This window comes from Bordetella genomosp. 7 (genome assembly GCF_002261415.1).
Lineage (GTDB): Bacteria > Pseudomonadota > Gammaproteobacteria > Burkholderiales > Burkholderiaceae_B > Bordetella_A.
The window spans coordinates 1-57671 of record NZ_NEVI01000017.1 but is presented as its reverse complement, the minus strand read 5'-3'; the positions used below and the strand labels follow the sequence as shown (position 1 = coordinate 57671).

47 protein-coding genes (1 of these 47 running past the window's edge) are annotated in these 57671 nt (G+C 66.2%); 27 read left to right on the top strand and 20 right to left on the bottom strand.

Annotated elements, in window-relative coordinates; all coding sequences use genetic code 11:
* The 5 genes from CAL18_RS11905 to CAL18_RS11885 form a co-directional block, all read left to right on the top strand.
* On the top strand, positions 1–531 hold the 3' portion of the coding sequence (locus CAL18_RS11905; RefSeq protein WP_170940336.1) for a thermonuclease family protein. 141 nt of this gene lie to the left of the window's left edge; the window shows 531 of its 672 coding nt (coding positions 142–672); its start codon lies off the left edge, out of view; it ends in the stop codon at positions 529–531.
* Between the two features lie 116 nt (positions 532–647).
* A complete protein-coding gene (locus CAL18_RS11900; RefSeq protein ID WP_094817914.1) occupies positions 648–2906 on the top strand; it encodes an ABC transporter substrate-binding protein in 2259 nt (752 codons plus the stop codon).
* A complete protein-coding gene (locus tag CAL18_RS11895; RefSeq protein ID WP_026640194.1) occupies positions 2903–3880 on the top strand; it encodes an ABC transporter permease in 978 nt (325 codons plus the stop codon). Before CAL18_RS11900 ends, CAL18_RS11895 begins: the two co-directional genes overlap by 4 nt.
* A 5-nt stretch (positions 3881–3885) precedes the next feature.
* Complete coding sequence (locus tag CAL18_RS11890; RefSeq protein WP_094817913.1) at positions 3886–5352, top strand: ABC transporter permease; 1467 nt, start codon at positions 3886–3888, stop codon at positions 5350–5352.
* The gene (locus CAL18_RS11885; RefSeq protein WP_026640196.1) at positions 5349–7034 is read left to right on the top strand and encodes an ABC transporter ATP-binding protein; all 1686 of its coding nucleotides are present in this window, start codon (positions 5349–5351) and stop codon (positions 7032–7034) included. The genes CAL18_RS11890 and CAL18_RS11885 overlap by 4 nt, the downstream gene beginning before the upstream one ends.
* 27 nt (positions 7035–7061) lie before the next feature.
* Here CAL18_RS11885 and CAL18_RS11880 read toward each other — a convergent pair whose 3' ends face one another.
* The 3 genes from CAL18_RS11880 to CAL18_RS11870 form a co-directional block, all read right to left on the bottom strand.
* The gene (locus CAL18_RS11880; protein WP_026640197.1) at positions 7062–7607 is read right to left on the bottom strand and encodes a MarR family winged helix-turn-helix transcriptional regulator; all 546 of its coding nucleotides are present in this window, start codon (positions 7605–7607) and stop codon (positions 7062–7064) included.
* Between the two features lie 29 nt (positions 7608–7636).
* Entirely contained in the window at positions 7637–9199 is a 1563-nt protein-coding gene (locus tag CAL18_RS11875; RefSeq protein WP_094817912.1) for a collagen-like triple helix repeat-containing protein, read from the bottom strand.
* Between the two features lie 323 nt (positions 9200–9522).
* On the bottom strand, positions 9523–11247 hold the full coding sequence (locus CAL18_RS11870) for a ShlB/FhaC/HecB family hemolysin secretion/activation protein (RefSeq protein WP_094817911.1): 1725 nt from the start codon (positions 11245–11247) through the stop codon (positions 9523–9525).
* 419 nt (positions 11248–11666) lie between these two features.
* Between CAL18_RS11870 and CAL18_RS11865 the strand changes: the two genes are divergently transcribed.
* From CAL18_RS11865 to CAL18_RS11790, 16 genes are all read left to right on the top strand, one after another.
* Complete coding sequence (locus tag CAL18_RS11865) at positions 11667–12497, top strand: MHYT domain-containing protein (RefSeq protein WP_038852421.1); 831 nt, start codon at positions 11667–11669, stop codon at positions 12495–12497.
* 91 nt (positions 12498–12588) lie between these two features.
* The gene (locus CAL18_RS11860) at positions 12589–12786 is read left to right on the top strand and encodes a Flp family type IVb pilin (protein ID WP_170940335.1); all 198 of its coding nucleotides are present in this window, start codon (positions 12589–12591) and stop codon (positions 12784–12786) included.
* Between the two features lie 145 nt (positions 12787–12931).
* Complete coding sequence (locus CAL18_RS19850; RefSeq protein WP_094817909.1) at positions 12932–13414, top strand: A24 family peptidase; 483 nt, start codon at positions 12932–12934, stop codon at positions 13412–13414.
* Complete coding sequence (locus CAL18_RS11850; RefSeq protein ID WP_249276300.1) at positions 13399–13863, top strand: TadE family protein; 465 nt, start codon at positions 13399–13401, stop codon at positions 13861–13863. The genes CAL18_RS19850 and CAL18_RS11850 overlap by 16 nt, the downstream gene beginning before the upstream one ends.
* A 1-nt stretch (position 13864) precedes the next feature.
* Positions 13865–14359: a TadE/TadG family type IV pilus assembly protein gene (locus CAL18_RS11845; RefSeq protein WP_026640202.1), complete on the top strand. Its 495-nt coding sequence runs from the start codon at positions 13865–13867 to the stop codon at positions 14357–14359.
* Positions 14356–15315, top strand: coding sequence for a Flp pilus assembly protein CpaB (cpaB, locus tag CAL18_RS11840; RefSeq protein ID WP_094817907.1), 960 nt, complete (start codon positions 14356–14358; stop codon positions 15313–15315). Before CAL18_RS11845 ends, cpaB begins: the two co-directional genes overlap by 4 nt.
* 62 nt (positions 15316–15377) lie before the next feature.
* On the top strand, positions 15378–16745 hold the full coding sequence (locus CAL18_RS11835; RefSeq protein WP_249276299.1) for a type II and III secretion system protein family protein: 1368 nt from the start codon (positions 15378–15380) through the stop codon (positions 16743–16745).
* On the top strand, positions 16742–18067 hold the full coding sequence (locus CAL18_RS11830; RefSeq protein WP_026640205.1) for a pilus assembly protein CpaE: 1326 nt from the start codon (positions 16742–16744) through the stop codon (positions 18065–18067). Before CAL18_RS11835 ends, CAL18_RS11830 begins: the two co-directional genes overlap by 4 nt.
* Before the next feature lie 27 nt (positions 18068–18094).
* The gene (locus tag CAL18_RS11825; RefSeq protein WP_026640206.1) at positions 18095–19450 is read left to right on the top strand and encodes a CpaF family protein; all 1356 of its coding nucleotides are present in this window, start codon (positions 18095–18097) and stop codon (positions 19448–19450) included.
* Positions 19450–20382: a type II secretion system F family protein gene (locus CAL18_RS11820; protein WP_026640207.1), complete on the top strand. Its 933-nt coding sequence runs from the start codon at positions 19450–19452 to the stop codon at positions 20380–20382. The genes CAL18_RS11825 and CAL18_RS11820 overlap by 1 nt, the downstream gene beginning before the upstream one ends.
* 8 nt (positions 20383–20390) lie before the next feature.
* The gene (locus CAL18_RS11815; RefSeq protein ID WP_026640208.1) at positions 20391–21389 is read left to right on the top strand and encodes a type II secretion system F family protein; all 999 of its coding nucleotides are present in this window, start codon (positions 20391–20393) and stop codon (positions 21387–21389) included.
* Entirely contained in the window at positions 21389–22288 is a 900-nt protein-coding gene (locus CAL18_RS11810; protein ID WP_094817906.1) for a hypothetical protein, read from the top strand. Before CAL18_RS11815 ends, CAL18_RS11810 begins: the two co-directional genes overlap by 1 nt.
* 48 nt (positions 22289–22336) lie before the next feature.
* Entirely contained in the window at positions 22337–22765 is a 429-nt protein-coding gene (locus CAL18_RS11805; RefSeq protein ID WP_094817905.1) for a DUF3613 domain-containing protein, read from the top strand.
* A 22-nt stretch (positions 22766–22787) separates the two neighbouring features.
* A complete protein-coding gene (locus CAL18_RS11800) occupies positions 22788–24887 on the top strand; it encodes a pilus assembly protein TadG-related protein (protein WP_094817904.1) in 2100 nt (699 codons plus the stop codon).
* 38 nt (positions 24888–24925) lie between these two features.
* A complete protein-coding gene (locus tag CAL18_RS11795; protein ID WP_026640212.1) occupies positions 24926–26320 on the top strand; it encodes a sigma 54-interacting transcriptional regulator in 1395 nt (464 codons plus the stop codon).
* An 88-nt stretch (positions 26321–26408) separates the two neighbouring features.
* A complete protein-coding gene (locus CAL18_RS11790) occupies positions 26409–27116 on the top strand; it encodes a DUF2968 domain-containing protein (protein WP_026640213.1) in 708 nt (235 codons plus the stop codon).
* A gap of 71 nt (positions 27117–27187) precedes the next feature.
* Here the strand turns inward: CAL18_RS11790 and CAL18_RS11785 are convergent, their stop codons facing one another.
* From CAL18_RS11785 to CAL18_RS11755, 7 genes are all read right to left on the bottom strand, one after another.
* On the bottom strand, positions 27188–27655 hold the full coding sequence (locus CAL18_RS11785) for a DUF1178 family protein (RefSeq protein ID WP_026640214.1): 468 nt from the start codon (positions 27653–27655) through the stop codon (positions 27188–27190).
* A 140-nt stretch (positions 27656–27795) separates the two neighbouring features.
* Positions 27796–28353, bottom strand: coding sequence for an elongation factor P (efp, locus tag CAL18_RS11780; RefSeq protein ID WP_026640215.1), 558 nt, complete (start codon positions 28351–28353; stop codon positions 27796–27798).
* A gap of 145 nt (positions 28354–28498) precedes the next feature.
* Positions 28499–29608 carry an elongation factor P maturation arginine rhamnosyltransferase EarP gene (gene earP, locus CAL18_RS11775; protein ID WP_094818108.1) on the bottom strand — a complete coding sequence of 370 codons (1110 nt, stop codon included), beginning with the start codon at positions 29606–29608 and terminating at the stop codon, positions 28499–28501.
* Between the two features lie 12 nt (positions 29609–29620).
* Complete coding sequence (locus CAL18_RS11770) at positions 29621–30820, bottom strand: DUF2863 family protein (RefSeq protein ID WP_094796885.1); 1200 nt, start codon at positions 30818–30820, stop codon at positions 29621–29623.
* Positions 30821–30920: 100 nt separating this feature from the next.
* On the bottom strand, positions 30921–33620 hold the full coding sequence (gene acnA / locus CAL18_RS11765; RefSeq protein WP_094796884.1) for an aconitate hydratase AcnA: 2700 nt from the start codon (positions 33618–33620) through the stop codon (positions 30921–30923).
* Positions 33621–33868: 248 nt separating this feature from the next.
* A complete protein-coding gene (locus CAL18_RS11760) occupies positions 33869–37438 on the bottom strand; it encodes an ABC transporter ATP-binding protein/permease (protein ID WP_094817903.1) in 3570 nt (1189 codons plus the stop codon).
* A gap of 77 nt (positions 37439–37515) precedes the next feature.
* A complete protein-coding gene (locus tag CAL18_RS11755) occupies positions 37516–38127 on the bottom strand; it encodes a hypothetical protein (protein WP_026640220.1) in 612 nt (203 codons plus the stop codon).
* 141 nt (positions 38128–38268) lie between these two features.
* On the opposite strand from CAL18_RS11755, the gene CAL18_RS11750 reads away from it, so the two are divergent.
* Entirely contained in the window at positions 38269–39144 is an 876-nt protein-coding gene (locus tag CAL18_RS11750) for an SMP-30/gluconolactonase/LRE family protein (RefSeq protein WP_094818107.1), read from the top strand.
* Positions 39145–39151: 7 nt separating this feature from the next.
* Here CAL18_RS11750 and CAL18_RS11745 read toward each other — a convergent pair whose 3' ends face one another.
* The 4 genes from CAL18_RS11745 to CAL18_RS11730 all read right to left on the bottom strand — a co-directional run bounded on the left by CAL18_RS11745 (position 39152) and on the right by CAL18_RS11730 (position 45385).
* Positions 39152–41344, bottom strand: coding sequence for a TonB-dependent receptor (locus tag CAL18_RS11745; RefSeq protein ID WP_170940334.1), 2193 nt, complete (start codon positions 41342–41344; stop codon positions 39152–39154).
* Between the two features lie 203 nt (positions 41345–41547).
* Entirely contained in the window at positions 41548–44139 is a 2592-nt protein-coding gene (gene acnB, locus CAL18_RS11740) for a bifunctional aconitate hydratase 2/2-methylisocitrate dehydratase (protein WP_026640223.1), read from the bottom strand.
* A gap of 129 nt (positions 44140–44268) precedes the next feature.
* Complete coding sequence (locus CAL18_RS11735) at positions 44269–45063, bottom strand: hydroxypyruvate isomerase family protein (RefSeq protein ID WP_026640224.1); 795 nt, start codon at positions 45061–45063, stop codon at positions 44269–44271.
* A 31-nt stretch (positions 45064–45094) separates the two neighbouring features.
* Complete coding sequence (locus CAL18_RS11730) at positions 45095–45385, bottom strand: antibiotic biosynthesis monooxygenase family protein (protein ID WP_026640225.1); 291 nt, start codon at positions 45383–45385, stop codon at positions 45095–45097.
* A gap of 72 nt (positions 45386–45457) precedes the next feature.
* Here CAL18_RS11730 and CAL18_RS11725 point away from each other — a divergent pair, with 72 nt between their 5' ends.
* The 3 genes from CAL18_RS11725 (at position 45458) to CAL18_RS11715 (ending at position 47544) form a co-directional block, all read left to right on the top strand.
* Positions 45458–45766, top strand: a complete 309-nt coding sequence (locus CAL18_RS11725) for a YciI-like protein (protein ID WP_026640226.1) — start codon at positions 45458–45460, stop codon at positions 45764–45766.
* A gap of 86 nt (positions 45767–45852) precedes the next feature.
* Positions 45853–46734, top strand: coding sequence for an EamA family transporter (locus CAL18_RS11720; RefSeq protein ID WP_026640227.1), 882 nt, complete (start codon positions 45853–45855; stop codon positions 46732–46734).
* 48 nt (positions 46735–46782) lie between these two features.
* The gene (locus CAL18_RS11715) at positions 46783–47544 is read left to right on the top strand and encodes a TSUP family transporter (RefSeq protein ID WP_026640228.1); all 762 of its coding nucleotides are present in this window, start codon (positions 46783–46785) and stop codon (positions 47542–47544) included.
* A gap of 26 nt (positions 47545–47570) precedes the next feature.
* Here CAL18_RS11715 and CAL18_RS11710 read toward each other — a convergent pair whose 3' ends face one another.
* From CAL18_RS11710 to dctP, 4 genes are all read right to left on the bottom strand, one after another.
* Positions 47571–48857 (bottom strand): hydroxymethylglutaryl-CoA reductase, degradative, encoded by a 1287-nt coding sequence (locus CAL18_RS11710; RefSeq protein ID WP_094817901.1) that lies wholly within the window; start codon positions 48855–48857, stop codon positions 47571–47573.
* A gap of 26 nt (positions 48858–48883) precedes the next feature.
* Complete coding sequence (locus CAL18_RS11705) at positions 48884–50200, bottom strand: TRAP transporter large permease (protein WP_026640230.1); 1317 nt, start codon at positions 50198–50200, stop codon at positions 48884–48886.
* Complete coding sequence (locus tag CAL18_RS11700; protein WP_026640231.1) at positions 50197–50715, bottom strand: TRAP transporter small permease subunit; 519 nt, start codon at positions 50713–50715, stop codon at positions 50197–50199. Before CAL18_RS11700 ends, CAL18_RS11705 begins: the two co-directional genes overlap by 4 nt.
* Positions 50716–50795: 80 nt before the next feature.
* Positions 50796–51839 (bottom strand): TRAP transporter substrate-binding protein DctP, encoded by a 1044-nt coding sequence (gene dctP / locus CAL18_RS11695; protein WP_094817900.1) that lies wholly within the window; start codon positions 51837–51839, stop codon positions 50796–50798.
* Positions 51840–52042: 203 nt separating this feature from the next.
* On the opposite strand from dctP, the gene CAL18_RS11690 reads away from it, so the two are divergent.
* Entirely contained in the window at positions 52043–53413 is a 1371-nt protein-coding gene (locus CAL18_RS11690) for a PLP-dependent aminotransferase family protein (protein ID WP_094817899.1), read from the top strand.
* Here the strand turns inward: CAL18_RS11690 and CAL18_RS11685 are convergent.
* Together CAL18_RS11685 and CAL18_RS11680 are read right to left on the bottom strand one after the other, a co-directional pair.
* On the bottom strand, positions 53391–55805 hold the full coding sequence (locus CAL18_RS11685; protein WP_094817898.1) for a DUF3772 domain-containing protein: 2415 nt from the start codon (positions 55803–55805) through the stop codon (positions 53391–53393). The genes CAL18_RS11690 and CAL18_RS11685 overlap by 23 nt on opposite strands.
* A 112-nt stretch (positions 55806–55917) precedes the next feature.
* Positions 55918–56892, bottom strand: a complete 975-nt coding sequence (locus CAL18_RS11680; protein ID WP_094817897.1) for a LysR substrate-binding domain-containing protein — start codon at positions 56890–56892, stop codon at positions 55918–55920.
* A gap of 91 nt (positions 56893–56983) precedes the next feature.
* Here CAL18_RS11680 and CAL18_RS11675 point away from each other — a divergent pair, with 91 nt between their 5' ends.
* Positions 56984–57265, top strand: coding sequence for a DUF1127 domain-containing protein (locus CAL18_RS11675; protein ID WP_170940333.1), 282 nt, complete (start codon positions 56984–56986; stop codon positions 57263–57265).
* The last annotated feature ends 406 nt before the right edge of the window (positions 57266–57671 follow it).

Here is a 57671-nt window from a genome sequence, read left to right as displayed (position 1 = left end):
GACCCGGCCCGGCCCGCGGCGCGAGACGGGTCGGCCCACTCGGGCGCTGCCGTGCCGGTGCCGCCGGGGCGTTATGCGCTGGCCGGCAAGGTTGTCTCGGTGCCCGATGGCGATACCGTGGCCCTGCAGGTTGGCGGCCGGCGGCACCGCGTGCGCCTGGACAGCATCGACTCGCCCGAGGCCGGGCACGGCGCCGAGCAGCCTGGCCAACCCTATGCCGATGCCGCAAGGCGTCACCTGGAACAGCTGGTGGGCGGCATGACGCTGACTGCGCAGTGCTATGAGCAAGACCAGTTTGAACGCGATGTGTGTGCGCTGATACTGCCGGACGGTAGCTCCGCCAACCGGGCGCAGGTGGCGGCCGGCTTTGCCTGGGCCTACACCGCGCGTCGCGGCGAATATCTGCGCGATGACGCTATGCCGGGCCTGCAGCGGCAGGCCCGCGATGCCCGCCGGGGCCTGTGGCAGCAGGGCGGGGCGGTCGAGCCCTGGAAGTGGCGTTACGAGTGCTGGCGGAACCGGCGCTGCTAGCAGCTTGTCCAACGCGCATGCCCGGCACCACCCGGACGGGCATGGGCGGGCGGCGCGCGGCCATTTGCTATGCTTGGCGCCGACCCGATGCAGAATAACGATACGGAAGCGGCTTTATGGGTGTACGGCTCTGGCAGTTCTGGATGGCGATGCTGGTGTGCGCGCTGGCGCTGGCCGGCTGCACGCGGGATCCCATCAACAGCCCGTACCAGTCCGGCGACCTGGCGGAAAACGCGCTATACACTGCCTTCGTCAAGCGCTCGCCCAAATACCTGGACCCTGCGCGCTCGTATTCCACCGACGAAACGCCATACACCTACAACATCTATGAACCGCTGTACGGCTACCAGTACCTGAAGCGCCCGTACGAGCTGATTCCGCGCGCGGCGGCTGCGGTCGTGCCTGCGCGCTACCTTGATGCACAGGGCAATGAGCTGCCCGCTGATGCGCCGGGCGAGCAGGTGGCCGAAAGCGTCTACGACATACCCATCCGGCCCGGCATACTGTTCCAGCCGCATCCCGCGTTCGCCCGCCAGGCCGACGGCCGCTACAGCTACTTTCCGCTGCAGCCGGGCGAGCTCGACGGCAAATACTATATTCCCGACTTTCCCGAGACCGGCACCCGCGAGCTTACCGCGCACGACTATGTGTATGGCTTTCGCCGCCTGGCCAGCCCGCGGGTGGCGTCGCCCATCTACTCGCTGATGGCCGATTATGTCGTGGGCATGGCCGAGTACGGCGAGCGCCTGCGCGAACGCGATGCCGAGTTGCGGCGCGACCTGCCGCCGGGCGAGCGCGACCTGCCCTGGCTCGACCTGCGGCCTGACGATGGCTTTGACGGCGTGCAGGCGGTGGACGCGCATACCCTGCGCATACGCATCAAGGGAAAATACCCGCAGTTCAAGTATTGGCTGGCCATGACTTTCACGGCCCCCATCCCCTGGGAAGCCGATCGCTTCTACAGCCAGCCCGGCATGGCCGCGCACGACCTGTCGCTGAACACGTGGCCCGTCGGAACCGGCCCGTTCATGCTGGCCGAATCCTATCCGAACCGGCGCCATGTATTGGCCCGCAATCCCAATTTCCGGGGCGAGCCCTATCCTTGCGAGGGCGAGCCGGCCGATCGCGCCGCGGGCCTGCTCGAAGATTGCGGCAAGCCCACGCCATTTCTCGACCGCGTGGTGTTCAGCGTCGAAAAAGAAGCGGTGCCGCTGACCGGCAAGTTCATGCAGGGCTATTACGACATGCCTCAGGTCGAGCGCGGCGAGTACGGCGTGGCCATGCTCGTGGCGGCCGGCGACTCGCCCGAGAAAGCCCGGCGCTATCGCGACCACGGCATCCAGTTGCCCACCGCCATCGAAACGTCCAGCTGGTATATGGGCTTCAACTGGCTGGATCCCGTCGTGGGCAAGGGCGATACGCCGGAGCAACAGGAAAAGAACCGCAAGCTGCGCCAGGCCATCAGTATTGCGTTCAATTGGGAAGAGTACGTGGCTGTCTTCGAGAACAGCCAGGCCATGGTGGCCTATGGGCCGGTGCCGCCCGGCGTGCTCGGCTACCAAGAGCTGCCCGAGGGCATCAACCCCGTGGTGTACGACCTGGTCGATGGCAAGCCGCAGCGCAAATCGCTGGACGTTGCGCGGCAGCTGCTTGCCGAAGCCGGATATCCCAATGGCCGCAATGCCGAAACGGGCGCCCCCCTGGTGCTGTATTTCGATGCCATGACGGGCGGGGGCGGCAATCCGCAATTCGACTGGATGCGCCGGCAACTGGCCGAGATCGGCATCCAGATGGATGTGCGGTCCACCGACTACAGCCGTTTCCAGGACAAGATGCGGCGCGGCACGGCGCAGATGTTCCTGTGGGGCTGGGTAGCCGATTACCCCGATGCCGAGAATTTCCTGTTCCTGCTGTATGGCCCCAACGGCAAGGCCCGCCACGGTGGCGAGAATGCGGCCAACTACGTCAACAGCGAATACGACAGGCTTTTCGAGCAGATGAAATTCCTGGATGACGGCCCCGAAAAAGAGGCCGTCATCGCCCGCATGGTAGACATCGTGCAGCGAGATGCCCCGTGGATGTTCGGCTTTTTCCCGATGTCGGGGGGCGCCTACCAGCAATGGGTAGGCAACGCCAAGCCCACGCAGATGGTGCGCAACACGCTGCAGTACGTGAAGGTCGACCCCGCCCTGCGGGTAAGCAAGGTCCAGGAATGGAATACGCCGGTGTGGTGGCCGCTGGGCCTGCTGGCGCTGGTGCTGGGCCTGGCGATCTGGCCATCGTACGTGGCGCTCAAGCGGCGCGAGCGCCAGACCGCCTTTGGCGCCGCACCTGGCGCCGTGCCGCCCGCGCCGTCCCGGGAGCCCCTGCCATGACAGCCTACATCGTCCGCCGCCTGCTGTATGGGGTGTTGATCCTGCTGGGCGTCAATCTTTTTACGTTCATTCTTTTTTTCGCGGTCAATACGCCCGACGACATGGCGCGCCTGGCCATCGGCGGGCAGCGGGTCAGCCAGGAGGCCATCGAGCGCTGGAAGGCCGAGCATGGCTACGACAAGCCGCTGTTCGTCAATCGCGATGCGCAAGGAGTCGGGCAACTGACCGAAACGGTTTTCTACCAGCGGTCGGTGCCCCTGCTGGCCTTCGAGTTCGGGTCGTCTGATGCCGGCAACGACATCGGCCGCGAGATCCGCATGCGCATGGGGCCCAGCCTGGCGCTGGCGCTGCCCACGTTCTTCCTGGGGCTGTTCGCCAGCGTGGTGTTCTCGTTGATGCTGGTGTATTTCCGGGCCACGCGGCTGGACTTCTGGGGCGTGGTGCTGTGCGTGATCCTGTTGTCGATATCCAGCCTGTTCTACATCATCGCCGGCCAGTGGCTGTTTGCAAAAGTGCTGCGGCTGGTGCCGTATTCCGGCTTTGCCGGCGGGTTGGATGCCATCAAGTTCCTGGCGCTGCCGGTGCTGGTGGCCATCGTTTCCCGCCTGGGGCCGGAGGCGCGTTTTTACCGGACACTGTTCCTGGAAGAGATCGGCAAGGATTACGTCCGCACTGCGCGCGCCAAGGGCTTGGCCGAACGGGTCGTGCTGTTTCGCCACGTGCTGCGCAATGCCATGCTGCCCATACTTACCGGCACCGTGTCGGCGCTGCCGCTGCTGTTCATGGGCAGCCTGATCGCCGAGTCGTTCTTCGGCATTCCGGGCCTGGGCAGCTACACCATCGACGCCATCAATTCGCAGGATTTTTCCATTGTGCGCGCCATGGTGTTCCTGGGTTCGGCGCTGTATATCGTGGGCCTGATACTGGCCGATATCTCATACACGCTGGCTGATCCCCGCGTGCGTTTCGAGTAACCGCCATGCCCAAGTTCGTGTTCCTGTGGACGGATATCGCCCTGTTCCTGATGCTGGCGGGTGTGCTGGCCTATTTCTGGCGCGTGCGGCGCAGCCGTACGCTGCGCGCGACATGGGCCCGCGTGGGCCGCGATGCGCCCGCGATGTGCTCGGCCGTGGTGCTGTGCGCGTTTGCGGTGGTGGGCTTGCTGGATTCCATCCATTTCCGTCCGCAACTGCCGCCGGTGCCCGCAGCCGCCCCCGACGCGCCGCCGATCTACGCGCCGGCTGTGCAATCCGCGCTGGACAGCCTGCTGGCGGGCTCGGTGCTGGCGCAGCCCGAGAAAACCTATTCGGCTCCCCTGGCGACCCGTCAGTTCACCAAGGAAACCGAACTGATCGAAGGGCATCCCCTGCGCCATTTTCCACTCTTGCGCAGCGGCGGCGCGCACCTTGATGACCCTGACGCGCAATGGGCGGGCGACGTGGCGCGCCGGCTGGCCGCGGGCCTGGCGGGCGGACTTGCTTTCGCGCTGGCCGGCGGCATGCTGCTGGCGGCCGGATTGGCCCGCAGGCATGGCGGCTGGCGGCAAGCCGTGGCCGACATCGCGGCTGACCGCAGCGACGTTCCCTGGCGGGCCATATGGCTGACCTACGCCGCACTGTGCGTTGTCGTGGGCGCCGTAGCGGGCCTTGCGACGGGGTATCACGTCTTCGGCACCGACCGCACCGGCAACGACGTGCTCTGGCAGGCCCTGAAAAGCGTGCGCACCGCGCTGGTCATCGGCAGCCTGACCACCCTGGCCATGCTGCCGCCCGCCATCGGCTTCGGCATCGCGGCGGGCTACTTCAAGGGCAAGGTCGACGACGCCATCCAGTACCTGTACACGACGCTGACTTCAATTCCCGGTGTATTGCTGGTGGCGGCCTGCGCGCTGATGATGCAGGTGTACATCGACACACACCCGGATCTCTTCGACACCTCGGCCGCGCGTGCCGACTTGCGGCTCTTCCTGCTGTGCATGATCCTGGGGCTGACGGGCTGGTCGGGGCTGTGCCGGCTGCTGCGCGCAGAAACCCTCAAATTGCGCGAGCTCGAATATGTGCAGGCCGCGCGCGCCTTTGGCGTGTCGCACTGGCACATCATGCGCAGGCACCTGCTGCCCAATGTGATGCATATCGTGTTGATTACTGCGGTGCTTGAATTTTCCGGCCTGGTGCTCTACGAGGCCGTGCTGTCGTATCTGGGCATAGGCGTGGACCCCAGCATGAACTCGTTCGGTTCAATGATCGACCGGGCGCGGGTCGAAATGTCGCGCGATCCCATGGTGTGGTGGAACCTGCTCACGGCGTTCATTTTCCTGCTGGCGCTGGTGCTGGCCGCGAACCTGTTTGCCGACGCCGTGCGCGATGCGTTCGATCCGCGCGCACGCCGCTTCCGGCCTGGCCGCCAGGCCAGCGCTGCCGGCGCAACCACGCAGGTGCAGCCATGAGCCCGGCCCAACCTTTGCTGGCCGTCGACGGCCTGGACGTCGCCATCGCGGGCGATGCCGGCCTGACGCATGCGGTCAAGCGACTGCAGCTGGCCATCCGGCGCGGCGAGACCTTCGCGCTGGTGGGCGAGTCGGGCTGCGGCAAGAGCATGACAGCGCTGGCGATGCTGCGCCTGCTGCCTGACGCCGGCCGCATCGTGGGCGGGCAAGTCGCGCTCGACGGGCAAGACCTGAACCAGTTGACCGAAAGCGCCATGCGCGGGGTGCGCGGCGGACGCATCGGCATCATCTTCCAGGAGCCCTCCACCAGCCTGAACCCGGTCATGCGTGTGGGCGACCAGATACTGGAAACGCTCGCGGCGCATACATCGCTTCGGGGCGCGGCCGCGCGCGCGCGGGCGATCGACTGGCTGCGGCGCGTGGGCATTCCCGATCCCGAACGTCGCATCGACGACTACCCGTTCCAGTTTTCCGGCGGGCAGAAGCAGCGCATCATGATTGCCATTGCGCTGGCGGCCGAGCCGGCGCTGCTGATTGCCGATGAACCGACCACGGCGCTGGACGTTACCGTGCAGGCGCAGGTGCTGGAACTGCTTGCCGATATCCAGCGTGATATCGGCATGGCCATTCTTCTGATTACGCACGACCTGGCGGTGGTGCGCAATGTGGCCCAGCACGTGGCGCTGATGCGCGGCGGCGAAATCGTCGAAAGCGCGCCGGCAGACGTTTTTTTCGAGGCGCCGCGACACCCCTATGCCCGTCAGTTGTTCGACGCGATTCCCAGCTATGAAAAGCGCGGCCGGCCGCTGGCAGGCGGCCAGTCGGCCGCGCCGGCGGCGTCCGGCGCTTGCGCGTCGCGTCCGGCTGCCGGCGATGTTGTGCTCGACGTGCAGAACCTGCTGGTGCACTATCCGGTGCGCAAGGGCCTGCTGCGCCGCATCGATTCGTGGGTGCAGGCTGTCAATGGCGTGACCTTCACCCTCAGGGCGGGTGAAACCCTGGCCCTGCTCGGCGAGTCGGGTTGCGGCAAGACCACCACCGGCAAGGCCTTGCTGCGGCTGGTTGAAGGCGCCAAGGTAAGCGGCAGCGCGCTGCTGGACGGGCAAGACCTGCTGCATGCCGGCCGCCGCGAATTGCGCAGGCTTCGCCAGGACATCCAGATCGTATTCCAGGATCCTTACGCGTCATTGAACCCGCGCATGCGGGTGGGCGATATCCTTGACGAGGGCATCGCCACGCTGAAGCCGCACATGCCCGAGGCGCAGCGGCGCGAGCGCGTGCAGGATCTCTTGCGGCGCGTCGGCCTGCCGGCCGATACCTCAGCCCGTTACCCGCACGAATTTTCCGGCGGGCAGCGCCAGCGCATCGCCATCGCGCGCGCATTGGCGGTGGAGCCCCGGGTCTTGATATGCGACGAGCCCACGTCCGCGCTCGATGTGTCAGTGCAGGCGCAGATCCTGGACCTGCTGCGCGAGCTGCAGGCCGAATTGGGTATTGCCTATCTGTTCATTACCCACAACTTCGGCGTCGTGGAATATCTGGCGGATCGCATCGCCATCATGCATGGCGGTCAGATCGTGGAAGAGGGCAGTGCCGATGCGGTGTTGCATGCGCCGCGGCACGAAATGACCCGCCGCCTGCTGGCGGCGGTTCCACGCCTGGCATTCGGGCAAGCGCGCTAGCGAGCCAGCGCGCTTGCCCCGGCCCGTTCAGCCGTCAAGCCCGCGCATGTGGCGGGTTTCCAGCCATACGCGCGTGTCGTGCCGCAAGGCCTTCAGGCATTGCGACAAGAAGCTCTGGATGGTTTCCAGTTGCGCGGTATCGAAGTTGCGCGCCAATAGCGTCACTTCGCGGGCGATTGCCTGGCGTTCGGCCAGCAGCGCCTGGCACTGCTCCTGCACCGGCCGGATCACGATGATCCGGCGGTCCAGCGGGTGGCGGCCGCGCTCGACATATCCGGCCTCTTCCAACCGGTTGATGAGTGCGGTGGCGCCGCCGGGGCTGATGCCCAGCAATTGCGCCAGCTGGCCGGTCGGCAGGGACTCGAATTCCAGCACGAGGTCCAACGCCTTCAGGTCCGCCAGCGCAATGCCCATCTTTTCCGACAACGATGCCTGGCACGCTGCCGTGTAGGCGGCGAACTGCCGCCCCAGCATCACTGCAATTTCGTCGATCATGCCAGGCCGATTCTCGTCACTTTCAGAAACCGAGGCGAAAGGGCGGCCAAGGTACGGGGTCGAAGCCAGCTGCAGCATGGTTCACTCTCCTTTGTCCGCCGATCCGGTTAATTGGCGCCGCCGCCCAGGCCGCCGAGCACGCCGCCCAGCAGTCCGCCCAGCAGGCCGCCGTTGGCATTGCCGCCAGCGCCGCCCGTGCCGCCGCCCGTTCCACCCGTCAGGCCGCCGGTCAGGCCACCCACCAGGCCGGTGACGGGAGCCAGCAGGCCGCCATTGGCGCCGCCGTTACCGCCACCCAGGCCGCCGGTCAAGCCGCCGACCAGGCCGGTGACGGGAGCCAGCAGGCCGCCGTTGGAGCCGCCGTTGCCGCCGCCCAGGCCGCCGGTCAAGCCGCCGACCAGTCCGGTGACGGGGGCCAGCAGGCCGCCATTGGCGCCGCCCGTGCCGCCACCCAGGCCGCCGGTCAGGCCGCCGACCAGGCCGGTGACAGGAGCCAGCAGGCCGCCGTTGGCGCCGCCGTTACCGCCACCCAGGCCACCCAGCAGGCCGGTAACCGGAGCGAGCAGCCCGCCTTCGCCGCCGCCCGTCACGCCGCCCAGGCTGCCGGTCAACGAAGCCACCGCGCCGGTCACGCCGCCCAGCGTGCCGCCCAGCGGGTTGGGGTTCTGCGGAGTGGCGTGCAGCACTCCGCCCAGGCTGGCAACCGCATTGCCCAGGTTGCTCAGTACGCCGTCGAGCGGGGTGCCGTCGGGCAGCGCGCCGTTGGCGCCGGCCAGGGTGCCGCCGATCTGCGTCAGCAACCCGGCCACCGGAGCGCCCAGGCCAGTCGCGCCGCCGACTTGCTGCGTCAGGCTGACGACCTGGCCGGCCACGGGGCTTACTACGCCGTCGAGGCTTTTACCCACGCCGCCCAGGGCCGGGTGCAGGCCCAGCGGCAGGATGTTGTCGACGGCCGTGCCGGTGTTGCCCAGCGTCGGCTCCAGAATAGGCAACGTGTTGCCGTCTCCCAGGCCGGCGGTCAATCCGCCCACCAGGCCCGTGACCGGGTTGAGCAGGCCGCCTTCGCCAGCCAGGCCGCCGGTCAGCGCGCCCACTGCATTGGTGGCGTTGCCCAGCACGGTGGTCAGGGGTTGAGGATTGTCGGGGTCGGCATTGAGCAGGCCGCCCACGCTGGCGACGGTGTCGCCCAGGCCGCTGACCAGGCCGCCCACGCCGGTGTCCAGGCCGCCGGGCAGGCCGGTGCCGGATACGGTATCTCCCAGATTGCTGACGACGCCGCCGACTTGGGTCAGCACGCCGTCGACCGGCGCGCCCAAGCCAGTGGCCGCGCCAACTTGCTGGGTCAGGCCGGTAACCGTGTCAACCACCGGCGCCAGGGTCGGGTCCAGCGACTTGCCGACGCCGCCCAGCGCATCGCCCAGTTGCAGCGGCAGGGCATTGTCGACCGCGTCGCCGGTATTGCCCAGTGTCGTTTCCAGCAAGCCGGCCGGCAGGCCCGCCGGCGGGTTGCCACCGCCGCCGCCCCCGCCGCCGCCGGGCAGCCCGGCCGACTTCTTGCCGCCGCCGCTGCCACCGCCGCAGGCGGCTAGAGCGGCGGCCAGAGCCACTACCATGGCCGACTTGGCCAACACGCGTGAGACGCGACGTACGTCGGAAGAATTCGCAGACATGATTGCACTCCTGTTGTGGACGAGACGGCGCCGTTATGCACCGGTTACACCCACTTCAAAGCACAATCCGTGCCAACTTTTGATTCAACTGGAAAATCGCAGAAATACGAGATGTGATAGCGCAGGAAAATCTCTTTTTAATCAAAGACTAACCGGCTAATCAAAGAAGTTTTCTTAAAAGCGACATTGCCAAATTAGCGACGTTGCGGTCGCTGCGAATGTTACGGTTTCAAGGGTACATGACGTTACGTTTCCTGTGATGTTACGTAACGCGCGGGCCCGCAACGCCGGGCGGGCCCTACGCCAGGACGGCGTCGAAAGGATCAGAAGGCGTCGTAGAACAACGAGTAGTTGGCGTTGAAGCGCAAGCCGCGGTCGTCGTCGTCCGCCGTGCGCGCGCCCACCGGCTTGGCGACGTTGAAGTCGAACAGGTAATGCTTGTCGTCGGTGAAGCGCAGGCCAAGGCCAACAGACGACAGGTGGCCGGGGTTGTTTTTCTGGATCGTGCTGTTGTTGTACCAGGTGCGGGCGTAGTCCACCATGGCATAGGGTTGCACGCTGTTCAGGTAGGTCCAGCCCACATTGAAGCGGCGGTTGATTTCGGCGGACACGCCCACGCCTTTGTCGCCGCTCTTTTCGCCTTGCGGATAGCCCATGGCGTATCGCCAGCTGCCATAAGACACTTGTTCCGAACTGGGCAGTATGTCGTCGCTGTACTGGCCCGCGCCGCTCAGCACCAGCCCGAACTGCGCGGGCAGGCTGAATGTTTGCCGCACATCCAGGTTGTACCGCGTGAAATTCAGGCTTACGTCGGGTACGCCGGTGTAGCCATAGTTGGTCTTCACGGTCTTGCTGGCGCCCGCCGCATTGAAGCCCTGCGACACGCCCAGCCCGATTTCGGTGGACCGCGTGGGCAGCACGTCGCGGTAACGCAATTCCGCGGTCGCCGCGCGCACGTCCACGTCCTGCTGCAGCCAGTTGTCGTTTGCGCGCGCCTCGTAGCGATCTTTCGCATCCACGGCGTACACGCCTGCCGTCGCGGTCAGCGACCGCCGGTTGTTCAGCAGCAGGGGGTAGCTCAACGCAACGGCCAGACGGTTGTTGGTGACTTCGCGGTCGTACCCCAGCCGCTCCACCGCATCATCCTGCGGGTGGGAATTGTAGTGATGGGCATCCACATGCAGCGCCAGCCCGTCGGCGCCCAGCGGCACGGTGACGGCGGCGGCCACATAGCGTACATCGTCACTGTTGAGCGGTACGCTGGCAGTAAGCCGCACCTGCTCGCCCAGCGGCGTCAGGCTGTTGGTGCCCACGTTGACCAGCGGCTGCATGCCGGTGCCCAGGTCGGCCACGCCGCCATCGGCCGTGACGGGGCGGCGGGTGGCGTTCAGCACCAGTTCAGTGGCGCCGTCGGCCCGCCGCGGCAAGTCCAGCGCCGGCTCGAAACGCACGCCCGGTACGGTGCGCATCAAGTTCAGCACACGCTCCAGCGTTGCCTGCGTCAGGGGCCGTTCTTCCATCAACGGCGCCGCAAGGTCTTCCAGGCGATCGCGCGCATTGCCGATGTCGCCGTCGATGCGCACCTGCCCGATATAGCCTTCCACCACCGTAACGACCACCAGTCCGTTGGCGAAGCTCTGGTTCTGCAGCAGCGCGAACGACAGCGGATAGCCTCGTTCGCGATACAGCGCCGTGATCTTGTCGACTTCTGCCACCAGGGCGCCGATCGTGGTCTGCTTGCCCGCCAGCGGTGTCAGTATGGCTGCCACCTCGTCAAAGGGCAGCGCACGTACGCCGGACACATCGAAATTGCTCGGCACGATGCGTTGCGCCAGCAGCGCCTGCACGGCCTGTTGTTCGGGGGTGGGCGCTTGCAACGCGGGCTGCGCCTGCGGAGCCCCCGTATTGGCGGGCGTTTGTATGCGCGGCATCGCGTCTACCGGGTTGCCGCGCAAGGGGCCGTCCGCATAGGCGGGGCCGCAGAGCAGGATTGCGAGGGTGGAGGTGGCAAGGATGCCGGTACGCACAGAAGCAGGATTGGGCCGCATAGCAACAAAGGCGGCGGTCCGCTACGTGGTGCGCCCGCTCGCAACAGAAACAATACTAAGAATTTCGAATGTTGCCATAACGCAAAAGCTACCGACACCTTGACGTTAAAAAACCATACATATTTCTCTTATCTGTATGGTTTCAAGGCTTGAAAATTAGCAATATGTAACGTATATGCTGCATTTTGTTGTCGGTTTCAATCATTATCTAGACATATTGCCCGGATAGGATAGGATAGTCGGAAATAAATAAACAATTTACGTAATAACCGTAGAGAAACGACTAGAAATAAGCCTGTTCCAGTTGTGCCGATGTGTAGCGCCCGCGCTCTTGTTCCTGATCAGGGCTCGCGGCAGACGGACGCTCGCCACGGCCGCAGTGAGCAGCCCAGACAGCCGCGCAACGTACACGTTCACTCATGATTCCCGGCGAAACCGTTCCCCTGTCATTCGCACCCGGCGTAGTGATGCTGTCGTTCCTGTTGGCCGGGTTCGGGGCCTACGTCGCCTTGACCGCGGCAGCCCATGTTCGCGCCGCCGTTGCCGACGGCCAGCCCTGGCTGCCGTATGTGGGGATCGCAGCGGTGGCAATGGGCGGCATCGGCATCTGGAGTATGCATTTCGTCGGGATGCAGGCGCAGGCCATGCCGTTTTCCGCCGGCTACGACGTGGCGCTTACCGCGCTGAGTTTCTTGCTGGCGGTGCTGTGCTCGGGCGCCGCGCTCTGGTACGTGGCCCGTGCGCGCTTTGCCGTATGGCGATGCGTGGCTGGCGGGGTGTTGGCCGGCCTGGGCGTCGCGGCAATGCATTACGTAGGAATCGCAGCCATGCGCATACCCGCGGTGTTCCAGTGGAGCTTGCCGTTGGTCGTGCTGTCGGTGCTGGTGGCTGTGGTGGCGGCCGTCGCCGCATTGTGGCTGGCGTTCAACGTGCACACGGCACGGCAGCGCGCGATGGCCGCAGCGGTCATGGCTTTTGCCGTGTGCGGCATGCACTACAGCGCCGCCGCGGCGGGCGTGATGGTGTGCACGGCGCCGCGCGAGTTCGCAGGCTGGCTCGTCGGCGGGTCGTCGCTGCCTTATGTGGTGTTTGCGTTGTCGATCGTTACGCTGGCGCTGCTGCGCTGGCAGTTACACCGCGCGTCCTTGCGGTTTCGCCAGAAGATGGCGCAGCGTGTGGACGTGCTGATTGGATCTGGCGCTCCTGGCGGCGCAGGCAATGGCCTGGCGCAGCCGCAGGGGCGCGGATAAGCCCCGGTTTTTCGCCGGGGCCAGGGGGCCGGCCGCCAGATCATGGTGGCGGCCAAAACCGTAAGTCATGCATACGCATGGGAGAGAGAAAATGAAGCAGCAATTCTTGCAGTTCTGGAACGATGAAGAGGGCGTGACCACGCTCGAATACGCGATTCTCGCGGCCTTGCTGGTGGCGGGGTTGGCTACCGTGATTACGGTTATGACCGACGGCCTCGGGGATTTCTTCGAGACGATTACCGACCGGCTCGAAGATATCGGCGGCACGACGCCTCCCGCCGGGGGCTAAGTAGCCACTGCGGTCGACGCGAGCCCGCTGCCCGGTTGGCCGCCGGTCGCGGCCGGCCGGGTGTGCCCGTCTGCCACGCCACTGTGGCGCCGGCGTACGGGTCGCGCCCCGCTCATGTCGACAAATCAGACACAAGGGTGTTCGGTTGTACCTTGGGGAATCGTTGTGGTGGCTATTGTTCGTACTCTGGAACGTACTGCTGATGGCAGCCGACTGGCGCCATCGCAGGGTTCCGAACGTGCTGGTGGTGGCCGCCGTCTGCTTTCAGGTGCTGTGGTCGATCGCCGCCAGCGTGGCGCCCGGCTGGGCGTATCCGCCATTGTGGCCGGGCTGGGGCTGGGCCATCGCCGGGTTCCTGGCCGCCCTTGCATTCCTGCCGCTATGGACGCGCCGCATCATGGGCGCGGGGGATGTGAAGGTCATCGCCGCCTATGGGCTGGTGTTCGGCCTGAAGCACCTGTGCTGGGTGCTGGCCGCGGGCACCCTGCTGGCCGGCCTGCATGCGGCGATATACCTGGCGGTTTCGCGTTGGCGGGCGCTGCCGCAACGTCTGCGCCAGGTGCCGTACGCCACATACCTGGCATTGGGCGCGCTCAGCGTGGCGCCTATGCTGTGGAGTTCGCGCTGATCTTCCTGGCGTTTTTCCTGGTGCTCTACGGCATCATGATGTACGGAATGATATTCACGGCCCAGCAGTCGTTGAACCTGGCCGCGCAGGATGCGGCGCGCAAGGCCCTGCAATGGCAGCCCGGCGCCACGCACATGCAGTTGCGCGCCGACGCGGCGCGCAATGTCGCGCTGGAGCGCGCCGACTGGATCACCACGATCTCCGGAGAGCCGCTGTCGGTCGCGGTCTGCAGCGGCAACGGGCGTTTGAGCCACGCCAACGGCGGCAACTGCAGCGGCCTGATACCGGCGGACGACCCCGAATGGATAGAGGTGGTGGTCAGCTATGCCTATGGCGCCCAACCATTGATTCCGAATCTTCCGCTCATTCAGCGGGCCATCGTGCCTGCGCAATTGCACGCGCGCGCCGCCGTGCGGTTGGGCAGCCTGGCCGCCGCTCCGGGGAGCTGACATGCGGGCACGGCAAGTTCCCCTGCGCGCATCCCGGCAACGCCAACGCGGCGTGGCAGCGATCGAGTTCGCCATGGTGCTCACCCTGATGCTGCTGATCTTGCTGAGCATCGTGGGCTATGGCGCAATTTTCTGGGCCCAGCAACAGCTGTCGGGCGCAGCGGGCGAGGGCGCGCGCGCCGGCCTGCAGGCGCAATACGCGGGCCAGCCCGATGTGCAGGCAATCGCCTGCGATGCGGCGGTGAACGTATTCGGCCCGGGCAGCAAGGTGGAGTGCAACCGCACAGCCGCGCCGTTTGCCTGCGCCTGGACCGCCGCCGACGGGTCGGCGGTGGGTTGCATGTCCGTCGTGCTGCGTTATGACGTGACGCAGTGGCCGCTGCTGAGATCGTTCCAGAGCTTATTGGACCTTGCCTCCCGCGGTGGCCAGGCTTCGCTTATTCCGCAAACGTTATCCGCTCGTGCGACCATTCAAATTACACAGGAGCCGCTATGACCGGCGTTAGTAAGATTCTCGCCGCCGTTCTGCTGGCAGCAGGTATTGTGCTCGCGGCATTGGCCTACTACGTGGCCAGCCGCCCCGTCGCCGCGCCGCCGGCCCCTGCGCCCGCCGCGCCCGCCATCGCCGAAGCCAAAGTGCCCCAGACCACGTATCCGGTGGTGCTGGCCGCCAAGCCGCTGGTCGCGGGCACGCGCCTGGAAGCCGACATGCTCGAGGTCGTGCAATGGCCCGTGGCGCTGAGCCACGGATACGCCCGGCCCGAAGACCTGGCCGGTGAGGTCGTGCGCCTGGACATCGCCCCCGGCGAGCCCGTGACCCGGCAGATGCTTGCCCAGGGTTTGGCGCGCCAGCTGCACGAGGGCGAGCGCGCGGTAGCCGTGCCGGTGGACGAAATCGTCGGCGCGGGCAACCGCATCATGCCGGGCGATCTGGTCGATGTTTTCTTCATGCTCAAGAAAGACCAGGAAGTGCAGGGCAGCCAGGTGCGCCTGCTGCAGTCGCGCGTGCGTGTGCTGGCATACGGGCCCGAGTCTATCGACGGCCCTCCCGTCGAAGGCGATAAACCCGCGGTGCAGCGTCCGGCGACCCAGCCTCCCGCCCGCACCGCCTTGTTGGCGGTGCCCATCGAAAACGTCAACGAGCTGCTGCTCGCCAGCCGTGCCGGCCAGATTCAATTGGCGCTGCGCGCGCCCGACGATGAAACGCTGCCGGACCGCGAACTGTTCGCGGTTCGCCAGGCAGTGTTGCCCGAGCGTAGCGGCCTGACGCCGGAGCAGCGCGAAGCCCTGAAGGCTGGTCCGAACCGGGCTTACGCCGGCGACAGCCTGGCGCAGCTCGACGGCCCGGCGCCGCAGCCGGTCAAACGGACGGGATCCGCGCGCGCCGGTTCGGGCGGCGGGCGCAGTATCGAAATCCTGCGTGGCGATTCCACGCAACGAGTGCCTTATTGATGGCCGCCACCCTACACAGTCGCGAGCTTTTCATACCTATGTCGAATCGGATCACATCCCGTATGCGCGCTTCTCTTCTTTGCTCCGCGCTGGCGGTCGCCGGCCTTGTCTATGCAGGCGGCGTGGCCGCCCAGGCGCGCGCCAACGACGCCGCCCCGGCGCCGGCTGCCGCCCAGGAGCTGGCGCTGCCGGTCAAGGGCCAGCATCTGCTTCCCTTGCCCGGCACGCCGACCCGTATCGCCGTGGCCGACCCGGACGTCGCCGATGTCAAGGTGCTGCCCGCCGCCGCGGGCCGTCCCGCGGCGGTGATGCTGATCGGCAAGAAGGCAGGGTCGACCGAGGTGCAGGTATGGGCGCGCGGCAGCCGTACCCCCATGGTGTGGACGGTGCGCGTCAGCGGCGCCGTGCAGTCGGAACTGGCGCGCCGCGGACAGGCCGGGGGCGCCAACGTGGACGTAGCGGGCGCTCATGCAGTGGTGTCGGGCCAGGCGCCATCGCCGCTGTCGCATCAGAATTCCGTGGCCGCGGCCGCGGCCGCGGTGGGCGAGGACAAGGTGGTGGATGTCGCGACGGCGGGCACCAATGGCGTCGTCCAGGTCGAGGTCAAGGTAGTCGAAGTGTCCCGCTCGGTGCTCAAGCAAGTGGGATTGTCCATGACCGGCAGCGCGGGCAGCTGGGGGTTCGGCGCCCGCACCTCGCCGGGCAGTCTTTCCGTTCCGGGCGCGCTGCCCGGCCGCGGCCTGCTTGGCGACGGCTTCAGCGTGCTGTTCGATTCGAACAACTTCGGCGCCACATTGCGCATGCTGCAGACCAATGGCATGGCGCGGGTGCTGGCCGAGCCCACGCTGGTGGCGCTGAGCGGGCAGAGCGCCAGCTTCCTGGCGGGCGGCGAGATCCCCATTCCCGAGTCGGGCGGGCTGGGTACGCAGAACGTCGTCTTCAAGCCGTTCGGCATAGGCCTGACCGTTACGCCTACGGTGCTGTCGCGCGAGCGCATTGCGCTGAAGGTGGCGCCTGAAGCAAGCGAGCTGGACTATGTCAACGGCATCCCGATCCTCAACGGTGAAACAGCCACGTTGATTCCCGCGTTGCGCACGCGCCGCGCCGATACCACCATTGAGTTGGGCGATGGCGAGAGCTTCATCATCAGCGGGCTGGTGTCCAGGCAGACCAAGGCGTCGGTCAACAAGGTGCCGTTCCTGGGCGAGCTGCCCATCATCGGCGCGTTCTTCCGGGGGATCGAGTATTCGCAGGAAGAGCACGAACTCGTCATCGTGGTGACGCCGCGCCTGGTGCGGCCCATCGCGCGTGGCGTGGCATTGCCGCTGCCTGGCGAGCGGCAAGAGCGAACCGATTCCATGACCAACGCATGGGGCTATTACCTGATGGGCCCCGCCGGCGGTCAACAAGCACCAGGTTTTTCGCGGTGAACCATATGAAGGCGCATTCTTCAGAACTGCCCGGGCTGCAAAGCGGAGTCCGGTTCTTGTTATGTTCCCAGGGCGATGCCGTGGCCGCGCAGCTGGTCGAGGCGCTGGGCCCCATAGGCGTGCTGACGCAAGAGCAGCCCTCTGTCGAACAGTTGGGAAGGCGCCTGTCGGACATTGATCCCAAGATCATCTTCCTGGATTTCACCGCCAGCAATGCCGACCCGGGCAAGCTGCTGCGCTCGGCCGACCTGGCCCGCACGCTGGCGCGCGTGGCGCCCGGCATACCGCGAGTGGCGGTGGGGCTGCTGGGCCAGCCCGAGGGCGCGGTCGCGGCGTTGCGCGCGGGCGTCACGGACTTTGTCGACCCCACGGTCGCGCCGCACGAGGTGCGCGAGGTGGTGCAGCGCCTGCTCGACATGCCCCCCTCGGGCGGTGCCGAAGGCGGCTCGCGGCGCGATGTGCTGTTGATCGGCGCGCGTGCGGGGGTGGGCACCAGCACACTGGCCGCGCATCTGGCCGGCATCACGCAAGACCGCTTTGCCCAGGCCCGCGCAGAACAAGGCGGCGCGCGCAAAGACGCCGGCGCGGATACCGGGCTGCCGTTGTCGTCGCGCGTGGCCCTGCTTGACCTGGGCTGGCCGATCGGCGACGCGCAGTTGTATGTGAACGTGGCCAGCGATTTCGATTTTGCCGAAGCGACCCGCAATCTGCAACGCCTGGACGCGACCCTGCTGGCTTCCGCCATGGCGCATACCCGCGATGGCCTGAGCGTGATGGCGCTGCCGCGCGACCCGTCCCAGATGAACCACGTATCGCCGTCGGATTCGCTGCTGGTGTTCGAGCGCTTGCGCCAGTACTTCGGCCTGGTCGTCACCGACACGGGCGGGTTCTCGAATATTGAATTCATTTCCAGGCTGGCGCGCAATTCCGCGGCGAGCTGGATCGTCACGGACCAGAGCGTCAGTTCCCTGGTTGCGCTGGCAGGCTTGCTGCAGGACCTGCAGCGCCAGCAGGTCGAGCGCAGTTCGCTGGGGCTGGTGGTCAATCGCTACGACGAACGCTACGGCATGACCGCCCAGCAGATCGCCGACCGGTTCGAACTCGAACTCATCGGCACGCTCCCGGACCGCCCGCTTGCCCTGATGGTGTGCACCAACCAGGGACGGCTGCTGCACCAGGACGCGGAGCGCGATGTATACGTGCGTGGCGTGCAGGCGCTGGCGGAAAGGCTGTGCAGCGAAACCGCGCGGCCCTCGGGGCGCAGCAGCTGGCTGGCCACCTGGCTGCCGGGCGTGCACCGGCGCATGGTGGTGGCCCGCTAACGGCACAGACAGGCAACAGGACGCAACATGATCATGACAGCCACGATCCAGTTCGGCCCCGACGGCGACAAGAGCTTTGTGGGCTCGGAGCGCTACCAGGAAGTCAAGACGGCGGCATACGAACACCTGCTATCGCGCATCGAAGAGCTGGGCGCGGAATTCGGCCGCTGGGCGCGCGAAGCGATCCAGGATTTCGTCGACATCGAAGTCGCCAGTTTTGCGCGCACCAGGCGTGTGGCCATCAACGAAAGCGAGATGCGTCATATCGCCGAGGCCCTGACCAAGGAACTGGCCGGCCTGGGGCCGCTGGAAGACCTGCTGGCCGACCCCGCCGTGGAAGACATCCTCATCAACGGCTACGACAATGTGTTTGTCTCGCGCGGCGGCGTGCTGGCGCGCGAACAACTGGGCTTTACCGACAACCAGCACGTGCTGCGCATCGTGCGCCGCATCCTGGCGCCCATCGGCCGCCGCCTGGATGAGTCCTGCCCCATGGTGGATGCGCGCCTGCCGGACGGCGGCCGCCTGAACGTGGTGATCGAGCCCCTGGCCGTCGACGGGCCGATGGTGTCCATCCGGAAGTTCCGCAAAGACCCGCTCAAGCCGGCAGACCTGCTGACACTGGGCACATTCAACGAAGAAATCCACCGGCTGCTGAGCATGGCGGTGGCCAACCGCTGCAACGTCCTGGTGTCGGGCGGCACCAGCTCGGGCAAGACATCGCTGCTCAATGCGCTGGCGTTTTTCATCCCGGGTACCGAGCGCGTGGTCACGGTCGAAGACACGGCCGAACTGTCGCTGAACCATCCGCACGTGGTGCGCCTGGAATCTCGCCAGGGCGGCTTTGACGGCGACGGCCTGGTCACCATCCGGGACCTGATCCGCAACAGCCTGCGCATGCGGCCCGACCGTGTCGTGGTGGGCGAAGTGCGCGGCGCCGAGGTCATGGACATGCTGCAGGCCATGAACACCGGGCATGAAGGTTCCATGGCCACGATCCACGCCAATTCGCCGCGCGAATGCCTGTACCGCATCGAAATGCTGGCGGGTTTCGCCGGTTTCCAGGGCAGCGAAGACAGCCTGCGCCGCCAGATCGCCAGCGCGCTGGACTTCATCATCCAGATCGGGCGGTTGCCCAACGGCAAGCGCCGCGTACTGTCGGTGACCGAAGTCACGGGCATGGGCGACAACGTGATCGCCACGCAGGAACTGTATCGCCACGAACTGTTCGTCACCCCCGAAGGCGAAGAAAAAGATGCCTGGCATTGGCTGGGCGTGCATCCGCATACGCCCAAGCTCGCCAAGCTGCGCGACGAACTGCGCGCCACGGCGGCGGCGCAGGAAGACCAGTCGGGCGGCGGCTTCTGGGGCCGGAGGCGCTGATGACAGCCGCGATCATCCTCGCGCTGGCGGCGCTGGTGTTCGTGGCCGGGGCGGCGCTGCTGTGGCGCCAGGCCGGCCAGGGCCAGCGGCGTAAAGCAACCTCTGTGTTCCTCGAGCGCCAGCTCAGCCAGGCAAGCCAGGCGGGTGAATCCGCCGACAGGGACACCGACCGCAGCGCCATGGCGGTGGTGCGCAGCGGCATCGAGCAATGGGACGTACTGCTGCGCTGCGCGGGCATCCGCCAGACGCCGGGCTTCTATATCGCCATTGCCGGGTTGCTGGCCGCCGCAGTCCTGCTGGCGGCCTTGTTCGCGGGCGCCGTGTCCGCCATCGTGGCCGCGGTGGTCGTGCTGGTGGGGGTGTACTTCAGCATATGGCTGCGCGCCGACAAGCGGCGCCAGCGCATGTTCGACCAGTTGCCCGAGATGCTGGAAGCGATGGTTCGGCTGATCACCATTGGCAACAGCATGGCGGCGGCCTTCCAGGCCGCGTCGGCCAATACCAACGAACCCTTGCGTGAAGTCGTCGAGAAAGCCGCGCAATTGAGCCGATCCACGCAAGAACTGGACGTGGCGCTGTCGAACGTGGCGCGCCAGTACGATTTTGAAGAACTGCAGCTGCTCGCCGCGGTGGTGCGCGTGGCGCAGAAGTACGGCGGCCGCAGCGACGTGGTCCTGGAGCGCATCGCTGCCTTCATGCGCGACGTGGCCCAGGCGCGCGGCGAACTGGTGGCCGCGTCGGCCGAGATCCGCCTGTCGGCCTGGGTGCTGGCGCTGATGCCGCTGGGCATCGCCTGCTACATCATGTTCACCAACAACGCCATGTTCATGGACATGTGGGACGACCCGCTGGGGTTCAAGATGCTGATCGCCGCGTTGGTCCTGCAGGCCGGCGGCTCGTACTGGCTTTATCGCATGACCAAGTCGATCTAGGCGGGCGCATGAATACCATGGCCTTTCCTTCCTATTCAATTCTGCTGGCGGCTGGCCTGCTGATGATAGCCCTGGCGCTGTTCATCGCCGGCGCGGCGCTGGTGCTGCGGTGGCGCGGGCAGGCGCGCAGCATGCGCGTGGTCGAGCAGGCGCTGGCCGAGCGCGCGGCTCCTGGCGGCGCCGTGGCCGCGCCGCCAGCCGAGCCGCCCGGTCGCCTGGCCGCTCTTGCGCAATCCACCGATGCCCTGGGCAAGCGGTTGGGGCAGGGGCGTCTGGCCGAGTCGCTGCTGCCCGAAGAAGACAACAAGCTGATCGAGCTGGCTGGCTATGCGGACGTGGCCGCCGCGCGGGCGCGCTACGCCGTATTCCGGTTCGGGCTGGCGCTGGCCCTGCCCGCGGCGCTTTTGCTGGTGCGCGGCGTCTGGTGGCGGCCCGGGTCGCTGATGGCCATGGTGTTCACACTGTTCATTGGCTTTGCGGTGGGGTACATGCTGCCCAAGTGGCTGCTCGCGCGGCGTGTGAAGGCGCGCAAGAAGCAGGCAGGCAAGGAACTGCCGCTGCTGGTCGATCTGCTGCGCCTGCTGCAGGGCGTGGGCCTTTCCGTGGACCAGAGCCTCAGCGTGATCGTCAATGACTTCAAGGTGGTGCTGCCCGTGCTGGGCCACGAGCTCAGCTCGGCCACCGCCCTGTATGCGCGAGGCCGCTCGCGCGAGCAATCGCTGGCACGCCTGTCGCAGGGGTTCGACAATGACGACCTCGCCGCGATCTGCCGCCTGCTGGTGCAGGTGGACCGCCACGGGGGCGCAGTGCAAGAGCCCCTGAACCGCTTCTCGCAGCGCATCCGCGACAAGCGCAGGTTCGAGCTCAAAGAGAAGATCGGCCGTCTTACTGTGAAGATGACCGGCGTCATGATACTTACCCTGTTGCCCGCGCTGCTTATCGTGACGGGCGGCATGGGCATCTTGTCTGTGCTGCGCGGACTGTCGCGCATCGCGGGAGGAATGTGATGAGACGTTTTCCCACCATGGCGGCCCGGCTGGCGCTCTGCGCGGGCGTCGCGCTGCTGGCCGGTTGCCAGTCGAACAAGATGCAGTCGGCCTGGGAATTGATCCAGCAGCAGCAACAAGAGCAGGCGCTGATGCGGCAGTCCGAAGACGACTACGCGACCGACCGCCAACCCACCGAGCCGCAGCTGATGCTGACGCTGATCCGCGAGAGCCAGGCGCAGGGGCGTTACTTCGCTTCGCTGGCCTATATCGACGCCTATCGCCAACGTTTCGGCGAAACCGACGAACTGGCGGCCCTGCAGGCCGAGGCGCTGCGGCGCACCGGCCAGCAAGAGCACAGCGTGGCGGTCTACCGCAAGTTGCTCAACGGCCCGCAGGCGGCGCAGGGCTGGCACGGGCTGGGCCTGCTGGCCGGCGCGCAGGGCGATTACGCGCTGGCTGCGCAGAATATCGATCGCGCGGTGCAGCTGGCGCCGACCAACGCCCAGATGCTGGGCGACCTGGGCTATGCGCGGCTGCGCGCGGGCGACATCGCCGGCGCGCGCGTGCCCCTGGGCAAGGCTGCCGAGCTGGACCCGGCCAATACCAAGGTGCTGGCCAATATGGCATTGCTGCTCATGATGGAAGGCAACGCCGTGCAGGCGCAGCGTCTGATGGACCAGGCCGGCCTGGGCCAGGAGGCGCGCAGCCAGATATACCAGCTGGCCAACGAAATGCAGTTGCGGGCGCACGCCGCGCCACCCGCGAGCGCCGGCGCCGGCGGCGCGCCCGTGGTGCGCGACATGGAACGCCCGGCCCCCGAGCGGCAAGTCACCCAGGTTTCCAGCGGGCGCGACGTCGTGATGCCCATGCTGCAGCCGGTGATGGACCGCATGATCAACCCGCCGATGGTGCAGTAGCGACGGCCGCACGCCTGCTACGGCATCACGAACCAGAAAGAGACGACCATGTCCCGTTATGTTTATCAGCTTCCGATCGTGCTGGCCGCCTTGCTGCCCGGGGTGGCGGGCGCGCAAATGAATGCGCCGCTGACCGGCGGGGCCGCCGCCCAGCCCGCGGCGTCGGCAACGCCCGTGGCGCCAGCGTCGCCCCAGGCCATGCCGGCGCGCCCCGTGGTGCGCCAGGTGCAGACGCCCATGCCGGCGGCCGCATCCACGGCGGCCGCATCCACGCCGCCGGCGTCGGCACAACGGGACGAGGCCGTCGGCGATGTCACCCGTGCATTGATGGCGGCGCAGGCCGACGGCCGTCGCGCCGGCGGGGCGCTGCCCATCCTGGGTCCGGTGTCCAGCGCGTCATGGCAACGGTATCTCGACAGTTTCCGCCAGCCCATCCCCCAATGGTTCGGCGAAAAGGTAGAGACGGACAGCAACTAGCTGGATCGTCGCGCACATCACTATGAACAGGCCTTTGCGTTTCTCGACTCCACGTACCCGCCAGCGGGGATCCGTCGCGGTGTCGGTGGCGTTCGCCGTGCTGATCGGCATGGTCATCCTGCTGTCGGTGCAAGTCGGCTACCTGTTCTACATGAAGCGCGAGCTGCAGAAGGCCGCGGACCTGGCCGCCTTGTCGGCCGTGCAGGTGCTGGCGCCCAGCGGCGCAGTCGCCGGCTGCCAGCCCGGGCAGCCCGTGGCCGTGGCTGCCCGTCGCAGCGCGGTGGACAACGTGCCGGGGTTTGTCGACCCGCTGGCCGCCGGCGATGTGTCGGTGCAATGCCTGTACTGGGATCCCACCCGCCCGGATCCGTCCGGCAAGCACGTATTCACGCCCAATGCGGCCGCGGGCGAGCGCGCCAACGCCGTACGCGTGCACATCGCCACGACGCTGAGTTCGCTGATTCCCAGCGTGCTGGATGGCTGGACGGGCGGCACCCGGGTGCAGGTAGAGGCCGTGGCCTCGAATACGGCGCCCACCGCAGCGTTCTCGGTCGAATCCAGGCTGCTGCGGCTGGCTTCCGATGGCCTGCTCGGCAAGCTGCTCGCATCGCTGGGCGCGACGCCGGCGCAACTGGACGTGCTGGATTCGGCCGGACTGGTCAATCTCAACATCACGCCGTCCGGCCTGCTGCAGGAGCTGGGCATTCCGGTGTCCGTGCTGGCCGGGGTGGGCACTCCCGAACAATTGGCCGCGCTGCCGGCGATCACGCTGGGCGAGCTGCTCAATGCGTCGCTCGCCGCGGCCCAGCGCACCAGCGGCACGGCCCAGGCGCAGATCGGGCTGTTGGCCGACATCGTGAACGTGATGCTCGATGTGGCTCCGCTGAACATTCCCATCAAACCGTTCGGCGAGGGCGGCTTGCTGGACATCGGCGTGGCAACCGACGCGCAGGCTGCCTTGCAGGCAGACATCAAGGTCACCGATCTGCTGCAGACCGGCCTGATGATCGCCAATGGCGACAACCTCATCGACCTGGGCCTGAATGTGCCGATCCTGGGTGTGCAGAGCCGCGTGCGCGTGGTCGAACCTCCGTCCATCGCCGTGGGGGGCGTGGGCACGCGCGCCAGCACGGCCGGCGTGCGCGTGTACCTGCGGCTGAACACCTCCAGCATCCCCGTGGTCGGGCCGGTGCTTAACACACTGGGCACCAAGGTCGATCTGCCGCTCATCGTCGAAGTGGGTCAATCCGACGCCACCCTGACGGGCATATGCGAGGCGCCTCTGGCCCCAGATCAGGCCAGGTTCGACGTGCGTTCGTCGGTGGCGAATGTGTGCGTGGGCCAGTTTCCGAGCATGGGTCCGGGAGACGAATTCTTCTCGACCGCCAATGCCTGCATCGAAGACGAATTCACGTCGGTGCAGCGCTATCCGATTCTGAATGTGCTGGGCCTGCTGCCCGTGTCCAGCAGGGTGACGCTGCCGGTTTTCCGCGCGGGCGATCCCGTACCGGTGACCCTGACAGAGCCCGATTCTCCCGACTCGACCAAGACGGTCAACGCCACCGATCTGGATCTTGCCGAGCTGGTCCGCAACGTTGCCGACACCGTCATCCTGGGCCTGCTGGCCGACCTTACCGAGCAGAATGCCAAGATCCCGGCGGGCCAGGCCAAGCAGTTTGCCGAGCGCCTGGTGGGCAGCCAGGGGGCCGGCGAATCGGTATCGGCGGTGGTCAACCGCCTGAACTGGTCGGCGGAACAGATCCAGAACCTGAACAACCGGGTGATCAATGGCGGCCTGCTGGGCCTGCTGGGCGGCACGGTGACGGTGGTGGGCAATCTGCTGGATACCGTAGCCGCCGTGGTTGCCGATACGGTATGCGTGCTGCACCTGACGCCCAACGCGATACGCAGTTGCCGCATCGACTCGGTAGCCGCCCTTGCGCTGACCGGCACAAGCGCTTTGAGCGGCCTGATCAACGTCGTGATTGCACTGCTGCAGCCCCTGCTGGATCCGATATCCGAGCTGCTCAGGCAGGTGCTGATGCTGCTGGGCCTGAACCTGGGCGAGACCGATGTGTCGCTGCTGTCGGTAGATTGCGGCAAGCCCAGGCTGGTTTATTAAGCTCTCGAGGAGACGCCCGCGGGCCGATGATATTGCCTATGTCCAGTAAACCCATCCACGACGATTTCGACCTTTACGTCTGGGAAGGCGTGTCCGATATCGCGGCGCGCGCCGAGCGTTGCCTGGCCGGCATGGACGTCACCGTGGTGCGGGCCGATGCGGGGACATCCTTTCCGCCCCAGCGCGACATGACGCGCACCGCCGTCGCGCTGGTGTCTGTGTCGGTCATGGGCGACAAGCGGCTCAGCGGCCATGACTGGCTGGCCTCGCAAGGCATGCCGGTCATCTGGGTGGCAGCCGAGGCGCGCGGCAACGACCCGCGCTTCTATCCGCCCGAGTATTCGCACACCTTGCCCTTGATGTTTACCTCGGCCGAGCTGCGCAAACAGCTCTTTGACCTGCTGGGGTCGCTTGAGCGCGCCGACCGGCGGCGCGTGCGCCAGGAGCAGCCGTTCGTGGCGGTGTCGGAGCCGATGCGCGAATTGCTGGCCGAAGCGCAGATGTTCGCCGACTGCCGCAGCAACGTGCTCATCCACGGCGAGACCGGGGTGGGCAAAGAGCGGGTGGCGCGCCTGTTGCATGACCGCGCGGCATGGTCTGAAGGCCCCTTCGTGGCCGTGAACTGCGGGGCGATTCCCGAAGGCTTGTTCGAGGCGCACTTCTTCGGCCATGCCAAGGGCGCGTTCACGGGCGCAGTGGGCGTGCACAAGGGGTATTTCGAGCAGGCCGACGGCGGCACATTGTTCCTGGACGAGATCGGCGACCTGCCGCTGTACCAGCAAGTGAAGCTGCTGCGCGTGCTGGAGCAGAACGCCGTGACGCGGCTGGGCGCCACGGTAGCGGTGCCTGTGGATTTCCGGCTCGTGGCCGCCACCAACAAAGACCTGCGCGAACTCTGCGCGCAAGGGGAGTTCCGCGCGGACCTGTATTACCGTCTGGCCGTCATCGAACTATATATTCCCAATCTCGAAGAGCGCGGCCCGGAGGAAAAAATCGCCATCTTCCGCGCCTTGCTGGAACGGCATCACGCCGACCCCGGCGATCCGCCGCCCGCGTGGCTGCTCGAACGCGTCGCCAACACGGCGTTTGGGGGCAACGTACGAGAGCTGTCCAACGTGGTCGAGCGCGTGGCGATCGTACGCCGCCAGTTCCAGCAATGGGACCGGCCCCGCATCGACCAGATTTTCGCCAGGCTGGCGGGCATGCCGGCCAGGGCCGCGCGGCCCGCGGCGCCCGCCGAAGAGGCGTTCACCGACGCCGAGCGCGCCGAACGCGCCCGCATCCTGGCCGCCCTCGAATCCAATGGATGGCGGCGCCAGGACACCGCGCACCACCTGGGCATCAGCCGCAAGGTACTGTGGGAAAAGATGCGCAAGCTGCGGCTGGGCGGCCAACAAGGCGAAGTCGCCGAAGGCGTGGCCGAGTCTCTCTAGCGCGGGTGGGGAGCTGCACTGGGAAAAACCAGTGTCCAGTAACGCATAATTACTTGGTATAGTTCTGCAACGTTTTTTTGGGGAAGGCATGCAAGTCCTGAAACTTCATACCGTGGCGCGGCTGGCCGTGCTGGGCATGGCAATGTCCGGTCTGGCCGCCTGCGCCAGCGCGCAATCCGAAGCCAGCCGCCCGCCGGTGCAGCAGGTCCAGAACGATGTGCCGGGCGACACGCCGGTCACGCCGCCTGCCGCCGCTCCCAAAGCCAATACTACGGTCGCCGAGCTGCAGTCGCTGATCCAGAACCGGCAGGTATCTGAACTGCGCACGACATACAACGGCACGTATGGCGCCAGCCTGTTGTTCAAGCCCGACGATCTCACCTATTACGTGGCGCTGTTCCAGCAGAAGGACTTCTGGCGCGTGGTGCAGACCAAGTCCGACAAGCAGGCCGAGTCCACCTATCGCGCATTCGCGCAGCAGTCGGCCGATCTGGCGGAAGTCGACATCAAGCGCATCAAGCTGCAGGCCGAGTACGCGCATTCCGAGCGCCTGCTTGCCGAGCGCAGCAGCGAACTGGCCACGCTGCGCGCCGACCAGAGCCTGCGCGAGCAGCAAGAGCAGCAAGTGGCCGCGCGCCAGGCACAGGCGCGCCAGCAGGCGGCGGCGCTTGCGCAGCAGCAGCAGCAACTGCGCAAAGAACTCAGCGCGATGCAGCGCCAGATCGATTCGCTGCAGGCCCAGCAGGCCGAAATCCAGCGCGAGCAGGCGGCGGCGGCCAAGAAAGGGCGCAAATAGCGCAGCGTCCCGGCCTTACGTAAATTGAGCCCCCATGGGGCTCAATTTTTTTGTCGGTCGCGCCGGCTGGCCTATTGAAGGCGGTCGTCGTCAAGAAAATCGGGCAGGGCCAGGACGTCGATGCCTTCTTCGCTCAGGGCCACGCGCTCTTCGGGCGTGGCCGTGCCGCGTATGGGGCGTTCATCGGCCTCGCCTTCATGTATGCGCCGGGCTTCTTCCGCAAAGCGGGGGCCTACGTTTTCGGTTTTGCGTATCAGTTCGCGCATCTGCTGCAGCACGGCGGCCTGCAGGCGGGCCATGGCGGCGGCATCGCCCGGGCCCGGCGGTTGCGCGGGCCGCGCAGGCGGCTGCGGCTGCGCATGCAGGTGCGATACATTCAGCCGCGGCGCGGACATGCGCTTGGTAATGGTGGCCGACGAGCACATCGGGCACGTGACCAGGCCTTGCGCCTGTTGCGTGTCGTAGTCTTCATGCGAGCCGAACCAGCCTTCGAACACGTGGCCTTGCTCGCACTGCAAATCGAATACCTTGAGTGCCATGACGGGACATATGGGGCGGGCGCCCACGAATACAAGGGTCTTGCATGCGCCGGACACTGCCAGTGTAGCAACGCAGCAAAAACGGCGCCCGTTGGCGCCGTTTTTTTGCTGGCTGTGCCGGCCTGCGGGCCGGACGCCGATCAGTTTACGCGGCTGCGGTATTCGTGCGTGCGCGTGTCGATCTCGATCTTGTCGCCAATGGCGCAGAACAGCGGCACGTTCAGCTCGAAGCCGGTGTTGATCTTGGCGGGCTTGAGCACCTTGCCCGAGGTGTCGCCGCGCACGGCCGGTTCGGTATAGGTGATCTCGCGGACCAGGATCGTGGGCAGTTCCACCGAAATGGCGCGGCCGTCGTAGAAGACCACTTCCACCGGCATGGCTTCTTCCAGGTAGTTCAGCGCATCGCCCATGCTTTCGGCTTCGATTTCGTACTGGTTGTACTCTTCGTCCATGAACACGTACATGGGGTCGGCGAAGTACGAGTAGGTGCATTCTTTGCGGTCGAGCACGACGACATCGAACTTTTCATCGGCCTTGTACACCGATTCGCTGCCCGAACCCGTGAGCAGGTTCTTGAACTTGAGCTTGACGACAGCGGCGTTGCGGCCGGACTTGTTGTATTCGGCTTTCTGGACCACCAGCGGGTCCTTGCCGACCATGACTACGTTGCCGACTCGCAATTCTTGAGCGGTTTTCATCTAAATAAAACTCCGGGTAGTAAAGCGCGCTCACCGTGCTTGCGCGCGGGTGCCAGCGTGGCGCCCACGTGCCCCGGGAGGCAGTCAGTCGAGGCTTGGCTCGACGCAACATGCGCGGGCGAAGGAACTCGGAAAACTCTCTATTCTAGCGTTTCTTGGCCAATTCTGCGCAGAAATCGGCCAAGTTGTCAGCCAGATCGGCTCGCGCGGCCTGTGCTTCGTCCCAGGCGCGCGCCATTTCCTGCCATGCCGCCCAGGCGGGCGCCGCCAGGGCGGCGGGCAGGGCGGCGGCCACCCTGGCGCTTGCGCCGGCAGATGCATTCCATCCGCGGATCAGGGCTTGCGCCTGGTCCGGCGCCGGGTAGCGCGCCAGCCATGCCTGCAGTTTTACCTGGTGCGCGTCGTCCTGCTGCGGGTAGATGTGCCAGATGAACGGGCGTGCCGCCCATGCGGCTCTCACGAAAGAGTCTTCGCCGCGCACGATGTTCAGGTCCGCGCACCAGAGCAGGCGGTCGAAGTCCGGCTGGGCCACGAACGGCACCCGCGCCACCTGCAGGGCGTCGTTGGCCAGCGGTTCCAGGCCGGGCGCCACGCCTTCGGGCGCCAGCAGCAGCGTGGGCTGGCGGTCTTGCGACAATACCTGCGCCAGCGCGTCCAGCGGCGCATGGGGATAGCAGAACAGCGTGACCAGGCGCGCCCCGTGCCGCAGGCCGTCCAAGTGGGCCTTGCCCAGGCCCAGGCCTTGCAGAAAGGCTTCCCGCGCCGGGCCGGATGCCTGGAATTCGTCGCGTTCGGCGCTCAGGCCGGGTTCGCGCAGCAGGCCGCCGGTGGCGGGGGTGAACCCGGGAAAGAAGAAGTGCTTGACCAGGCCGTCCGGCCGCCGGGACGGCATGCCGTGGCAGCCTTCGACCCAGGGTTCGGCGCTGAGGTATTCCAGGTTGATCCATGCCGGGGGGCTGGCCTGCATGGCTCGCACAAAGGCGGGCGGCGGGTCGCAGGCGAACGCCTCGATGACCACGTCGCCTGGCGCCAGCGTCGGCGGCTCTGCTGACCAATGCACAATGTCGATGCCGGCGTAGCGCTGCAGCGCCACATCGGCCGCGATGCCGGGCTGGATGCGGGCGAAGGCCGGCAACTGGTCGACCCATAGCCGCACTTGCCAGCCGCGACCGTGGGCCAGCCGCCTGGCCAGTCGCCAGCACACGCCGATATCACCGAAGTTGTCGATGACCCGACAGAAGATGTCGGCCCGCATCATGCGGCGTGCTCAGTGAAATTGCGCCGGAGCCGTGTTGGCGTCTTCGGGCAGTTCGGCGTGCACCAGTTCGCCCAGCGGGTTGGGAAACAGCGGCGCGTCGCAGTCTTCGCAGTATTCGGGCGGCAACACACCGGGAATGCGGCGCAGGTCGTGCACGCCATATTCTTTAAGCAGCGCGGCTATTTCGTCCACCGTGTCGGGCTGGTCTTCGCCCGGGGTTTCTTCGTCGCGGCCATACAGCGGCCATACGCAACCGTAATACACGTCGTTGCTGTTGCGCGCCGTAAAGCCGACCCGATATTCTTCGATGCGCACGTCGCCGCACCCGGCCACCACCGCGCGCAGCTCGCCGGGCGCCAGGTTGACGGCGCCTTCCAGCCAGCTTACCGCCGCACGCAGCGACAACGGCCTGACGCGGCGGTCGCCCTCGCGGTTGCTGACGTAGTACGCATCGGGCAGCAGGCATTCGATGCCGCAGCCGGGCAGCATGGCGGCCAGCGTCGGCTGGGCCTGCGCGACCCAGTTGGCCAGGGCGGTGTCGCGGCTGCTTGCGTGTTCGCCGGGTTGTTCCTGCCAGCGGAACATCGGCGCTCCTTCGGGAACGGCCACCGCCGCCACCACATAGCGGGTGTCGGCCAGCATATTGGCGGCTTCGGAGTCGTTGCGCAGTTCGGGCATGCCGGCATCGCCGCCCAGGGCCTGGTCGCCCAGGCGCTGCATCCATTGCCAGGTCTCGGAGAACGTGCGCGGCATCTGTTCGATGCTGGCCAGCCAGGGCAACAGCGCCACGCTTGCGCCTTCGGCCAGCACATGGCCGTGCAGTTGCGCCAGCAACGCCTGCTGGGCGGATTCGGCGATAGGGCCGGTAGGGATCGAATAACGCGTCCATGCCACCACGGGCGCGACGATCAGCAACACGTCGTGGCGTTGACCGTTCTTGTCGATGTGCATGGATTCGGACAAGGTCTCGGCTTGTTCGATCAATACTTCGTAGGCGCCCGGATCGCGCTGCGCCAGATGGTCCAGCGCGGCCTCGAGGTGGCCGTCCTGGGCGCTGCGCATCAGCTTGCGTATGGCATCGGCCAGCAGGTTTTCCCAGTAGCGGTCTTCGACCCGGCTGCCAGAGCGGTTCAATGACTGGGCAAGCGCCGCCAGCCGCGATGCGTCGCGGCTCAGGCGGGGGGACGAGGTACTTCGGGCTCGGGCCATTGTGTGTTGCGGGTGTCCAAGGTCAGGAGGAGGAAACCCACTAGTTTAACGCCGGCGGGCTGCGCCCGCCCCCGGCCCGGCCGGGGGCGTTCAGTCTGCGTCAAGCCGCCAGCAGTTGCCGCAGCACGAAAGGCAGGATGCCGCCATGCACGTAGTACTCGACTTCGATCGGGGTGTCGATGCGCAACAGCACCTGCACGTCCTGGCGCGAGCCATCCGCGCGGCGGATCGACAGGGTGACGTCCTGCATGGGCCGGATGCCGTTTTCCAGGCCGGAAATGTCGTAGACCTCCTGGCCGGTGATGCCCAGCGATTCGGCGCTGTCGTCGCCCTTGAACTGCAGCGGCAGCACGCCCATGCCCACCAGGTTGCTGCGGTGGATGCGCTCGAAACTGCGCGCCACCACGGCCTTGACGCCCAGCAGTTGCGTACCCTTGGCGGCCCAGTCGCGCGACGAGCCGGTGCCATATTCTTCGCCGCCGAACACCACGGTGGGCGTGCCCTGGGCCTGGTATTTCATGGCCGCGTCATAGATGGACATCTGCTCGCCGGTAGGCTGGAACAGCGTGTCGCCGCCTTCGTAGCGGCTGCCGTCGGGCAGCGGCGGAATCATCAGGTTCTTGATGCGCACGTTGGCGAAAGTGCCGCGCATCATGATCTCGTGGTTGCCGCGGCGCGAGCCATAGCTGTTGAAGTCTGCCTTCATCACGCCATGTTCTTTCAGCCACTTGCCGGCGGGGGAGGTTTCCTTGATGGCGCCGGCCGGCGAGATGTGGTCGGTGGTGACCGAGTCGCCGAAAATGCCCAGTGCCCGCGCTCCGTTGATGGGAGGCATGGGTTTGGGTTCCATGCCGAAGTCTTCGAAGAACGGCGGCTCGGCGATGTAGGTGGATTCGGGCCAGTTGTAGGTATCGCCCGTGACGCCCTTGATGTTTTCCCACAGCTTGCCGGGGTTGGTCTTGACCTGGCCGTAGTTTTCCTGGAAGGCCTTGGGGTCGAGCGCGTGCTTGATCAGGGCCTGCACTTCTTCGGTGCTGGGCCAGATGTCTCCGAGCCACACGTCGCCGTTCTTGCCGCGGCCCACGGGTTCGGTCATCAGGTCGCGCAGCATGGTGCCGGCCAGCGCGTAGGCCACCACCAGCGGCGGCGAGGCCAGGAAGTTGGCCTTGATGTTGGGATGGATGCGCGCCTCGAAGTTGCGGTTGCCCGACAGCACGGCGGCGCAGACCAGGTCGTGGTCGACAATGGCCTCGTTCAGGTCGGCGGTGAGGTCGCCGGCGTTGCCGATGCAGGTGGTGCAGCCGTAGGCGGCCACGTCGAAGCCCAGCTTTTCCAGATAGGGCAGCAGGCCGGTCTTGCTCAGGTATTCGGTCACCACGCGCGATCCGGGCGCAAGCGAGGTCTTGATATGCTTGGGCACCTTCAGGCCGGCTTCGACGGCCTTCTTGGCCAACAGGCCCGCGGCCAGCAGCACGCTGGGGTTGGACGTGTTGGTGCACGACGTGATGGCCGCGATCAGGATGTCGCCGTTCTTGATCTGCGTGCCGGCGCTGGTGGTGTATGCCTGGTCGAGTTTCTCGGCCGGCTGGTTGAAGCCGTTCTCGGAAGTGGGCTTGGAAAACAGGTCGACGAACGTGTTCTTGACATGGCCGATCTCGATGCGGTCCTGCGGGCGCTTGGGGCCGGCCAGCGAAGGCGCAACCGTGGAAAGGTCGAGCGTCAGCACTTTGGTGTAGTTGATGTCGCCGGCATTCGGAACGCCGAACATCTGCTGCGCCTTGAAGTAGGCTTCGAACGCCGCGATTTCGTCACGGGTGCGGCCGGTGCCCTTGAAGTATTCGATGGTGCGCGCGTCTACCGGGAAAAAGCCCATGGTGGCGCCATACTCGGGGGCCATATTGCCGATGGTGGCGCGTTCGGCCACCGACAGGCTGGCGGTGCCTTCGCCGCAGAATTCCACGAACTTGCCCACCACCTTTTCACGGCGCAGCATTTCGGTGATGGTCAGCACCAGGTCGGTGGCGGTGACGCCGCCGCGCAGCTGGCCCTTGAGTTCCACGCCCACGACGTCGGGGGTCAGGAAATAGACGGGCTGGCCCAGCATGCCGGCTTCGGCCTCGATGCCGCCCACCCCCCAGCCCACCACACCGATGCCGTTGATCATGGTGGTGTGGCTGTCGGTGCCGACCAGGGAGTCTGGATAGTAGATATTGTCTTTCTGGTGCACGCCGCGCGCCAGGTATTCAAGGTTGACCTGGTGCACGATGCCGAAGCCCGGGGGCACCACGCCAAAGGTGTCGAATGCCTGCATGCCCCATTTCATGAACTGGTAGCGCTCCTGGTTGCGCTTGAACTCCAGTTTCATGTTCAGGTCCAGGGCGTTCTTCGTGCCGAAATAGTCGATCATGACAGAGTGGTCGACCACCAGGTCCACGGGCACCAGGGGTTCGATGCGCTTGGGATCCTGGCCCATCTTGGCCGCCACCGAGCGCATGGCCGCGATGTCGGCCAACAGCGGTACTCCGGTGAAGTCCTGCAGCACCACGCGCGCCACCACGAAGGGGATTTCGTCTTCGCGCCGGGCATTGGCCTGCCAGCCGGCCAATTGCCGGATGTGGTCTTCGGTGACTTTCTGGCCGTCGCAATTTCGCAGCACCGACTCCAGCACGACGCGTATCGAAACGGGCAATCGCTGCACGTCTATTCCCAGCGCCTTGCCCAGCGCAGGCAGCGAATAGAACTGACAGGATTTATTGCCGATCTTGAATTTCTGGAGGGTATTGAACGTGTTGTGCGGCATGATCAGACTCCGTGGGTGTGGGACCGCGTAAAGCTGCCATTTTGTGGCGTTTTGGCGCGCTTGTCATTGTATGTGAGACAAACGTGCCTGCGAACGCGGGTCTTATGTCTTATATCTTATATAAGACTTGGATGTTGCGTCAAAGTTCCCGCCCGTCTTCCCGCGCCCGGGCCCGGAAAAAAAGCGGGCCTGCCCGGGCACGCGCGGGGGCGGGCGCCCGCGCCTGGCGCAGCAAGACCCGCGCCCGGTCAGCCGCCGTGCCGCGCGGCCGACAGCTGCCGGTTTACCAGATGGGCGTATACGCCCCCGCTGCGCAGCAAATCATCATGCGTGCCCCATTCGACGACGCGGCCTGCATCCACTACGGCAATCATGTCGGCCTGGCGGATCGTGGACAGGCGGTGGGCGATGATCAGCGTGGTGCGGTGGCGCATCAGTTCCACCAGCGCCTGGTGTACCCGCGCTTCGCTGAGCGCATCCAGGTGCGAAGTGGCCTCGTCCAGTATCAGGATGGGCGCATCCCGAAGGAAGGCGCGCGCAATGGCGATACGCTGGCGCTGGCCGCCGGACAGCGCCACGCCGCGCTCGCCCACCGGAGTGCGCAGGCCGTCAGGCAGGCCCGCCACGAATTCGCCCAGCGCGGCGCGTTCGATGGCCTGCCTCAGCGCCGCCTCGTTGGCGTCGGGCCGCGCCAGGCGGATGTTGTCCTCCAGCGAGCCGTTCAGCAGCCAGGTGTCCTGCGCCACCAGCGCGATGCGTTCGTACAGGGCATCGAGCGTCAGGTCGGGCAGGCGGGTGCCGCCGATGCGCACGCAGCCTTGCTGGGGGTCCCAGAAGCGCAACAACAGGCTGGCGACAGTGCTCTTGCCTGCACCCGAAGGGCCTACCAGAGCGACGGTGGCGCCGGCCGGCAACTGGAGCGTCAGATCGCGCAGCGCGGGCGCCTGCCGGCCCGGGTAGGTGAACGTGACATGCTCGAAGACCACCGGCAGGCCGGTCTCGTGCAACGGCGGCGCCAATGTGCCGTCGGCGATGGGCACCGGCTCGTCTTCGATGGCGCGCAGGCGCCGGGTGGACGCGAGCGTGTCGGCCAGCTGGCGGCTCACCTGGGCGATTTCGGATACCGGCAGGAACGCGGCGACCGAAAGCAGCATCAAAAGGGGAAGGATGCCGGGCGTCAGATGGCCCTGCGCGACCCACCACGCGCCGGTGGCGGCGACTGCCAGGCTGCCCAGGCCCGTGGCGATTTCGAGCAGCGCGGCCTGCCGGGACAGATCGGCCATAAGCGCCAGCCGCACTCGCTGGTAATCGCGCACGATGTCCAGAAACGCCGCGCGACGCCGGCCCGTGGCCGAGAACGCCACCAGGTCCGCCAGCCCCTGAATGGTTTCGGATAAGTGCGCGCCCAGCAGGCCCAGCGCATGGCGCGCGCGGCTGCCCTGCGCGTCGACCCGCGCACGCGTCAGCCAGGGCGACGCCCCGGCCCACAGCAGGAAGGGCAGCAATGCCAGCGTCAACGGCCATGCGGTCGCTCCCAGCACCGCCAGCACGGCTGCCGGCACCAGCACCGCCACCACGGCGGGCGCCACGGTATGGGCGAAGAAGTACTCGATCGTTTCGACGTCCTGCGTGGCCAGCCCCACCAGGTCGCCCGACCGTCTGCGCAGCAGGTAGGCGGGCGCCAGCGCTTCGAGCTTGCGGTACAGCGCGATGCGCAGCTCCGCCAGCAACTGGTAGGCAATGGAATGCGCCAGCCAGGATTCGATCCAATGCAGGGATGCCGCGGCCACCGCCGTCACGAACAGGGCGGCAAGCAGCCCGTCGAACGGTTCGCCGTTCTTCAGTCGCGCAATGACCAGCGCGCCCAGCACGGACACGCCGATGAACGCCGCGACGCGCCCGATGCCGCTGGCCACGGTGATCGCGAACTGGCGCTTCCAGGGGCGTATCACTCGCAACAGCGTCTGCAGTACCTGCCGGTTGCCGATGTGGCGGGCCTCGGCGTCCAGTGCCGCAGGGGCCGGCCTTGGATCGCCGGCGTCTGGCGCAGGGGCGGCATTGCTTCTGGTTTCGGGAGACGGCGCCAGCCGGGTGTCCTGCTGCCCGCCCATCAGGCGCCGGTACAGGGTATCGTCCGCCATCAGGCTGGCATGCGTGCCGCTTTCGACAATACGGCCTTCGTCCAGCACCAGGATGCGGTCGGCATTGACCACGCTGGACAGGCGGTGCGCCAGTACCAGTGTGGTGCGTCCGCGGCTCAGGCGGTCGAGCGCCTGCTGGATTTCGGCTTCGTTCTCGGCGTCCACCGACGACAGCGCTTCGTCCAGGATCAGAATGGGGGTGTCGCGCAGCAGGGCACGTGCGATGGCCAGGCGCTGGCGCTGCCCGCCCGACAGCTGCAGCCCGCGTTCGCCCAGCACGGTCTGATAGCCCTGGGGCAGGGCCATGATGAATGCATGCGCGTTGGCAGCTTCGGCGGCGGCGCGGATCTGCTGCGGGGTGGCGTCGGGACGCGCCATCAGCAGGTTTTCCTCTACCGTGCCATGGAACAATGTGCTGTCCTGCGCCACCAGCGAAATGCGCGCGCGCACCGCTTCGGGGTCGAGCGAGCGCAAGTCCTGCCCGCCGATGCGGATGGCGCCGGACTGCGGATCGTGCAGGCGCAACAGCAGCCGCACCAGGGTGGACTTGCCGGAACCGCTGGGCCCCACGATGCCGACCCGTTCGCCGGGCCGTATATCGAAGCGGATGCCATGGTGGGTGGTGCGCCGCCCGCCGGGATACGAGAACATCACGTCGTCAAAGCTGATGCCCAGGCCGCCGGCGGCAGCTGCGGGCGCGCCGCGGCCCGCGCCTTGCGGCGCGGTGCTCTCCGCCTCGAGCAAGGCTCGGATGCTGGCGGCGGCGGATTGGCCCATCAGGCCGTGGTGCAGCACCGCGCGCAGGTCGCGCAGCGGCCGGAATATCTCGGTGCCTGCCATCAGCACCACCAGCAGCGCGGCCAGTGTCATGTCGCCCTGCGACACGCGGTAGGCGCCCAGCGCCAGCGCCGCGGCTGCGCCAAGGGTGATGCCTATGTCCGTGGCAAACCGCGCCGACACCTCGCGGCCCAGCACTCTGAAGCTGTTGTCGGACAACGCGCGCGCTCGTTCGGCTAGCCGGTCGCCCCAGGCGCGGCTCTGCCCGAACGCCTTCAGGGTGGGCAGCCCCTGCATGGCGTCCAGGAATTCTTCGCCGAACGCCTTGAAAGCCTGAGCACGCTTACGCGACGCGTCCCGGTGGCTGCGGTGCGCCGCCAGCGGCAGTATCAACGTCAGCAGCGCGGCGCCCGTCAACACCAGTGCCACCGGCCAGTCCCACCAGGCAATGAAGGCAAAGATCACGGCGGGGGCGCAGGCGGCAACGAACAATTGCGGCAGGTAGCGGCCGAAGAAGCTCTGCAGCTGCTCTACGCCGTCTATGACCGCCAGCATGACGCCGCCGGTGCGCTGCCCGCCGAACCAGGCGGGGCCCAGCTCGACAATCTTGTCGTACAGCTGCGCGCGTAGATTGTTCTGGATGCGCGCGGCGTTGCGGTTGGCCAGCAGGTTCAAGGCATGCTCGAATCCGCCGCGCATCAAGATGGCGATGGCGGCTGCGGCCAGCGGCGCCCACAGCGCGACGCCGCTGGCGCCGGCGAACAGCCGGGCCAGGAATTGCCCCAGCAGCGCGAACCGCGCGATACCGGCCGCCAGGGCAAGCAGCCCCAGCAGGGCGCACGCCAGCATGCGCCAGCGTACGCCGCGTGTCATGGACCAGAGAATCTTGTCGAAATACATGCTGACTCTTGTTGTTGCCTACATGATGCCCGGGCGCAGGTTGCGCCGCCGGGCCGCTTGCCGTGCACGGATAAGCACTAGAACAGCCCGAACCAGCCACCCCGGTTGAGCTCGGTTTCGCACGAACGGTACTGCGCGCCGAAGCGTTCGGCGCGGGCCTGCACTTGCTGCGCCACGCGCACGAGCCATGCCTTGCGCGCGTAGCTGCGGTTGCGGTAGCCCGTCCAGCCTTCGTGATAGTTCAGGTACTGGCCATAGGCGTCCCACTTCGATACGCCATTGATGCGCTGCGTTTTGCTCATATACCAACCCATGAAGTCCAGCGCGTCGGCAAGGTTGTCGCGGCTGGCCGTCCAGCTTCCCGCTTCGCGCTTGTAGTCGGCCCACGTCTCGTCTTTGGCTTGTGCGTAGCCATACGCGGAGCTGACGCGGCCCCACGGAATAAAGCCCAGGAAGTAGTAGCGGGGCGGCAGCGCGTCGTGTTTGAAGCTGGACTCCTGGTACATCATGGCAAACGGCACCTGCACGGGTACGCCCCATTTGTCGCGCACGTCCAGCGCCGCGTCGTGCCAGTCCGGCTTTTCCCGGAAGATCTCGCATATGTTGTCCGGGTTGGAGGGGGGAGCCGTGGCGCATCCGGCCAATGCCATGAGCATGAGCAGGGTCGACAGTAGCGGCCAGAACCTCATCGCCTTATCCTTATCGGGAGATGCGGCATTCTAGGCCGTCCTGCAGGCGCCTGCAGCAGCGCCGCACGCGGGCACGCGGCGTGCTTGCCCATCGATTCGCAGCCGCGCGCCCTGCGCCGGCCCAGGCAAGGGGGGGCTTTCATGCGCATCGAAATCCTTGTAGACGTCAAGACCACCCTGGGCGAAAGCCCGCTCTGGGACGTGGACGAGCAGCGCCTGTACTGGATCGACGGAACCGAAGGCCGCGTATTCCGCTGCACCGAGGGCGGCGCCGAGGTCCGCGCCTGGCAGGCGCCGCAACCCATAGGTTCGATGGCATTGCGGGAGCGGGGCGGGGCGCTGCTGGCTCTGGCCGGGGGGTTTTACTTCATGGATCTTGCCTGCGGCGAGATCGATCTGGTCGCAGATCCCGAACCAGGCGTCGAATCGAATCGGCTCAATGACGGCAAGGTCGACCGGCAGGGGCGGTTCCTGGCGGGCAGCATGGATATCGGCGAAACGCAGCCGACCGGCGCGCTATACCGCCTGGACCCCGATCTTTCCGTGCACAGGCTGGACAGCGGCATGGTGGTATCCAACGGCCCATGCTGGAGCCCCGATGGCGCGACGTTGTACTTCAATGACAGCGCGCGCGGCGAGATCCGCGCCTACGATTACGATCCCGCCAGCGGCGCGGTTTCGAACCGGCGCATCCATGTGCGGGTCGATCCGTCCGTGGGCGGCGCGCCGGACGGCTCCACGGTCGATGCAGAAGGGTGCCTGTGGAGCGCGCGGGTCTGCCAGGGCAAGGTCGTGCGCCATTGCCCCGACGGGTCGGTCGACCGGGTGATCGATATGCCCGTGAAAAACGTCACCAGCGTGATGTTCGGAGGGCCGTCGCTGGATGTGTTGTACGTGACGTCGATGGGCCGTCCCGCGCAGCCCCATATGCCGCGCGACGGCGCGGCCAGGGGCAGCGTGTTCGCCATATACGGCCTGGGCGTGCGAGGGCTGCCCGAACGGCGCTTTGCCGGCTAGGCGGCGGTCAGAAATCCACCGACATCGACAATTTGTAGACGCGCCCCATGCCTTGCGTGATTTGTCCGAAATCGTTGCCCACCGTCGCCCAGTAATCTTTGTCCGCGACGTTGTCCACGCCCAGCCGCCACACTACATTGCGTCCGTCGATCTTGGTGGCATAGCGGGCGCCCAGGTCGATGCGGGTCCATGCCGGGATCTTTCCGGTGTTGTCGATATTCACGTACTGTGACCCGCGCCGCTGCGCATAGGCCTGCAGGGTCAGCCCCGCCAGGCCGGGCACGTCCCACTCGGCGCCCAGCACCGCCTGGTAGCGTGGTACGCCGATGGCGTCGTTGCCGTCCTGCAGGCCGCCCCGCGTGCCGCGCAGTTCGGGGTCCATGAAAGTGATGCCGCCCAGTATGCGGATGCCTTTCCATGGTTCGCCATGCACGCTCATTTCCAGGCCGCGGTTGCGCTGCGACCCGGCCAGTTCGAACACGTTGTCCGAATTGGTATAGGCCTCGGGTTTTTCGATCTGGAACACGCCGATGTGCCCGCCGATATCGCCGAAGTCCAGCTTGACGCCGGCTTCGGTCTGTTTGGTGCGGTAGGGCGCCAGGGTTTCACCGAAGTTGCTGGCCGTCATGGGCGCGGTATCGCCCCTGCTCAGGCCCTCGATGTGGTTCACATAGAACGACACCTGCTCCCAGGGGCGCACCACCAGGCCGAAGGCGGGCGTCCACACCGACTTGTCATAGGTGCTGTCCGGCGCGCCGTCGGTGGTGTAGAGCTTGTCCTTAATGGTCTGGTAGCGCACGCCCGCCGTGAACAGCACGCGATCATCCAGGAACGACAACTGGTCCGACAATGCGAAACTGGTCAGGTGCGTGCGGCTGCTGACATGCGGGTCGTCGAGGTCGCCGCCGGTAAAGACGGTACCCGGTCGCGGGAAATAATCCGGGTCGTAGATGTCGATGTCTGTCGGCCCGCTCATTTCCCACGCCTGGCGCACACGCGTCTGCAGCCGGGATACGCCCGCATTGACCAGGTGGCCCACCGTGCCGGTCTGGAAGCGGGCGCGCACGCCGATCTCGCCGCTTACGCTGTCGCGCGTATACGGCACAGTCAGGCGGCTGACCGTGCCGGTGCCATCGCCGTTGACGCTGGGCTGCCCGTAGTCGCCGTTTTCGCGGTCGTGGCTGGTGCCGATTGCCGCGTATCCCATCAGGTTGCTCGAAAAATCGTACTCGGCGCGAAGTACGCCAAACGTGCTTTCCAGTTCGCTGTAGGTCCACGGTTGCCCATAATTCACCGTATTGGACGGCGGCGACGGCACCTGGTCGCTCAGCAATGAAATCGTGGGGCGCGGCTGCGAGTAGTGATACTTCTGGTAGCCGGCATCCAGCGACAGGCGCAGTTGCTCGCCCAGGTAGTCCAGCCCGATGGTGCCCACTGTCATGCGCTGCCCCGCGTCGTCTACGCGGGTGTCGCCCTCGCGGTGCGCGGCGTTCACGCGCACGCCGTACTGCTGGCTGTCGCCCCACCGCCTGGCGATGTCCACCCCCGCGCCCACCTGGGAGTCGCTCGTATAGTCCAGCGTGGCGCGCGTCAGCGGGTCGGCGCCGGCGCGCTTGGGTTGAATATTGATCGAGCCGCCCAGGCCCGAGCCGCCCGGCGCGGCGCCATTCAGGAAGGCGTTGGCGCCCTTCAGGATCTCGACGCGCTCGATCATCTGCGTGGGCAGCACCTGGCGCGGCAGGATGCCGTACAGGCCATTGAACGACAGGTCGTCATTATTCAGCGCGAAGCCGCGTATGGAGAATGTCTCGGCCGAATTGCCAAAGCCATTGCCCACCAGCACCGACGCATCGTTCTTGACCACATCGCCCAGGGTGCGCGCCTGCTGGTCTTCAATAAGCTTGGATGTGTAGCTGGACACCACAAACGGCGCGTCCATGTTGTCGATATTGCCCAGCAGGCCCAGTTGCCCGCCGCGCCCGACCTGGCCGCCTGCATACTCAATGGGAGTAGGGTTGGACACGCCCAGCTCGCCCGTCACCGTGGTGGCCTCCAGCGTTGTCACAGAGCCTTGCACGGTTTGCGCCAGCGCGGGGCTGCCGGCCAGCAGCCCCGCCGCCCAGGCAATGTGCAGCGCGCGGGACAGCGGGCGCAGCGGAATGCGGGGGGCGTGCCGGAATATACGAAGAGTGGCGGGCATGATGGTATTAGGAATAAGAATGTTTCGTATTATCCCGATACAGCCTGCCGCGCGCAACATTTTCCGCACGCCCGCCTTGGGCCGGGCGCGGCCCGCGCCGCCGCCCCTTTTGCACGAGGCCTGAATGCGACACGGCCCCGGGCATGCACCCGGGGCCGTGTCGCATGGCGGCGGGGCTGACGGCCCGCCACACTGCCTGCGCCTTACACCTCGATCACATCGGCGACGTCTTTGTAGTCGGCGATCTTGTCAAAGTTCAGGTACTGGTAGATCTGGTCGCCGCTCTGGTTGATGACGCCCATGTCGGCCAGGTATTCCTCTTTGGTAGGAATACGGCCCAGGCGCGAGCAGATGGCAGCCAGCTCGGCCGACCCCAGGTACACGTTCGTGTTCTTGCCAAGGCGGTTGGGGAAGTTGCGCGTGCTGGTCGACATGACGGTGGCGCCTTCGCGCACCTGCGCCTGGTTGCCCATGCACAGCGAGCAGCCCGGCATTTCCGTGCGCGCGCCAGCCGTGCCGAACACGCCGTAGTGGCCTTCTTCCGTAAGCTGCTGGGCGTCCATCTTGGTGGGGGGCGCCACCCACAGTTTGACGGGAATGTCGCGCTTGCCTTCCAGCAGCTTCGATGCCGCGCGGAAGTGGCCGATGTTGGTCATGCAGCTGCCGATGAACACTTCGTCGATCTTGGCGCCGGCCACGTCGGACAGCGTCTTTACGTCATCCGGGTCGTTCGGGCAGGCCACGATGGGCTCATGAATGTCGGCCAGGTCGATCTCGATGACCGCTGCGTAGTCGGCATCGGCGTCCGGCTCCAGCAGCTTGGGGTCGGCCAGCCAGGCTTCCATGGCCTTGATGCGGCGGCCCAGCGAGCGCTCGTCTTCATAGCCGTTGGCGATCATCCACTTCAACATCACGATGTTGCTGTTGATGTACTCGATGATCGGCTCTTTGTTCAGGCGCACCGTGCAGCCCGCGGCGGAACGTTCGGCCGACGCGTCCGACAGTTCGAATGCCTGTTCCACCTTCAGGTCGGGCAGGCCTTCGATTTCCAGGATGCGGCCCGAGAAAACGTTCTTCTTGCCCTGTTTGGCCACGGTAAGCAGGCCCTGCTTGATGGCGTAGAGCGGAATGGCGTTGACCAGGTCGCGCAAGGTAACGCCAGGCTGCATCTTGCCCTTGAAACGCACCAGCACCGATTCCGGCATATCCAGGGGCATGACGCCGGTAGCCGCGGCAAAGGCCACCAGGCCCGAGCCGGCCGGGAACGAGATGCCGATGGGGAATCGCGTGTGCGAGTCGCCGCCCGTGCCGACGGTGTCGGGCAGCAGCATGCGATTGAGCCAGGAGTGGATCACGCCGTCGCCAGGGCGCAGCGAGATGCCGCCGCGCGTGCTGATGAATTGCGGCAGGGTGTGATGCGTCTTGACGTCTACGGGCTTGGGGTAGGCCGCGGTGTGGCAGAACGACTGCATGACCAGGTCGGCCGAAAAGCCCAGGCACGCCAGGTCTTTCAGTTCGTCGCGCGTCATGGGGCCGGTGGTGTCCTGGCTGCCGACGGAGGTCATGCGCGGCTCGCAGTACGTGCCCGGGCGCACCCCCTGGCCTTCGGGCAGGCCGCAGGCCCGGCCCACCATCTTCTGCGCCAGCGTAAAGCCGCGGCCCGTGTCGGCCGGGTTGCTGGGCAGGCGGAACAGTGTCGAAGGCGGCAGGCCCAGCGCTTCGCGCGCCTTGGCCGTGAGGCCGCGCCCGATGATCAGCGGAATGCGGCCGCCGGCGCGCACTTCGTCGAACAGGACTTCGGACTTCACCTTGAACTCGGCGATGACTTCGCCGTTCTTCAGCGCCTTGCCTTCGTAGGGGCGCAGTTCGATGACGTCGCCCATTTCCATCTTGGAGACGTCCAGCTCAATCGGCAGGGCGCCGGCATCTTCCATGGTGTTGTAGAAGATGGGGGCGATCTTGCCGCCCAGGCACACGCCGCCGAAGCGCTTGTTCGGCACGAAGGGGATGTCTTCGCCCGTGAACCACAGTACCGAGTTGGTGGCCGACTTGCGCGACGATCCGGTGCCCACCACGTCGCCCACGTAGGCGACCAGATGGCCTTTTTCTTTCAGCGACTCGATGAACTTCACGGGGCCGCGCTTGCCGTCTTCTTCGGGCTGGAACGCCGCGCCTTCGCGCTTGTTCTTCAACATGGCCAGCGCGTGCAGCGGAATATCGGGGCGCGTGGTCGCGTCGGGAGCGGGCGACAGGTCGTCGGTGTTGGTTTCGCCAGGAACCTTGAACACGGTAATGGTCATGCTCTGGGGCAGTTCTGGGCGGCTGGTGAACCACTCGGCATCGGCCCAGCTTTGCAACACGCTGCGCGCATTGGCATTGCCTTGCTCGGCCTTTTCTTTCACGTCGTGGAAGGCGTCGAACATCAGCAGGGTTTTCTTCAGGGCGTCGGCGGCGATGGTGCCGACTTCGGCGTCATCGAGCAGCTGGATCAGCGGGCCGATGTTGTAGCCGCCCAGCATGGTGCCGAGCAATTCGGTGGCCTTGGCGCGGCTGATCAGCGCACACGATTCCTTGCCCAGCGCGACGGCCGCCAGATACGAAGCCTTTACCTTGGCCGCATCGTCAACGCCGGCGGGCACGCGGTGGGTAAGCAGGCCCAGCAGGTATTCGGCTTCGCCCGCAGGCGGGTTCTTCAGCAGTTCGATCAGGTCGGCGGTTTGTTGAGCCGTAAGGGGCAGCGGGGGGATACCCAGCGCGGCGCGCTCGGCGACGTGTTGGCGATACGATTCCAGCATGGGAAGGCCTGCGTAAAGTCGGGTTGCAAGGAGGGTTATGGCGGCGATTGTAGAGGCTAGAGGGCCGGCGGGGCAAGTGTCTTATATCTTATATAAGACTTGCGGGCGCCGCCGTTGCGGCTTGCCGGTTCAGCCTCGTGGCGCAGCGTCGAGCAGCGCGCGGTAGTCTTCCCGCCATGCCAGGCCGGCGCGGGTGTCGCCGCGCGGCAGGTATTCGCAGCCGATCCAGCCTTCATAGCCACTGGCGGCCAGCGTGCGCAGCGCGCGGCTGACTTCGGGGTCGGCGGGGTCGGGTTCGTGGCGGCCGTGCGGATGGGCGATCTGCACGTGATGCACCGACGGCAGGCTGCGGCGCAAGGCCTGGTCGAGGTCCAGGGACTCGCGCTGGCAATGGTAGAAATCGAATTGCAGTCGTACTGCGGGATGGGCTACCTGCCCGACGATGCGGGCCGCCTGATCGGGCAGGTAATAGAAATACCCGGGCATGTCGTGCCGGTTCAGGGCTTCCAGCGTCAGCGTGACGCCCAGTGGTTGCGCCTGCGACGCAGCCCGCCGCAGGTTCGCCACGAGCGTCTGCTCGCAATCCGCATGAGCAGCCCCTGCGGGCGGATGCCCGGCCATGACGTGCACGCTGCGGCAATCGGTGGCCAGGCACACATCCAGCGCACGCGCCAGCGCGGCATCGAAGTCCGCTTCCCGGCCCGGGATGCAGGCAAGGCCTTTCTCGCCGCCAGGGCCGGGCGGCGTGTTGACCAGCGCCAGCGACAGGCCGTTGGCCCGCAGCATGGCGGCGAGTTCCGCCGCAGGCTGGTCATAGGGAAACAGGATCTCGATGCCGGCAAAGCCGTCGCGCGCAGCCTCTTGCATGCGCCGCGCCAGGGGCAGGCCGGGGTACAGCAAGGATAAGTTCGCAGCCAGCTTCATGAGCGCCTCTTGGACAATGGCAAGGGCCGCCTCAGAGCACCTTGGTTTCGTGATGTACCTGGGGCGGCTGGGCGAAGTGCGGCCCCACGAGCTTGCGCCATTCCTGGAAGTCGGCCGACTCCCGGAAGTCCACCATATGGTTTTCTACGGTTTCCCAGTCGACCACCAGCGTGTACTGGCTGGGATTCTCGATCGAACGGTGCAGGGCCACGCCATGGCAGCCGCGGGCCCGCATGAACAGCGGCCGGGCCTGGGCCACGCCGGCCTCGAAGTCGGCTTCGTGGCCGGCGGCCACGAGAATGCTGGCGATTTCCTGGATCATCGGGGTTTCCTTGTTGGGATGATTGCAATGGCTAGTATGATCGGGCGGTCATTATTCCGCGTAGGAGCCGTCATGCATTATCTGATGTTCTATGACTTGGTGCCCGATTATCTGCAACGCCGGGGGGAGTTCCGCGACGCCCACCTGGCGCTTGCGCGCGAGGCCGTCGCGCGGGGTGAACTGGTGCTGGGCGGCGCGCTGGCCGATCCGGCCGACCAGGCCGTGCTGTTGTTCCAGGGCGAATCGCCACAGGCGGCCGAAGCGTTTGCGCGGGCCGACCCTTATGTGCAGAACGGCCTGGTGCGGCAGTGGCGCGTACGGCCCTGGACCACCGTCGTGGGCGAACAGGCTTCTCATCCGGTGGCGCCCGGCGCGGCCTGAAGCCCGTCCGGGGCGTGGGGGGCGGCAAGGCGGGGCGGCGCCTGGCGGGGTATGATGCCGCCTTGCCCCTGCCCATGTCCTGATACATGCCGCTGTCCCATTCGTTGTTGGCGCTTGCCGCAGTCTTCATCTGGGGCACGAATTTCGTCGTCATCAAATGGGGGCTCGCCGAGTTCCCCGCCTTTCTGTTCGCTACCCTGCGGTTCCTGCTGTCTGCCTTGCCCTGGATACTGGTGTTTCGCCGGCCGGCAGTGCCATGGCGCGTGCTTGCGTGTGCCGGCCTGTTGCTGGGAGTGGGCCAGTTCGGCCTGCTTTACTGGGCCATGCGGCAAGACATCTCGCCCGGCCTGGCCTCGCTTGTCATCCAGTCGCAAGTCTTCTTCACCATATTGATATCGGTGGCCTTGCATGGCGAACGTGTGCGGCCCTTGCAACTGGTGGCAGCCGTGCTGGCCGTGGGCGGGTATGGGCTCGTGGCCTGGCGCAGCATCACCGATTCTTCGGCTGCGGTCACCCTGACCGGCCTGGGCATCGTGCTGACCGCCGGCGTGGCCTGGGCCTGCACCAACATGGTCATGCGCGGCGCCGGTCGCATCAATATGCTGGCCTTCACGGCCTGGAGCAGCCTGTTTGCCATTGTTCCGCTTGCGCTGATCAGCATTGTGCTGGACGGCCCGTCGCAGATCGTGCACGCCCTGGGGCAGGCCAGCGGCTGGGCATGGCTGGCGGCCTTGTGGCAGGCGGTGGGCAATACCGTTTTCGCCTTCGGCGCGTGGGGATGGCTGCTGGCCCGCCATCCCGCGGCCACCGTTACCCCGATGGCGCTGCTGGTGCCGGTTTTCGGCATTCTTGCCTCGGTGGCGCTGCTCGATGAGCCGCTGCCGGGTTGGAAAATCATGGCGGCGGGCCTGGTCCTGGCCGGGCTGTCCTTGAACATGTATGCGAGTCGCGCGGGAGGCAGGCGGTAGCAGTGCGTTGCGCGTCTTTCGCGCCGTGGCGGTTGTCGTAGTGGCAGTATGAGTTGGGTTGAACATCTGTTGTTTCTGGCCTGCGTGGCATTGGCGACATACGCGCAGACCATGACCGGGTTTGCCTTCGGCCTGGTCTTGCTGGGGCTGGCGGGGCTGTTCTCCCTGGCTCCGCTGCCCGAGGTTTCCAACGTGGTCAGCATGCTGACACTGGTCAATGCAATCGTGGCGCTGGGCCAGGCGCGCTCGCACCTGAGCTGGCGCTTCATACGGCTGCCCATGGCCGCCAGCCTGGCGGGGGTCGGCGTGGGCGTAGCCGCGCTGGAATGGATCAGCGGCAATACCGCCTTGCTGCTGCGATGGCTGCTGGGGCTCACCATCCTGGCGTGCGCCCTGATGCTGGTTCTGCGCACCCGCCCGTTGCCGCGGGTTTCTTCGCGTCTGTCCTTCCTATGGTTCGGCGCGCTATCCGGCGTGCTGGGCGGGCTGTTCTCCAGCGCGGGGCCTCCCATGGTGTACCACCTGTACCGGCAGCCTCTGCCCCTGGCGCTGGTGCGCAACAGCCTGCTTGTGCTGTTCGCGTCGAACGCGGTGCTGCGCCTGACGCTCGTGGCCGGGCACGGCAGTCTGGGCGCAACGGCGCTATGGCTGAGTCTGGAGGCCTTGCCGGTGGTCGTGGGACTGACCTGGATCGTTCGCCGCTATGCGTCGTCGAGCTCGGTGCATATCGTCAAGCGCCTGGTGTTCGTGCTCCTGCTGCTTGCCGGCCTGGGCCTGCTCATACCCGCCACCCGCGCGCTGCTGGCCTAGGGCCTGCGCAGGCGCATCCCGCGCGTTCACCCGCGATTGCGCAGCCGTGCGAGTTCCGCTTCCGCCACGTCCACCCGCACGGCGCCTTGCGCCACCATGGCCTGAGCGACCTGTTCGATCTCGTCGCCCGTTGCGCCTGCCATCATGGCGATGTTCTGCGCGTGCAGCGACATATGGCCCTTCTGTATGCCGGTCGTGGCCAACGCCTTCAGGGCCGAGAAATTCTGCGCCAGTCCCACCGCGGCAATCACGCGGGCCAGACGCTCGGCCGTCGTCGCCCCGATTATCTTCAAGCAGGCGCGCGCGGTCGGGTGCAGCTTGGTTGCCCCGCCTACCAGTCCCACCGCCATGGGCATTTCCAGGGTGCCGGCCAGGTGCCCGTCAGGCGTCACTTCCCAGTCGGTCAGGCTGGAATACCACCCCTTGCGGGCCGCGTAGGCATGCGCTCCGGCCTCTACCGCGCGGGTGTCGTTGCCGGTTGCCAGCACCACCGCCGAGACCCCGTTCATGATGCCCTTGTTGTGCGTCGCCGCCCGGTAAGGATCTGCCGCGGCAAATCGGTAGGCGCTGATAATGCCGTCGCGCACGTGCTCGCCGCCGATCGCTTCGCACGTCCACACCGCGCGTGCCCGTGCCAGGCGGCGGTCGGCCAGGTTCGACAAGATCCGCAAGTACACACGGCCGCCTGCCCACGCCTCGATATGGGGCGCCAGCTTCTCGGCCATGCTGTTGACGGCATTGGCGCCCATGGCGTCGCGCGTATCCACGATCAGGTGCGTGATCACCATCGGTCCGCCGGCAGTTTCGATATGGCGCACCTCCACGTCCTGCAGTCCGCCGCCCAGCTTGACCAGCATGGGGTCGCATTCATCGCACAGGGTCTTGATCTCGGCCTTGCGCTCCAGAATCCGCATGCGTGCATGCATCGGGTCCGGCACCCCCACGAGCTGCACCTGCGCGATCATCAGCGAGCCTGACAAAGACGTCGTAAACCCGCCGTGCTCATAACACTGCCGGGCCGCGTTGCACACCGCGGCCACAACCGAAGATTCCTCGGTCGCCATGGGAATCAGCACGTCCTCGCCGTCCACCTTCATGTTCGTGGCGATGCCGATCGGAATATTCATCGTGGCCACCACGTTCTCGATCAGGCGGTCGGCCAACTGCGGGTCCAGGTTGCCCATGTCGGCGAGATGGCTCACCGTCGCCGCGTCGAGATCGGCAAATGCGGCCACCCGGGCCAGGCGCGTCGCGATATCGTCTTTGTGCAATCCGGGGATGCGGGAATTCTTGGCTGGTGTATTCACGGTCATGTGTCCACGTATCAAGTCAAAGGAGATCAGTGCGTCATCAGGCGCGGCAGCCAGGTGACCAGGCCGGGGAAGGCGGCGCAGATCAAAAGCGCCAGCATCTGCAGCAGCATGAAGGGCGTCACGCCGCGGTATACCGTGCCCATGCCCAGGTGGGGCGGCAGCGGCCCCTTGATGTAGAACAGCGTGTAGCCAAAGGGCGGGCTGATGTAGCCGGTCTGTATCGTGATGGCGTACAGCACGCCGAACCAGATTTCGTCAAAACCCAGCATGCGCACGATGGGCAGGAACACCGGCACCGTCAGCAGGATGATGCCGATCTCGTCCAGCGCAGTGCCCAGGAAAATCAGGATCAGCATCATTGCCGCCAGGATGGCGTAGGGCGGCACATCCAGGTGCTGGATGAATTCCATCAGCGTATTGGCGCCGCCCAGCCCGGTGAATATCGCCACATATGCCTTCGCGCCGATGGTGATCCACAGAATCATTGCGGTAGCCTTCAGCGTTTCCACGGCGGCCGAGCCGAGGCCGTTCACGGTCAGCCGGCCGCGCACCACGCTGGCCAGGATGGCGCCCAGCACACCGACCGCGGCCGCTTCGGTAGGGGTGGCAATGCCGAAGAAAATCGAGCCCAATATCATCACGATCAGCAGCATCGGCAGGATCACCGCGCGCAGGCTGCGCAATTTTGCGGGCCAGGGCACCGGGTCGCCGGACGGCGGCGGCACCTGTCCGGGGCGGAAGTACGCGACGTAAAGGATGTACAGGATATACAGCACCGCCAGGATCAGCCCCGGCATCATGCCCGCAATCAGCATCTTGCCGATGGATACCTGTGCGGTCACCGCGTACACGATCGTCAGCACCGATGGCGGGATCAGGATGCCCAGCGTGCCGGATGCGCAGATGGTGCCGGTGACCAGCTTCGGGTCATAGCCCCGGCGCAGCATTTCAGGCATGGCCAGCAGCGCCATCGCCGTCACCGCGGCGCCCACTACGCCGGTCATGGCGGCCATGATGACGCAGATCACCACGGTGCCGATCGCCAGACCGCCGCGCAACCTGCCAAACCACAATTCCATGGCGCGGTACAGATCCTCGATCACACCCGAGCGTTGCAGAATGCCGGCCATCAGGATGTACAACGGGATGCCCAGCAGCGCCTCGGACTTCATGGTGTCGAAGATCTGCAGCACCATCAGCACCACCGCATCGGCGTTCCACAGCGTCACGGTCAAAAGCAGCGACAGTCCGCCCAGCACGAACGCAATGGGAAGGCCCGTCAGCATCAGCAGGGTCAATCCGCCGAACATGATGGCCAGCACGGTGTTGGGACTGAGCGTCATGGCGTGGCCTCCATGGCGCCGGGGTCGCGCACCCACAAGCGCAGGAACTCAGCCAGGCTTTGCGCGCCCAGCAGGATCACCGACACGGGCACGGCGAATTTCAGCGGCCACACGGGCGGGTTCCATGCAGAAAAGGATGTTTCCCTGAACTCCATGGCCTGCATGGCCAGCGGCAGCGAATACGTGGCCAGAATGGCGCAGAACGCCATGATCATCAGGTGGTTGAACAGGTCCAGCTGGCGGATGCGCTCGGCCGGCAGCCGCCTGCGCACCAGGTCCAGGTTCACATGGCCCCGCAAATGCAACAGATAGGGGCCGCCCAGCAGGAAGTAAGGGCCGAACAGCATCGTCGCCAGTTCCATGCCCCACACGGTGGGCGCGTTGAACAGATAGCGCGACCCCACTTCGTACAGCATGACGGGCACGATAACCAGCATCAGACCGGTAACGGCCAGGAACAACGCGCGGTTGATCCCCGTCACCAGCGTGACATACCAGCGTATGGCAACAGGCATGTAATTCTCGGTGATTGAATGCGGGCCGCAAGCCCGCTGCAAAAGGGCGGGCCGTGTGCGCCCCGCCCCTCGGGCGCCGCTCAGGCCAGCAGGCCCAGCTGTTTCATGAAGGCCGTCTGGCTTTCCAGGATCTTCACCGCATTCGGATTGTTGCCGGCCGCCTTTTGCCAGGTCTGCATGACCTGCGCGCGCGCCTGCGCGAGCTCGGCCGGATCGAGCGCTGTCACGGTGACACCCTGCGCCTTGAAGGCTGCCAGCGCCTTGCCATCTGCCACCAGGATATGCTGGCGCAGGGCCGCCGATGTTTCGCGCGCCGCGGCCGCCAGGGCAGCCTTATAGGCCGCTGGCAGGCGCTCGTAGGCCGCGCGGTTGGCCACGTAGCTCGTCGCTGTAGTAGGTTGGTGCGGACCGGGCATGACGATGTACTTGGCCACTTCGCCCAGGCCTGCTTCCAGGTTGGCCGTCAGGTCGCCGCGATCGGCCAGGTCGATCACGCCTTTGTCCAGCGCCGAATACACCTCGCCGGTAGGCAGCGGCGTCACCGACACGCCGAGCGCGCCCATCACCGTCGAGGCCAGGCCCACAAAGCGGCCTTTCTTGCCGCGCAGGTCGTCCAGCGTGTTGATGGGTACCTTCGAATGAATCGGTTCCGGGCCGTAAACGGTGGGCGCGATATAGAAGAGGCCGGCCGGCGCATAGGCTTCGCGCGCCAGGTCCAGGCCGCCCAGCTCATAGAACCACGCCTCGTATTGATCGGCCTCCGGAAAGCCGAAAGGCACCGTGCTGGTAAATGCCAGTCCGGGAATCTTGCCGGCCTCATAGCCGTCGAATGTCTTCATCATCTGGAAGGCCCCGCCGCGCACGGCGTCGAAGGCCTGGTTGGCGGGCACCAGCTGGCCCGCAGAAAACAGTTCGATCTTGAACTTGCCGTCGGTCAGTTCCGCCACCCGCGCGACAAAACGTTCCTCGAACTTCTGCGGCGTCGTGCCGCCATCCCAGAGCGCCTGCATGCGCCAGGTCACCGCTTCCTGCGCATGCGCGGGCAACGCGGCCGATATGCCGGCCGCGCCCAGCGTGCCCAGCCCCAGGGTCTTGATAGCCGAACGGCGATCGATGGTCTTCATGTCTTCTCCTTGATGTTCTAGTCTGGCGCGGCATGGTCCGTGGCATGCGCCCTCGGTTCAACACGCACCCGGCACGTATGGCATTTGCCGGAGCAGATGGGATAATCCGCGTTAACCCGGGACAAAACAAGGTACAGTTTGGGAATTGGCCTGAAAACTGTACCAGACACAAAACCGGTACAGTTTCGCTTCTGGAGATATGCATGAGCCGTGTCGGCTCCATCGTCGATCAAATTGCGGGGCTTATCGCCAGCGGAGCGCTCCGCCCCGGGCAGCGCCTGCCCTCGGTGCGGGCGGGCGCCGTCGAGCACGGCGTTTCCAAAAACACGATGGCCGACGCCTACGATCGCCTGGTCGCCATGGGACAGTTGCAGGCGCGGCCGGGGTCGGGCTATTACGTGTCGGCCAGCCGCCCGCTGTCGTCGGCGCAGCGTTCGCGGCATGTCGCCCAGGCCATCGACACGGTGTCTCTGTTGCGCGAGCAATTGGTCCAGCACTATGAAGTGCGGGTCGGCGACGGGCGTCCTCCACCCTCATGGATGGAGCGTTTCGACCTGGGGCGCCCCGCAGGCGGCGCCCGCAACGCTCGCAACACCGAGATAGGGCATGGGTATGGCAACCCCTGGGGGTACAAGCCGCTGCGCGAGCGCATCGCACTGACGCTGGCCGAACGCGGCATCCAGGCCGGCGTCGAGCAAGTGCTGCTGACACATGGAGCCAACCACGCGCTGGACCTGGTTGCACGGCAGTTGCTCGAGCCCGGAGACGTCGTCTTGGTGGACAGTCCCGGGTACTACCCCTTGTTCGGCAAGTTGAGGTTTTCGAACGTGAAACTGGTGGGCGTGCGGCGGCGCGCCGATGGTCCCGATCTCGACGATCTCGCCCGCAAGGCGGCCGCGTTCAAGCCCAAGGTGTTCTTCACACAGTCGCTGGCGCACAACCCTACCGGCAGTTCGATGACCCTGCCCGTCGGCCACCGGGTGTTGCAGGCCGCCACGCAGTACGGTTTCTATATTGTCGAAGACGATCCGTTCGCCGATATCCTGCCGCATGCCAGCCCGCGCCTGGCCACGCTCGACCAGCTCGAGCGCGTCATCTATGTGGGCACGTTTTCGAAAACGCTGTCAGCCAGCCTGCGGGTGGGCTACCTGGCGGCCAACGGCGCCCTGGCGGGCGCCCTGTGCGACCTGAAGATGCTGACGGTAGTCAGCACGTCCGATTACGTCGAACGCGTCGTGTTCGACCTGATCGCAAGCGGCCAGTATCTCAAGCACCAGCGTCGCCTCAAGGCCCACGTCGAACGCGCCACGCGCGATGCGGTAACCGCGTTGAAGGCCGCGGGCCTGTCGCTGCCCCATGCGCCGGGCGGCGGCTATTACTTGTGGGCCAAGCTCATGCCGGGGCAGGACGAACTGGCCCTCGCCAGCGCCGCGTCCGACGCCAGCATCTTCCTGGCGCCGGGCGCCATCTTCATGCCGGATCGCGGCCAGTTGACGTCGGCGCTGCGCGTGAACATCGCATACGCTACCGATCCGCGGTTCCTGGATTTCATCAAGCGCCATGTGGGGCGCTAGGCTCATCGTCGGGGGCGGCGCCGCCATGCGATGGCCTGCGCGCCAGCACCAGCGTCGATGGCGATGCCAGGGCCAGGCCTTGCGCCTTCATGCGCGCCAATATGTCGTAAAGCAGCGCGCTGCGCACCCCGTACGTATTGCGCGGCGAACTCACGTAGCCGCGCGCGTTGAACAGCAGGTGCCCGTTCTCGACGCCTTCCAGGAAAACCTCCGCGCCCGGCGATTCAAGAATGCCCTCGTGCGCCTTGAATGCCTCGAGCATCAGCTCGGTGGCGCGCCGCGCATCCGTGTCCAGCGGCATGGGCAGCCTGACCTGCACCACGCCCAGCGGGTTGGCGTGGGTCACATTGCGTACGGTCTTGGTCACGAATTCCGAGTTCGGCACGATCACCGTGGAGCGGTCCGACATCTGGATTTCCGTCGCTCGCACATTGATGCGGCGAATGTCGCCTTCTACTCCGCCCAGCGATACCCAGTCGCCGACTTTCACCGGTCGTTCGGCAAGCAGGATGAGCCCGGACACGAAGTTCTGCACGACGGCTTGCAGGCCGAAGCCGATGCCCACGGATAGCGCGCTTGCTATCCACGCTACGCGTTCCAGCCCGATGCCCAGCGCGGACAGCGCAAGCGCCACCGCCACCACGATGCCCGTGTATCCGAACAGCGTGGCGGCAGACAGCTGCATGCCCGGATCGAGCTCGGTGGTGGGCAGGTAACGGTTGGCCAGCCAGCGCTTGAGCAGCCGCACGCCCAACAGGCACAGCGCCAGCACCAGCAGGGCCTGCATCAGGGCGGCCGGGCGCAGGTGCACCTCGCCGATCTGCAGGCCGCTGTGCAATTGGTTGACCCGGTGCAGCAGGTCGCTCGGGCCTTCGCCGAACGGAGCCAGCAGCAGGGTGGCGGCAAGCAGTGTCACCGCTACGCGTCCTATGCCTGAAAGCAGCACAGCCGCCTGGCCGCGCACGCGGTGGCGCGCGTCGGCGTCATCGCCAGGCGAGGGGGCCAGCAAGGTGCTGAAGCCATCCTCGATCAACACCGACAACAAGTAAGTCGAGCACAGGATTGCCAGGGTCCACAGCAGCTGCTTTACCAGAAAGCTGCCGAAGGCAACGTACCCGGCCAGCACGCTGGCGACACTCACGGCCAGCACAGTCCAGGCCGCCGCGGCCAGCGCAGACAGCCAGAACGGCCGGGGCGCGGGGTGTCCGTCTTCGTCGGCCTCGCGCGCCTGCTGCTGCAGGCGGGTGGCGCGGTGCAGCCCGCATGCCAGCACCATCGCCAGGGCCAGGGTGGCCAGGGTCGTGACGGCAATGGTCGTGGTCAACGTTGCGTTCAGCAGCACCGGCAACTGGTCGCTCAGCCAGATGGCCACTACCAGTATGCCCAGCACCAGGGGCAGGCGACGCAATCCCTGCGCCACCGCGTCCGATATCGCGGGCAGGCGCCAGCTGCTGCGATCCGGCTGCAACAGGGCATGCCCCAGCCCGGCCACATAGCCGCCGAAACACACCACGGCCACCAGTTCGCCGAGCAGGTTGTCCGTGTCGTGGGTCAGGCTGGCGTCCCAGGTCAGGCCCACATTCAATAGTGCTGCGATCAACCCCGGCGTGGCAACGGACAGCGCCACGATGCACATCGCCAGGAACGAGCGCCGCAATCGCCCGGGCGGCACGCGCGTCGCGGTCAGCTTCAGCAGCAGGCGGCCGCAGGCGGCCCGCAGTGCCAGGATCACGCCGGCGGCCAGCGCCAGCGCGGCCCATGCTCCGCCCGGTGTCGCGCCGGCTGCCTCGCGCAGTTCGCCGCCCAGGCGCGCCAAACGCTGCAAGTCGCGCGGCAGGTCGCCGCGCAACTCCACCCAGAACGGCGTGCCCAGCACCGAATCGCGACGCTCGCCCAGGCTGGCCTGGAATTGATTGCGGCGCAGCGCGGAAATCTGCTCCGCCGTCTGCGAGGCCTCGACTGCCAGCAGGCGCGCCAGCTTGATCTGCGAATCCAGCGCCCGGCTGTCTTTCTGCAATTGGGCGCGTTGCGCCGCCACATCCGGCGCTTCGCGCGTGCCCGCGGGCGGCTCGCCCAATTCGCCCAGGCGTGCGCTGACGCTGGCCAACTGGGGCGCCAGGGCCTCGGCCAGTGCATCGGCCTTGGATTGCAAGTCCAGCACTTCATTGCGCCAGCGCATCAGCTGGGCGTCTTCACCGCCGTCTTCCAGATGTTCCCGTATCTGGTCGATTTGCTTGCGGGCGTCGACCAGCACAGTTTCTGCCTGTGCGGCATCGGGGGGGCGTTCCGGCTGGGTGGCGCCCTGCGCCGCAGCGCCGAGCACCAGGCAAAGCCACAGGCCGGCCAGCAGGCGCGGCCAGGCAGCGCGTCGTGCGCGCATCAACAGCATCATGACAACAGAACCTCTCGGCTCCTCTTTCCGAGAGGCAGCATAGCAAGGGCCGCTACGGCCGTATGCAACAAAACCTATGAGATCCCCGCCACGGACATACGCGATTACCTGCTCAACGTTTGGATTCAGTTTCCCGGGTTCGGGCGGGCGGGTCTGCGGGGGCCGCGTCCGACGAAGTGAGGGTTGCGCGCGAACGTTCCAGTTCGTCGCGGATCCAGGTGCGCAGGGCCTGCAGCGGCGGCCAGTCGCGCAGTCCGGGCGGGTATACCAGGTGATAAGTATCGGCGGGCTCAAGCTCCACGCTCACTGAGGACACTTTTACCAGCCGTCCCGCGCACAATGCATCGGCCGCCAGCAATTCGCGCCCCAGCCCCAGTCCCAGCCCCTGTTCTACCGCCTGCAGCATCAGGCCGGCATCGTTGAAACTTGCCACCGGCGTCACGTTGGCGGTCATTCCCGCGGCCGCAAACCACTGCCGCCACATTTCCTTGTCGCCAAGCAGGGGCTGGCGCGCCAGTGTCTGCGGCTCGCTGTCCGGCAGCAGCCGGGCCGTGTCCGGCGAAGCCAGCACGATCATCGGCATGGGCATGTCGAACAGCGGCTCGGACACCACACCGGGCCAGGGGCCCACGCCCGAGCGCAGCGCGGCCTGCAACCCCTCGCGCTGCAGATCGGCTACCTGATGCGAAGTTTCTATCTCCAGCACCAGGTCGGGATGGCGCTCGCGCCAGCGCGTCATGCGCGGCAGCAGCCAGCGTTGCGCAAATGAAGGCAATGCCGACACTCGCAAACGCTGGCTCGCGCCGCGGGACACCAGAGCCGCGGCCTGTACGCCCTCGTCGAGCTGCTCCAGGGCGCATTGCACGCTGCGCAACAAGGCTTCGCCGGCGCCATTGAGCACCAGCCGGCGTCCGACGCGGTCAAAAAGCGCAAAGCCCAGCTGATCTTCCAGCCCGCGAATCTGCTGGCTGATCGCGCTGTGTGTCAGGTGCAGCCGCTGCGCGGCAGACCGCAGGTTCTGCAGCTGCGCCACGGCGCGGAAGGCGGGCAGGGTGTTCAAGGGCAGTCTACTCATGCTGGTTAGCATAACTGACCAATATGTATAGAACAATGCGATTTTCGCCGGATTGTTGTGCATGTAGGCTTACCAATAAGCCAACTTGATGCGGAGACCCGTCATGCAATCGCAATCTCTTACCTGCCAACAAGGCTTTGTGGCCGCCTGTAAAGCAAGCCTGTCGCGCGCAACCGCGTCGGCAACCGCGTCGGTATGGCCGGCTGTGGTCGCCTGGTGGCACGCGGTCGCCGCCCGCCACGCGTGCAACCGCACTGCCACCGAGTTGTCTCATTTCGACGACCACCTGCTGCAGGACATCGGCGTGCCCCCGTGCATACGGCGCGCCGTGGAAATCGCCCAGGAAACCCGGCGGCTTCAGCACCAACACTGGTTGCGCGTGTAGGCGCGCCGATGTACCTGCCAACAGGGCCGGCAACTGTTGCGGCACACACTCCGGTTTTGGTGTATAGTCTCGCTCCTTCGTTGCCTGGGTGTGTTTTTCCAGGTGGCGGGGCCGGTGTCTTGGTTGCGTCGGGCGGCACAATGTGAATACGCGTTGTTGCACAGCCTGAAAAAATCGTGCTAAGATGTCGGGCTTGGCAGTTAGCAAGTTATTCAGGGTTAACCCTGATAACGAAGCGGCAGTCGAGTGGCGGGGCAAGTCGGAAGCGCGAAGCGATCGATTTGACAGCCTTCAAAAAAGGCTTCATAATCTCGTTTCTGTGCTGATCGAACAGCACCGCAGTGGCAGTACCTGTTCTTTAACAACGAAACAACCGATAAGTGTGGGCGCTTGATGATGCGGGCCA

Coding starts and splice junctions, on each gene's coding strand:
- CAL18_RS11900 (WP_094817914.1), top strand. CDS start 648: ATGGGTGTACGGCTCTGGCAGTTCTGGATGGCGATGCTGGTGTGCGCG.
- CAL18_RS11895 (WP_026640194.1), top strand. CDS start 2,903: ATGACAGCCTACATCGTCCGCCGCCTGCTGTATGGGGTGTTGATCCTG.
- CAL18_RS11890 (WP_094817913.1), top strand. CDS start 3,886: ATGCCCAAGTTCGTGTTCCTGTGGACGGATATCGCCCTGTTCCTGATG.
- CAL18_RS11885 (WP_026640196.1), top strand. CDS start 5,349: ATGAGCCCGGCCCAACCTTTGCTGGCCGTCGACGGCCTGGACGTCGCC.
- CAL18_RS11880 (WP_026640197.1), bottom strand. CDS start 7,607: ATGCTGCAGCTGGCTTCGACCCCGTACCTTGGCCGCCCTTTCGCCTCG.
- CAL18_RS11875 (WP_094817912.1), bottom strand. CDS start 9,199: ATGTCTGCGAATTCTTCCGACGTACGTCGCGTCTCACGCGTGTTGGCC.
- CAL18_RS11870 (WP_094817911.1), bottom strand. CDS start 11,247: ATGCGGCCCAATCCTGCTTCTGTGCGTACCGGCATCCTTGCCACCTCC.
- CAL18_RS11865 (WP_038852421.1), top strand. CDS start 11,667: ATGATTCCCGGCGAAACCGTTCCCCTGTCATTCGCACCCGGCGTAGTG.
- CAL18_RS11860 (WP_170940335.1), top strand. CDS start 12,589: ATGAAGCAGCAATTCTTGCAGTTCTGGAACGATGAAGAGGGCGTGACC.
- CAL18_RS11845 (WP_026640202.1), top strand. CDS start 13,865: ATGCGGGCACGGCAAGTTCCCCTGCGCGCATCCCGGCAACGCCAACGC.
- cpaB (WP_094817907.1), top strand. CDS start 14,356: ATGACCGGCGTTAGTAAGATTCTCGCCGCCGTTCTGCTGGCAGCAGGT.
- CAL18_RS11835 (WP_249276299.1), top strand. CDS start 15,378: ATGCGCGCTTCTCTTCTTTGCTCCGCGCTGGCGGTCGCCGGCCTTGTC.
- CAL18_RS11825 (WP_026640206.1), top strand. CDS start 18,095: ATGATCATGACAGCCACGATCCAGTTCGGCCCCGACGGCGACAAGAGC.
- CAL18_RS11820 (WP_026640207.1), top strand. CDS start 19,450: ATGACAGCCGCGATCATCCTCGCGCTGGCGGCGCTGGTGTTCGTGGCC.
- CAL18_RS11815 (WP_026640208.1), top strand. CDS start 20,391: ATGAATACCATGGCCTTTCCTTCCTATTCAATTCTGCTGGCGGCTGGC.
- CAL18_RS11810 (WP_094817906.1), top strand. CDS start 21,389: ATGAGACGTTTTCCCACCATGGCGGCCCGGCTGGCGCTCTGCGCGGGC.
- CAL18_RS11805 (WP_094817905.1), top strand. CDS start 22,337: ATGTCCCGTTATGTTTATCAGCTTCCGATCGTGCTGGCCGCCTTGCTG.
- CAL18_RS11800 (WP_094817904.1), top strand. CDS start 22,788: ATGAACAGGCCTTTGCGTTTCTCGACTCCACGTACCCGCCAGCGGGGA.
- CAL18_RS11795 (WP_026640212.1), top strand. CDS start 24,926: ATGTCCAGTAAACCCATCCACGACGATTTCGACCTTTACGTCTGGGAA.
- CAL18_RS11790 (WP_026640213.1), top strand. CDS start 26,409: ATGCAAGTCCTGAAACTTCATACCGTGGCGCGGCTGGCCGTGCTGGGC.
- CAL18_RS11785 (WP_026640214.1), bottom strand. CDS start 27,655: ATGGCACTCAAGGTATTCGATTTGCAGTGCGAGCAAGGCCACGTGTTC.
- efp (WP_026640215.1), bottom strand. CDS start 28,353: ATGAAAACCGCTCAAGAATTGCGAGTCGGCAACGTAGTCATGGTCGGC.
- earP (WP_094818108.1), bottom strand. CDS start 29,608: ATGCGGGCCGACATCTTCTGTCGGGTCATCGACAACTTCGGTGATATC.
- CAL18_RS11770 (WP_094796885.1), bottom strand. CDS start 30,820: ATGGCCCGAGCCCGAAGTACCTCGTCCCCCCGCCTGAGCCGCGACGCA.
- acnA (WP_094796884.1), bottom strand. CDS start 33,620: ATGCCGCACAACACGTTCAATACCCTCCAGAAATTCAAGATCGGCAAT.
- CAL18_RS11760 (WP_094817903.1), bottom strand. CDS start 37,438: ATGTATTTCGACAAGATTCTCTGGTCCATGACACGCGGCGTACGCTGG.
- CAL18_RS11755 (WP_026640220.1), bottom strand. CDS start 38,127: ATGAGGTTCTGGCCGCTACTGTCGACCCTGCTCATGCTCATGGCATTG.
- CAL18_RS11750 (WP_094818107.1), top strand. CDS start 38,269: ATGCGCATCGAAATCCTTGTAGACGTCAAGACCACCCTGGGCGAAAGC.
- CAL18_RS11745 (WP_170940334.1), bottom strand. CDS start 41,344: ATGCCCGCCACTCTTCGTATATTCCGGCACGCCCCCCGCATTCCGCTG.
- acnB (WP_026640223.1), bottom strand. CDS start 44,139: ATGCTGGAATCGTATCGCCAACACGTCGCCGAGCGCGCCGCGCTGGGT.
- CAL18_RS11735 (WP_026640224.1), bottom strand. CDS start 45,063: ATGAAGCTGGCTGCGAACTTATCCTTGCTGTACCCCGGCCTGCCCCTG.
- CAL18_RS11730 (WP_026640225.1), bottom strand. CDS start 45,385: ATGATCCAGGAAATCGCCAGCATTCTCGTGGCCGCCGGCCACGAAGCC.
- CAL18_RS11725 (WP_026640226.1), top strand. CDS start 45,458: ATGCATTATCTGATGTTCTATGACTTGGTGCCCGATTATCTGCAACGC.
- CAL18_RS11720 (WP_026640227.1), top strand. CDS start 45,853: ATGCCGCTGTCCCATTCGTTGTTGGCGCTTGCCGCAGTCTTCATCTGG.
- CAL18_RS11715 (WP_026640228.1), top strand. CDS start 46,783: ATGAGTTGGGTTGAACATCTGTTGTTTCTGGCCTGCGTGGCATTGGCG.
- CAL18_RS11710 (WP_094817901.1), bottom strand. CDS start 48,857: ATGACCGTGAATACACCAGCCAAGAATTCCCGCATCCCCGGATTGCAC.
- CAL18_RS11705 (WP_026640230.1), bottom strand. CDS start 50,200: ATGACGCTCAGTCCCAACACCGTGCTGGCCATCATGTTCGGCGGATTG.
- CAL18_RS11700 (WP_026640231.1), bottom strand. CDS start 50,715: ATGCCTGTTGCCATACGCTGGTATGTCACGCTGGTGACGGGGATCAAC.
- dctP (WP_094817900.1), bottom strand. CDS start 51,839: ATGAAGACCATCGATCGCCGTTCGGCTATCAAGACCCTGGGGCTGGGC.
- CAL18_RS11690 (WP_094817899.1), top strand. CDS start 52,043: ATGAGCCGTGTCGGCTCCATCGTCGATCAAATTGCGGGGCTTATCGCC.
- CAL18_RS11685 (WP_094817898.1), bottom strand. CDS start 55,805: ATGATGCTGTTGATGCGCGCACGACGCGCTGCCTGGCCGCGCCTGCTG.
- CAL18_RS11680 (WP_094817897.1), bottom strand. CDS start 56,892: ATGCTAACCAGCATGAGTAGACTGCCCTTGAACACCCTGCCCGCCTTC.
- CAL18_RS11675 (WP_170940333.1), top strand. CDS start 56,984: ATGCAATCGCAATCTCTTACCTGCCAACAAGGCTTTGTGGCCGCCTGT.